This window comes from Nocardioides sp. LHG3406-4 (genome assembly GCF_049897745.1).
In the GTDB taxonomy this organism is placed as follows: domain Bacteria; phylum Actinomycetota; class Actinomycetes; order Propionibacteriales; family Nocardioidaceae; genus Nocardioides.
In genome coordinates, this window is record NZ_JAFCWV010000004.1 from 1 (window position 1) to 54,922 (window position 54,922).

A 54,922-nucleotide genomic window follows, 5' to 3' on the forward strand; every position below is an offset into this window, starting at 1 on the left:
TGGGCCATGAAGGCCTCCCTTGTGGAAGTGAAGTCCTAGACAGCTCCACTCCACACCGGGAGGCCTTCACCTATCTACGGCTCGCCGTACCCCATCGCACAACGTGCCTGGGCATCACAACTAGGTGCGGGCCGACGCCAGCACGAACCCCGCCGCCACGACCGCGGTCGCCCCCATCACCGGCCACAACAACCCCGGCGCGGCGTCGTACACGAACGTCCCGATCGGGCCGGCCAGCATCATGCCGCTGGTGGAGGCGCCGTTGTAGAGGCCCTGGTACTGCCCGATCAGGTGGTCCGGCGCCGCGTCGAGCACATGGGCGGTGGCGGTGGTCTTGTAGAGGATCTCGCCGGCCGTCAGCACTGCCATGGCGACCACCACGGAGACGACGGTCACCGGCAGCCCGAACATCACCGTCCCGACCCCGACCAGGGCATAGCCGATCGCGATAACGGGGTACGCCGACAGGTGGCGCAGCCGTTGCGTCGCCGGGATCTCGAGCAGCAGGATCAGCCCGGAGCCCACCGCGATGACGGTCGCATAGAGGCCGACGGGAGCGCCCGAGTCACGCAGGTGGAGCGGCAGCGTGGTGTAGAGCTGGCGATAGACGATGTCGACGAGCACGACACCCACCAGGAGCACCACGAGAGACCGGTCGGCGCGCACGGTCCGCCACAGGCCGGGCCGCGGACCCTCGTCGACCGCCTCAGCGACCGGCTCCTTCGGCAGCGCCCGGCTGAGCGCGACCCGGATCGCGAGCACGGCGAGCCCGTCGAGCACGAACAGTGCGTCGTAGCTCCAGGTGAACACCAGCGCGCCGAGCAGCGGGCCGATCACGAACCCGGCGTTGGAGGCCGCCCGGTTGATGGCGACCGCCGTACGCCGGTTGCCGCGCGGCACCGCCAGCGCGGTGAGGGCGCCGGTCGAGACTCCGCCCGTGGCGCTGAGGTAGGCGGCCACCGGGAGGGCCGCCGCCATCAGCCAGACCGGCAGCCACGGGACGGACATGAGTACGACGGCGCCGACGGACGACGCGACGAGCAGCACCCGGCGATGCCCGAACCGGTCACCCCACCGGCCGCCGGTGAAGTTGCCCACGAGCAGCGCGACGCCGATGACCCCGGAGATCACGCCGGCCACCGGAGCGCTGAGGTCGCGGGGCCCGGTCAGGTAGAGGGTCAGGAAGAGGAAGACGAACGCCGTCGCCGACCCCACGAACCGCGATGCCGCCAGCACCCAGACGACGCGGGGCATGTCGCGGAGGTCCACGGGCAGCACCCTCTCAGATGACGTCAGCCGTGGCTGTCCGCTGGTTGAGGTGCGGGCGAAGCGAGCCTCGAACCCGAGGACTCAGGCGAACGCCCACACCAGCAGCAGCCCGGGCGCCGCGAGCGAGAGCTCCCGACCCGGCTCGTCGCGGATCCGCCACGCATCCCCGGAGATCGCGTCGAACACGTGCAGCAACGGGGCCTCCGGCAGCACGACGCGAGACGACACGCTCCCCACCCAGAACGACGCGCCGGCCGCACCCACGGGCAGCGCCGAGCCGCCGGCGACCTGCACCAGCCCCGAGTCGGTCATCGGGGCGGCCTCCGCGCGGCTCGGCGTACCTCCGGGCGCGTCCGGCCGCACCCACGCCTGCACGAACCGGGTCGGCCCGGACGCGAGGTCACCCTGCTCCGAGTGCGTGATGCCCGACCCGGCCGACTGCACCTGGACCGTCCCGGGCTCCAGCACCGAGCTGTTCCCGAGCGAGTCGGTGTGCACCAGGGCACCGGACAGCACCCACGTCAGGATCTCCAGGTCCCGGTGCGGGTGCGTCGGATAGCCACCGCCGGGCGACAGCAGGTCGTCGTTGTGGGCGACCAGGGGACCGAAGCCGAGATTGGCGGGGTCGTAGTGCTCCCCGAACGAGAACGAGTGGGTCGTCTCCCGGTCCGGACGTCGGGTGACCGGCCTCGACGAAGCGGCGTACAGGTCGAGGGTCATGCCGTTATCGTCGCCGGGTGACCGGCCGAGACTCAACTGCGCGCGACCTCCCGTTGCTCCCGGCAGGGTTCACGTTCGGCACCAGCACCGCGGCGTACCAGGTCGAGGGCGCCGCGAGCGCGGACGGCAAGGGGCCCAGCATCTGGGACACCTTCGCCCACACGCCCGGGCGGATCGCCGACGACAGCACGGGTGACGTGGCCTCCGACCACTACCACCGGACCACCGAGGACGTCGCGCTGATCAAGGGGCTGGGCACCACCGGCTACCGCTTCTCGATCTCCTGGCCGCGGGTCCAGCCGACGGGCACCGGCAGCCCCAACCCGAAGGGCCTCGCGTTCTACGACCGGCTCGTCGACACCCTCCTCGACAGCGGCGTCGCGCCGATGGCCACCTTGTACCACTGGGACCTGCCGCAGGCGCTCGAGGACGACGGCGGCTGGCTCAACCGCGCCACGGTCGACCACTTCGCGGAGTACGCCGACATCGTCGGCGCGAAGCTCGCCGACCGGGTCGCCCACTGGATCCCGGTTCACGAGCCCAACGTCGCCACCCTGCTCGGCTACGGCCTGGGCATCCACGCCCCGGGCAAGGAGCTGCTGTTCGACGGCATGCCCGCGGCCCACCACCTGCTGCTGGCCCACGGGCGGGCGGCGATGGCGCTGCGGTCGCACGGTGCGGAGAGCATCGGCTGCGCCAACAACCACGCGCCGATCTGGCCCGCCAGCGAGGACCCCGCCGACACCGGGATGAGCAAGATCTTCGACCAGCTCTGGAACGGGGTCTTCCTGGAGGCGATGCTGCTCGGCCGCTACCCGATCGACATCGCGCCGCTCCTCGAGCACGTCGTGATGCCGGGCGACCAGGCCACCATCCGCCAGCCCCTCGACTTCTACGGCGTCAACTACTACAACCCCATGCGCATCGCGGCGGCCGAGGAGGGCGCGACGATGCCCTTCGAGCTGCGCGACATCCTGGGCTACCCGACCACCGACTTCGGCTGGCCGGTGGTGCCCGAGGCGCTCCGCGAGTGGCTGATCATCTTCCGCGCGCGCTACCGCGCCGCCCTGCCCCCGATCGTCATCACCGAGTCAGGGTGCGCCTACAACGTGGGGCCCGACGAGAACGGCGTCGTCGACGACCAGCTGCGCATCGACTACCACGACGCCCACATCCGCGCGGTCGCCGACGCCGTCAACCGGGGCGTCGACGTCAGGGGCTACTACTGCTGGTCGCTGCTGGACAACTTCGAGTGGGCCGAGGGGTACACCCAGCGCTTCGGCCTCGTGCACGTCGACTACGAGACCCAGAAGCGCACCCCGAAGCGCTCCTACGAGTGGTACGCCGACGTCATCGCCGCGCAGCCGCCCGCTGACGCGTGAGCGCTCTCCGGCGGCGATAGGCTGGCCGCCATGTCGAGAATCCCGGCTCAACCGTCTGACCCGTCGTCAGACCAGCCGCGCCGGGTCGTCTTCGTCGTCGGCTCCGGCCGCAGCGGCACGAGCACCATGTCCGGCACCCTGCGCACCCTCGGCCTGCACGTCCCGCAGCCCGAGGTCGTCGCCGACGCGACCAACCCCAAGGGCTTCGGCGAGCCGCAGTGGGTCGTCGACCTCCACGACGAGCTCCTCAAGCGCAGCAACGTGCAGGTCTCCGACGCCCGTCCGCAGGCCTGGCTGGAGGCGGGCAAGGTCAGCGCCGACCACGCGGTGCGCGAGCGGGTGACGTCGTGGCTGGCCGGGCAGTTCGAGGCCGGCGACGAGCTGGTGGTCAAGGACCCGCGCGCCGCCTGGTTCCTCGGGCTCTGGCGTGCCGCGGCCGGTCGCAACGACGCCAGGTCGTCGTACGTCACGATGCTCCGGCCCGTCACGGAGGTGGTCGGCAGCAAGCAGGCCTACTACGACGCCCGCCAGGGCGGGGTCACCCGCACCGCCGCGTGGGTCAACATGATGCTGCACACCGAGCGGGCCACGCGCGGTGAGTCGCGGGCGTTCGTGCGGTACGCCGACATGCTGGCCGACTGGACCGTCCCGGTCTTCCGCATCGGCGCCGCCTTCGACTTGCACGCGGTCAAGACCGCGATGGCCAACGACATCCGCGAGGTGCACAAGTTCATCGACCCGTCGCTGCGCCGGGTCACCCTCACCTGGGACGACGTCGACGTGCCACCCCGCCTGCGCGAGCTCGCCGACGAGACCTGGCAGGCGCTCGACGGCCTCGCCGACGAGGGCGGCGACACCGCTGCGGCGCACGAGGCCTGCGACCAGCTCCGCGTCGCCTACGCCGACATGTACGCCCAGGCGGAGGCCTTCGCGCACTCCACCACGCTGGCCGCCCGCCGCGAGGGCGCTCGCGCCGCGGCACCGGCCCCGGCCCCGGCCCCCGCCAGCCGGGTCGACCGGCTGCCGCACGCCGTACGCGCGATGGTGCCGCCCGCGGCCCGCCAGCGGATCCGGAAGGCGCTGGGGCGTGAGCGCTGACATCAGCTCGCTCGAGGGACTCCCGGAGTACGACGTCACCTGGCCCTGGCGCACCGGGCGGCTGCGTCCCGGGCTCACCTGCGTCTTCCGAGTCCGCAACGAGGCGCGCAACCTGCCGTGGGTGCTGCCCCCGATCCTCGACGCGGTGCAGCACGTGGTCTTCGTGGACAACGGCTCCGACGACGGCACCCCCGAGCTGGCGGCGAAGATCGCGGCGGAGCGGGGCGCCGCCGACCGGTTCACCGGGCTGACCTACCCGCACCCGGTCTCGCGGGCCGGCGCGGAGCACCTGGCGACGCCGGCCCACAGCGTCCACTCGCTGACCCACTTCTACAACTGGTCCTTCAGCCACGTCCGCACGGCGTACTCCATGAAGTGGGACGGCGACATGGTGCTCTCGCCCGAGGGCGCGCAGATCCTGCGCGACCTGTCGTGGCAGCTGGAGACGAGCCGGGCGATCGTGGCGATCCCGCGACACCCGCTGACCGTGGTCGACGAGTCGACGGGCTGGATCGACCTGAGCCTGCGCTTCCTGGAGCCGTGGGTCTACCCGATGGGGCCGGAGTTCACGTTCGTCAAGGCGTTCGACTGGGAGCTGCGGGAGTACCCCTCCGACATCGAGCGGATCGTGCTGCCCCAGGGCCTGGTGGTCGAGGTGAAGTGGCATGACGCCGACGAGTTCGCGCACTGGCGAAAGGACGGCGTCGACTTCACCAACACCCGGCTCTACCGCAAGCTGCGCGAGTTCGAGGTCGACGACGCGATCCGCACGGGCACGCCCCTCAACGGGCTGGTCAAGGTGACCGCGCCCCCGGGCGTGCACATCATCGACCACGTCACGCACACCTGGCTGCCCGAGCAGCCGCGCCCGTTGGTCAAGCACTCGCTTCCGGAGTCCCTCACGCTGCGCAGGACCAAGCCGTGAGCCATCCTCTCGACGGGTTCCTCGCCAACGCGCCCGCGCCCTTCCTCGTGCTCGTCGACGACGCGTCGCCGGAGGCTGCGGACCTGCTCCCCGCGTCGTACGACGGCGAGGCCATGGCCGTCTCGCGGCTCACCGAGAAGGTGCGGATCGGCCAGCGGTCGGTGCTGCTCGTCACGGCTGACCGAGCGTCGCTGCGCCGGGTCGCCAGCGCGCTGCCTCGGCTCGGGCAGGTCCGTGTCGTCGGCGTCTGGACCTGGGCCTCGACCGCGCCGCTGGTGCTGCGCCCGCGCGGCGAGTGGCCGACGATGACCAGCCTCAACGCGCGTCCGCTCGAGGGCCGGGGACACCTCACCGTGGCGCGCTTCGACGACCCCGTCGGCGCCCAGCCGGTCCTGCTCGAGCTCGCCCGTCAGGCCGCCGGGCCGGTCGATGCCGCCCACGGCGGTGTCGTCGTCGCCTACGCCGGCCGCCCACCCGCACCGGGTCTCGACGTGCGCGCCCTCCACCTCGAGACGCCGGCCGACGCCGAGGACCCCGAACGGGACGTCCCGCCCGACGTGGTGGCGGCCGGACGGATGCCGATCATGTCGACGCCGATGCCGCACCACGTGATCGGCCGCGCGTCCGCGGTCGTGCCGCCTGAGCACCTCGACCCGGTCGACGAGCAGGTCTTCAACCCCGTGGGGTTCCGGAAGCACTGGGACACCCCGGTGGTGCCGCTCGCCTCGCTCGGCCTCGGCCCGGGCGGGCTCACGGAGCGGGCGCTCACCAGCGCCCGCGCCCACCAGGGCGTGCGCGTCGACCTCGCCGCCGACCCGGTCGACCAGGTGCTCGCGCTGGCGATGGCGGGCGTGCCGCTGGTCGCCTCCGGCTCGGCCCCCGGGCTGGCACCCAGGCTGTCGGCCGCGCTGGCCACCCCCGTCGACCTCGACGACGCGCTCGCCCGCGAGGAGCACAGCCTGCGGGTCCGCCGGGCCACGTTCGACCATCACTCGACCCTGGCCTGGCGCTCCGGCCTCGCCGCGCGCGCCGGCGTACGCCATGCGGGGCTGCCACCGGTGAGCATCCTGCTCGCCACGATGCGGCCGCAACAGCTCGACTTCGCGCTGCGCCAGGTCGCCCGGCAGGAGGACGCGACGGTCGAGCTGGTGCTGGCGACGCACGGCTTCGCCGCCGACGAGGCGAAGGTCGAGGCAGCGCTCGGCTCGACGCCGTACGTGCTGCTCGACTTCGGCCAGGACGAGTTCTTCGGCGACGTGCTCACCGCCGCGGCGCGGGCCGCGTCGGGCGAGGTGCTGCTGAAGATCGACGACGACGACTGGTACTCCCCGCACGTCGTGCACGACCTGCTGATGGCGCGGCGCTACACCGGCGCCGACGTGGTCGGGATGCCGTCGGAGTTCGTCTACCTCCAGCAGAGCGACGTCACCGTGCGACGCAACCACCCGTCGGAGATCTTCAACCGGTTCGTCGCCGGCGGCACGATCATGATCGACCGCGGCATGCTGCGGGCGCTGGGCGACTTCCGGCGCGTACGCCGCTTCGTCGACACCCAGCTGCTCGCCGGCGTGGAGGCGGCCGGTGGCCGGATCTACCGCACCCACGGCCTGGGCTACGTGCTCCGGCGCACCGGGTCGGGGCACACCTGGGCGATGGACGACGAGCAGTTCCGCCGTGCCGAGATCATCGAGGCGGAGTGGCCGGGCTTCCACCCGAGCGCGGAGCTGCAGGTGGAGGGCTGATGCCCCGGCAGCCCGTCGTACGCCACAACGACTGGAGCATGCTCACCCCGCCGGCACTGGGGGAGTGGGAGCCGACCAGAACCGTCACGATGGTGGTGCCGGCCTACAACTACCACCGCACGCTGCCCTACGTGCTGGCCGCGCTGGCCGCGCAGAGCTACCCCGCGCACCTGATGGAGGTCGTCGTCGTCGACGACCAGAGCACCCCGCCCCTGGAGCTGCCGGAGGTGCGGCCCGACAACACCCGGATCCTGCGCGTCGAGTCCGGATGGGGGCGCGCCAACGCGTGTCACCAGGGTGCACTGGCGAGCGACGGCGAGGTGCTGCACTGGTACGACGCCGACATGCTCGCCCATCGCGAGGAGGTCGAGGCGCAGCTGCGCTGGCACCATCTCGTCGACTACGCGGTGCCCGGCGGCGACAAGCGGTTCGTCGACCCGGCGTCGCTGTTCTCCCGCTCGCCCACCGAGGTCCGAGACCTCGTGGCGGGTGGGGGCGCGGCCGACCTGTTCCCCGACGAGGAGCACGAGAGGCACACCTGGGTCGAGGGCTTCTGGAAGCGCACGGGCGACCTCACGAAGGCGGGGCCGCGGGCGCAGCGGGTGCACATCGGGATGACCGGCTCGGTCTCGCGCGACCTCTACTTCGCCTCGCGCGGCTTCGACCCGATGCTGCGGCTCGGCGAGGACATGGCGCTCGGCCACGAGCTCGCCCAGGCGGGGGCGGTCTTCGTCGTCGACCGGGAGGCGAGGAGCTGGCACCTCGGGCGCTCTCAGGTGCTGCGCCGCGCCGAGCAGGTCAACCGCTACAACGACCCGTACCTCGCCAACCTGGTGCCCGCGATGCGCCCCAAGCGCAACCGGCACGGGCGCGCCTACGAGGTGCCCTACCTCGAGGTCGTCGTGCCCCTCGGCCCTGCCGACGACACCGTGCACGTGGTCGACGCCCTGCTCGACTCCTCGGTGCCGGACCTCCGCGTCGTCGTCGTCGGCCCGTGGGGCGACGTGCACGAGGACCGCATCCAGCCGGTCGAGGACCCGGTCCTCGAGACCCGCATCGTGCACCGCTCCTACCGTGGCGAACCGCGGGTCAGGCTGGAGTCCTCGGCCGACCCGGCCACCGACGCGGAGTTCCGGCTGACCCTGCCCGGCGTCGCCTACGCGCCGTCGTACGACGCGATGGGGGCGCTGCTCGACGACCTCGAGCGCACCCATCACGGCGTCCGCGTCATCGCGTTCCCCGACGGCACCGCCGCCCGTCTGGAGCGCGTCGCCGCGCTGGCCCGGGTCTCCCGGCTGCTCGACGAGGGCGACGATCCCGACGCGTTGATGGATCAGGCGTTCGGTCTCGAGGAGTACGCCGCGGCGCGGGCCGGCTTCCTGCCCGTCGCCGAACGCGTCGTCGAGCGCTTCGAGCTGCGCGCGAAGCCCGCGATGGACCCCGCGGAGTCGACGGCGCTGCTCGACGCTGCGCTGTCACCCGCGGCGGAGCCGCCGGCTCCGGACCCGCGCGCCGACGCCAAGGGCAGACTCACGCGCAGGGTTCGTGGCCTCTTCTGAGGGTTTGTGTGGTGTGTGGGGGGCACGAACCCTGGGAGTCACCGGATATCCGGTGACCTCGCCGCGCCCAGGCGCCCGCCGAGGAAGCGCAGGGGTTTGTGGCCTCTTCTGGGGGTTTGTGTGGTGTGTGGGGGGCACGAACCCTGGGAGTCACCGGATATCCGGTGACCTCGCCGCGCCCAGGCGCCCGCCGAGGAAGCGCAGGGGTTCGTGGCCCTTTCTGAGGGTTTGTGTGGTGTGTAGAGGCCACGAACCCCGGAAGTCACCGGATATCCGGTGACTCCAAAGCCACCTCAGTCAGACCCGAACAGGTCCCGCGTGTAGACCTTGTCCTCGACGTCCTTGATCTCCTCGACCATCCGGTTGGCCACGATCACGTCGGAGACCTTCTTGAACTCGTCGAGGTCACGCACGACGCGGGAGCCGAAGAACGTCTCGTCGCGCAGCTCCGGCTCGTACACCACGACCTCGACGCCCTTGGCCTTGATGCGCTTCATGATGCCCTGCACGCTGCTCGATCGGATGTTGTCGGCGGCGGCCTTCATGATGAGCCGGTGGATGCCCACGACCTGGGGCCTGCGCGCGAGGATGTCGGCGGCCACGAAGTCCTTGCGGGTCGTGTTGGCGGTGACGATCGCCTCGATCAGGCTCTGGGGCACGTCCTGGTAGTTGGCGAGCAGCTGCTTGGTGTCCTTCGGCAGGCAGTAGCCGCCGTAGCCGAAGGACGGGTTGTTGTAATGGGTGCCGATCCGCGGGTCGAGGCCGACGCCGTCGATGATCTGCCGCGTCGAGAGGTCGCGCGTGATGGCGAAGGAGTCGAGCTCGTTGAAGAACGCCACCCGCATCGCCAGGTAGGTGTTGGCGAACAGCTTGATCGCCTCCGCCTCGGTCGGCTGGGTGAGCAGGACCGGCACGTCCTTGTCGAGCGCGCCCTCGATGAGCAGGTCGGCGAAGCGCCGCGCGCGAGGGCTGTCCTCCCCGACGACGATGCGCGACGGGTTCAGGTTGTCGAGCAGCGCCTTGCCCTCGCGGAGGAACTCCGGCGAGAAGATCACGTTTTCGATGCCGAGCCGGGCGCGCAGGTCCTCGACGTAGCCCACCGGGATCGTCGACTTGATGACCATCGTCGCGTCGGGGTTGGCGGCGAGCACGTCGTGGACGACCTTCTCGACCGAGTCGGTGTTGAAGTAGTTGGTGACCGGGTCGTAGTCGGTCGGCGTCGCGATCACGACGTACTCCGCCTCGCGGAAGGCCGACGGCCCGTCCAGGGTGAAGGTGAGGTCGAGCGCCCGCGTGGAGAGGTAGTGCTCGATCTCCGCGTCCTGGATCGGGCTGATGCCGCGACCCAGGCTGTCGACCCGGTCGGCATCGACGTCGACGCCGACCACCTCGTGGTGCTGGGAGAGGAGTACGGCGATGGAGAGGCCGACGTAGCCGAGGCCGACGACGGCGAACTTGGTGGTCACCTCAGGCATTGTGCCCGACCCGCGGCGTCTGCGCCGACCGGAGAAGTGGCCATCCGGCGAACGGAGGCCGGCGTACAGCCCGCCTGCTCAGCTGCCGAGCGCCCCGGCCGTCCGGCGGACGATCTCGGTGAGCCGCTCCGGCGAGGTCGCGATGTTCAGCCGCACGTGCCCGGCCAGGCCCGGCTGGTAGCGGCTCCCCTCCTCCAGCCACACCCGGCCGCGCTCGCGGATCACGCTGGCCGGCTCGTCGTGGCCGTAGGCCCGTAGGTCGAGCCAGGCGAGGTACGTCGCCTCGAGCGGCCGCATCCGCGCCCTCGGCAGGTGCTCGGCGAGCAGGGAGGCCAGCAGGGAACGCTGCTCGCCGAGCCGCTGCACGAGCGCCGCCAGCCAGGCGTCGCCGTGGGTGTACGCCGCGACGGCGGCGATCACGCCCAGCGGCGACCACGAGTCGTTGCGCACCAGCGGGGCGCCCGCCAGCCGATCGCGCGTGGCGGGGTCGGCGGTGACGATCTGCGCGCAGCGCAGGCCGGGGGTGTTGAAGGCCTTCGACGCCGCCACGACGGCCACCGCGTGGTCGGCCGTGCCCTCGATCGCCAGGTAGGACAGGTGCCTCGCGCCGGGCAGCACCAGCGGCGCGTGGATCTCGTCGCTGATCACCCGGGCGCCGTGCCGTAGGACCACGTCGCGCACGCCCTCGAGCTCGGCGCGCGTGAAGACCCGGCCCCAGGGATTGTGCGGCTGGGTCAGCAGCAGCGTGCGGGCGCCGTCGGCGAGGAGCCGGTCGAGGCGGTCCAGGTCGATCCCGGCCCGCTCCGCGTCGGCGTCGACGACGAGGTCGACGCGTTCGCGCCCGGTGACCTGGGCGACCTCGAGCTGCGGGGAGTACGCCGGCACCGGCATCACCATCGGCCCGGGCTCGGACAGCACGTCGAGGGCGACCCGCACCCCGGCCGTCACGTCGACGACCGGGAGCACCTGCCCCGGGTCGACCTCCTGGTCGTAGTGGCGCGCCGCGAACCCGGCGTAGGCCTTGCCCAGCTCGCCGCCCGTCTCCAGCGGCGGATAGCCGACGACGCCCCGCGAGACCGCCTCGGCCAGCGCCTCGGCGACCGGCGGTGCGAGCGCGTAGTCCATCTCGGCCACCCACGCCGGGATCTCGTCGGCCGCGGCCATGCCCCACTTGAGCAGCAGTGCGCGCCTGGCCTCCTCGTCGGTGTAGTCGCGGATCATGTCGGCAAACCTAGCGACCGGCCGGGCCGCCGCGGCGTACCCCCGCCTGCGTCACTACCCGGACGGCCTGGGCTCACGGACCTTCCAACTCGTCGAGCCTGGCCTCGGCCTCGCGGGTCAGCTGCTGCCGCTCCTCGTCGGACAGGGAGTCCCAGTAGTCCTCGTACTGCTGCACCCCGGAGCGGGTGAGGGCCATGAACTCCCGGTCGTGCTCGAGGTCGCGGATCTCCCGACGGCCGGAGAGTACGTCGCGCACCAGCTGCGCCATGGCGGTGCCGGCGTGCTGCTCGGCGATGGCGGTGAGGTTGCTGCGCAGCAGCCGCGCCGCCTCCGGGTCGCCGGTGAACTCCGTGAACGGGTCCGGGCGGTCCGCGCCGCCCAGGGTGCCTGCGCTGGTCATGGTCGTGCTCTCGTCACTCGGGCAGGTCGGGGGCGTACAGGTCCTCGCGCGGGATCGGCCGGCCGGTCGCGGTGTCGACGATCTCGATGCCGTTGCCCTCGTCGACGATCTGCAGGTCGGACCCGACCGGCAGGTCCCAGATGCCGATCAGGGCGGGCTCGATCTCGCACACCCGGTTGAAGTCGACGATCTGCAGGTTGGCGGCGTCGTGGAGGTACTCCGAGGTGTCGATGTCGCTGAAGATCCGCCAGCCGTTGTCAGCGGCGGCCTTGGACTCCTCGCGCACCATCCACTTGACGCGTCCGGCCTGGTTCATGACGTTGTTGGACGCCAGGCACGCTCCGGCGCCGGGGATGAACTCGATGGTGCTCGACATGTCGCCTCCGTGACCGATGGGGTGGGGACTACTCGGGGATCGGGATGCCGCGTGCGGTGAGGTAGGCGTCGGCCCGCGCCAGAAGGTCGGCGCGCTTGGCCGAGATCTGCTGGATGTTGGCGTAGACGGACTTGTCGAAGTTGCCCTGCTGGAGCAGGTCGAGGTCGGGACGATCGAAGAGCACGTCGTAGAACGGCGCCAGCGTCGCGTCGCTGAACTTGAACACGTCGGCCAGCGTCTCGAGCGGCGTGCCGAACCTCGGGACCACCCGGTTGACGTCGGCCCCGGCGTCGAGCATCCGCCGCAGCAGGGCCGGCTCGGCCTCGAAGTCGTGGGCGGTCGCCCCGAGCAGGACGTGCAGCTCGTCGCCGTGGGCCATCACGTCGGCGCCGTCGTCCAGCAGGCGATTGGCGATCGCGACGCGCGCAGCGGGATCCCCGTTGCCGAGCGCGAGGCCCAGCAGGGACGCGCCAGAGAAGTCCTTCTTCGCCTCGGAGGGGTCGTAGACGGCCTCGAACTCGTCGTAGCTGCCGCGTGCGGCGGCGCCGTGCAGAGCCGAGTCGTCGCCGTTGTCCCGCTTCAGCCAAGCCATGTCGCGAGCCTATCGCCCTAGCCGCCCTCGTCGACGTGCGAGCGGTTGCGCCCGGGATGCTCGACGCGGTAGTTGTCGGGGTCGCGGACCTCCCTGAGGAACTCGTCCTTGGAGATCTTCCCGCTGAGGTAGTCGTCGCGCAGGTGGCGGTACTCCCGGCCGGTGACGTGCCCCATGTCCCACACGCCCTCGCGTGGCTGACCGGGCCTCCACTCGATCTTGACCAGCTGGCCGTCCTTGTTGCGGACCCAGACCTCGCCGGCCTCGTCCTGCGCCTTGCTCCAGACCTCGTCGACCTGTTCCCTGCCGTACGACGGCCGGCCGTTGGCGTAGGGCAGCCGGTCGCCGCTCCTGTCGTACCCGTAGGAGCCCGGCCGCCCCTTCGGAGGCAGCTTGCCGGTGGGCTTGTGACGCAGCCGGCGCGCGCTCTGGAAGCGCCGCAGGACGGTGCGGACGCCCTTCACCTTCGAGACCGAGCGGGCCATCGCGCCGATGGCCTTGATCACCTTGATGGCCTTGATGGCGGCGATGATCCTGCGGGCGCACGAGATCGCGCGCTGGACCGCTACCCCGGCGCCCACGGCGGCGGCGCCACCGAAGGTGAAAACGCTCGCGATGCCACTGATCACGGCGGTCGCGCCGATCTCGATGGCCAGATCCTTCAGCAGGCCGATGACGACCTCGCGCGTGGTCTCCACCTTGGTGGCGTACTCCTCGCAGGACTCGGCCAGGCTGCGGCACTCCGCTGCGAGGTCGGTCGACGCCTGCTTGACGTCGGAGACGGCGCTGCGCGCGAGGGCGATCTCGGGCGACCGCTGCGCGCTGAGCTGCGCGCCTGCGGTCTCGGCGTACGACGGGGCCCGGTCGAGGTCGCCCGCCATCGTGCGCCACGTGCCGGCTGCCTGGCGCAGCTTGTCGACATCGGCGCTCGGCCAGGCCCAGCCCTGGAGGTGGTCGACGACGAGGTTCCAGAACTCCGGCATGTCGGCGTTGTCGGAGCCCAGCGAGCTGGGCGGGGTGTAGGAGCCGACCGTCTGCGGGTCGGGGGCGGCGTCGTCCCCGGTGGGCTGGGCCTGCTTGTAGACCGAGCCGGCGTTGGCGTTGCGGTGGTTGTTGCCCGACTCGGCGGTCACCGTGGCGAGGGTGCCGAAGGACGTCGCCAGCTCGGCGATGCCGGCCACCACCTCGGCGGCGGCCGGGTCGTAGTTGTTGACGAAGTCCTCCGAGGACCGGTCGTCACCACCCATGGCGGAGTAGCCGCCGAGCTTCGAGGTCAGCGTGGCGTAGGCGCTCGCGATCAGCCTGTTGCCGCCGACGAAGGCCTCGGCCGCGGAGTCGTAGCCCGCCGCGTCGACGTCGAGCCTCATGACAGGCTCTCCCACATCGTGACGTTGGTCGTCGCCGCGCCGGTGTAGTTGCCGTGAGCCGCCCGCGCTGCCTGGCGCAGCTCGTTGAGCGCCGTACGCATGGCGGCCATGCCCTGGTCCCACTCCTGCTGGGCCGCCTGCTGGGCGTCGGCCGCCAGGCCCCCCCAGACCGACTGGAGCGCCTTGATCTGGGCCTCCAGGTCCTCGGTCAGCGACTGCAGCGCCGCCTCGGTCTTCTCGACGTCGGCGATGACCGCGTCGAGCTCGTCGGAGTCGACCGTGAACCGGTTCACGTCGCCCATGGTCAGCCTCCCAGCCGGTCGATGAGCCGGGCGGAGAGCTGGTCCAGCTGCTGCTGCGAGGTGTCGTCAGCGTCGATGTAGTCCTTGTGCGCGGCCTCGAGCAGCTCGCCCATGGCCACCAGGCCGTCGAGGACGTCGGTGGCGGCCACCTTCCAGTCGCCCCAGGCGTCGACGAACGAGTCGGCGGCCACCCCGGTCCAGCCGCTGCCCAGGAAGCCGGAGACCCGGGTGTCGATCCTGTCGCGATCGCTCTTGAGGCGACCCGCACCCTCGGCGACGTCGGCCTTGGCCTGGGTGAACGCCTGGTGGATGACGTTGATGTTCATCGTCGTGCCCTCCTCGGGTACGCCGATACCCCCGGCCGGCGAGGGCCAAACCTGCCGATCCGGGGCGTCGGTCGGGCGTGCGACGCTGACACCGGACCTGTCACGGTCTCTGTCATGATCGGGTCATGACCGGCCGCATGGACTACGCGCTGGGCCAGGGGACCGGACCGCTGCGAGGGGTGAAGGTCGTCGAGATCGCCGGCATTGGCCCCGGTCCGCACGCCTGCATGATCCTGGCCGATCTCGGCGCTGACGTGATCCGCGTCGAGCGCCCCGATGGGGGCATGTTCCCGCCGAACGGCAAGGACGTGCTCGGCCGCGGGCGACCCAGCGTGGCGCTCGACCTCAAGCAGCCCGCCGCGGCGGGCGTCGTACTCGATCTGGTCGAGGGTGCCGACGTGCTCGTCGAGGGGATGCGCCCCGGGGTCGCCGAGCGACTCGGCTTCGGCCCGGAGGCCTGCCTCGAGCGCAACCCGCGGCTGGTCTACGGCCGGATGACCGGCTGGGGCCAGGACGGCCCGCTCGCGGTGAGCGCCGGTCACGACATGAACTACATCGCGATCACCGGCGCCCTGTTCGGGCTCGGCCAGGACCGCACGCGCCCGCACTTCCCGGCCAACCTGGTGGGCGACTTCGGGGGCGGGTCGACGTACCTCGTGATCGGGGTGCTGGCCGCTCTCCTCGAGGCGCGCATCAGCGGGCAGGGGCAGGTCGTCGACGCGGCGATCGTCGACGGCACGGCGCACCTCAACGCCATGGCCGTCACGCTGACCGCCCTCGGGCTGCAGCACGAGCGGCGCGTCTCGGGGCTGCTCGACGGGGGCCTCCCCTACTACGACGTCTACGAGACCGCCGACGGCCGGCACATGTCCGTGGGCGCGCTCGAGCCGCAGTTCTACGACGAGCTGGTGCGGCTGCTCGAGGTCGACGTGCCCGACCGCGACGACCCGGCCAACCACCAGGCGATCCGGGACTCGTTCACGGCGCGCTTCAAGGAGCGGTCGCAGGCCGAGTGGGTGGCGGTCTTCGAGGGCACCGACGCGTGCGTCGCCGGCATCGTCCCGCTCTCCGAGGCTGCCGAGCACCCCCACCTGGCGTCCCGCGGGACGTTCGTCGACGTGGACGGGCTCACCCAGCCGGCGCCCGCGCCGCGCTTCTCCCGCACCCCGTCCGCCCTCGGCCTCCCACCCGCCCGGGCGGCCGGCGCGCACACCCGCGAGGCCCTCGCCGCGTGGGGCATCGCCGACGTGGACTCCCTCATCGCCAACGGGACGGCCGTCCAGTCATGACCCACGACCGCCTCGAGCACGTCGACGTGCTCCTCGTCGGGGCCGGCCTCTCCGGCATCGGCGCGGCGTGCCAACTCAGCCGCCAGCACCCGCAGCGCTCCTACGCGATCCTCGAGCGGCGGCACGCGAGCGGCGGCACCTGGGACCTGTTCCGCTACCCCGGGGTGCGGTCCGACTCCGACATGTTCACCCTCGGCTACCGCTTCAAGCCGTGGCGCGGCGAGAAGGCGCTGGCCGACGGCCCGTCGATCCTGGCGTACGTCCGCGAGACCGCGCGCGAGTACGGCGTCGACGAGCACGTCCGCTACGGCGTCCATGCCACCAGTGCGTCCTGGGACACCGACACCGCGCGCTGGACCGTCACCGGCACCCGCGACGGCGAGCCGTTCGCGATGACGTGCGACTTCCTGTGGTGCACCAGCGGCTACTACGACTACGACCGGGGCTTCACCCCGCCCTTCGACGGCGTCGACGACTTCCGCGGCGTCGTCGTGCACCCGCAGCACTGGCCCGAAGGCCTCGACTACGCCGGGAAGCAGGTCCTGGTCATCGGCTCCGGTGCCACCGCGGTGACGCTCGTGCCGGCGCTCGCCGGCTCCGGCGCCGGGCACGTGACCATGCTCCAGCGCTCGCCCACCTACGTCCTGGCGCTGCCGGAGGTCGACCGGATCGCGCGGGGGCTGCGCCGGCTGCTGCCCGAGCGGGCGTCGTACACCTTGACGCGCTGGAAGAACGTCGCCGTGGCCACCGGTCTCTACCAGCTCTCGCAGCGACGGCCGGACCTGGTGCGCGCGATGATCCGCCGGGCGACGGTCAAGGCGCTGCCCGAGGGGTACGACGTGGACACCCACTTCAAGCCGGTCTACGACCCGTGGGACCAGCGGCTGTGCCTGGTGCCGGACGGCGACCTCTTCCGCTCGCTCTCGCGCGGCGACGCGTCGGTCGTCACCGCCACGATCGACCGCTTCACCGAGCAGGGCGTGCTGCTCGGGTCCGGTGAGGAGCTGGAGGCCGACGTCGTCGTGACCGCCACCGGGCTCAACCTGGTGGCCTTCGGCGGCATGGATCTCGTCGTCGACGGGCGGCCGGTCGCACTGCCCGACACGATGGCCTACAAGGCGCTGATGCTCTCCGGCGTGCCCAACTTCGCCTACACGATCGGCTACACCAACGCCTCCTGGACGCTCAAGGCCGACCTCGTCGCGGAGTACGTCTGCCGCGTGCTGGCCCACCTCGACGAGCACGGCCAGCGTGTCGTCGTACCCGTGGACGACCCCGCGGTCGAGCGCCGCCCGTTCATGGACTTCATGGCCGGCTACGTGCTGCGCTCCCTCGACCAGCTCCCGAAGCAGGGCGACGTGGAGCCGTGGCGGCTGCGCCAGAACTACCTGTACGACGTCCGGTCGATCCGCCGCGCCCCGATCGACGACGGGGTGCTCGCCTTCAGCTGATTCACCGGGATTCAATGCTTCTGGACCGGATCCACTACTGTTGTCGACAGCAGTCCGGCCAGTCTTGCCCCGGGCAGCAGCGGGTTCCCCGCCCTCCGTCATGGAGGCACACGTTTCCGCCTCACGGCGTGATGTGTTGGCGAGACGCCAACCGAAAGTCACTCTCCCTTGTCTTCCCAGACCTTCGCCGAGCTCGGCGTGCCCACTGTCCTGTCTGCGCTCCTCGCCGAGCAGGGCATCACCGTTCCCACTCCCATCCAGACCGCGACGCTGCCCGACTCGCTCGCCGGGCGCGACGTGCTCGGCCGCGGCCGCACCGGCTCCGGCAAGACCTACGCGTTCCTGCTGCCCCTGGTCGCCCGGCTCGACGCCGCGAAGCTGCCGGCGATGCCGCGCAAGCCGCGCGCGCTGATCCTGGCCCCGACCCGTGAGCTGGTCGGCCAGATCGCCCAGGCGCTCCAGCCGCTGGCCAGGGCCGCCGGCCTCAGCACCCAGACCGTCTTCGGCGGCGTCGGCCAGAACCCGCAGGTGCAGGGCCTCAAGAAGGGCGCCGACATCGTCATCGCCTGCCCCGGCCGCCTCGAGGACCTCATCGGCCAGGGCCACTGCGACCTGTCGGCCATCGAGATCACCGTGCTCGACGAGGCCGACCACATGGCCGACCTCGGCTTCCTGCCGTCCGTGCGCCGCCTGCTCGACCGCACCCCGCAGTCGGGGCAGCGGATGCTCTTCTCCGCGACGCTCGACAACGCGATCGACAGCCTGGTGAAGCGGTTCCTGACCAACGCGGTCACCCACCAGGCCGACTCCGCGCAGTCGCCGATCTCCACGATGGCCCATCACGTGCTGCACCTCGGCGGCCGCGACCAGAAGCTGCCCGTGCTGGTCGACCTCACCAGCGGCCCCGGCCGCACCGTCATCTTCACCCGCACCAAGCACGGCGCCAAGGCGCTGGCCCGCCAGCTCAACAAGCTCGGTGTGCCGTCGGTCGAGCTGCACGGCAACCTGTCGCAGAACGCCCGCACCCGCAACATGGACGCCTTCCACGCCGGCCTCGCGAGCACGCTCGTCGCGACCGACGTCGCAGCCCGCGGCATCCACGTCGACGACGTCTCGCTCGTCGTGCACGCCGACCCGCCGTCGGAGCACAAGGCCTACCTGCACCGCTCCGGGCGTACGGCGCGAGCCGGTGCCGAGGGCACCGTGGTCACCATGATGACCAACGAGCAGGTGCGCGAGGTCCGCGACCTCACCCGCGCCGCAGGCATCAAGCCGACCATCACCAGGGTCGACGGGGTCGGTCACCCGATCCTGGTCCAGCTGGTGCCGGGCGACCGCACGCTGGTGCCCGGCGGCTACGCCGTCGAGCTTCCCGCCGGGTCCGGTGGCGGCTCCTCGCCGACCGGTCAGGGTCGCGCCCGTCGCTCCGGCGGCGGCCGCAACCGTCCGCGTGGTGGCGGCAGCCGGCCCACCGGACAGCAGTCCGGCGGTGGTCGCAGCGCCCAGGGTGGCCAGAAGGCGGGCGGCGAGAAGCCGACCGGCCAGAAGCAGGGCGCCCCGAGGGGCCAGCGCCAGGGCGCCCCGCGTCAGCGCCGCAGCGGCGCCGGTGCCGGTGCCGGTGCCGGCGGCGGCTCCCACAGCGTCGCGTCGTTCAGCTCCGGTCGCCGCTGATCGCCGGCCTCATCCCTTCGGACGAGTTGATCTGAGCCGATTCCGTGCTTGGCTGGAGAGATCCAGCCCCGAAGGAAGGACCACTCATGGGACTCGCGGACAAGGCACAGAACAAGCTCGAGGACGCCAAGGGCCACGCCAAGGAAGGCACCGGCAAGGCCACCGACAACGAGCGGCTCGAGGCCGAGGGGCGTAACGACCAGTCGAAGGCGCACGCCAAGGACGCCGGCGAGAAGGTCAAGGACGCCGCCAAGGACGTCAAGGACGCCTTCAAGGCCTGATCGCTCACAGCACGAGCCCCGTCACACGTCTGTGTGGCGGGGCCCTTGTGCGTCTCAGCGGGCGCGGCGGGCGATGCTCTCGCGCTTGGTCTCGTCCATCGCCGACTCGTAGGCCGAGACCAGGGAGGCGATCGACAGCGGCTTGAGCCGCTCGACGACCTCCCGCAGCCGCTCGGGGCTGGTGCCCGATTCCTTGTACGCCGGCCAGACGGTCGTCAGGAACAGCTCGTGCATCTCCTGGGCCAGCGCCCGGCCGTGCGCGGCGTAGATCCCGGCCGCCGCCCGGGCCGCCTCGACGGGGATGCCCAGGTCGAGCAGCCCGACGCCGACCGAGAGCTGCGAGACCGCGACGTCGTACCGCCCGCGCCTCCCAGGGGAGACGATGCCCAGCGCGTCGAGGGTCGCGAGCTCGTCGTCGCTGAGCGCGCGCCCCGCCCGCGCCGTGATCTCCGCGCGGCTCATCTCGACGGCCCGCTCGGCCTCCCACGGCGCCAGCATCGCGCGGTGCAGCGCGATGTCCTCGGGCGTGGCCGAGGCGGGGATGTTGGAGACGTACTTCTCGATCGCCGCCAGGGTGAAGCCGTGGCCCTGGAGCTCCTGGACGAGCTCGAGCCGGGCGACGTGGTCGGATGAGTAGTATCCCGAGCGGCCGCGCCGGATCGGGGGCGGCACCAGGCCGCGGGTGGTGTAGAACCGCACGTTGCGCACGCTGATGCCGACCCGGGCGGTCAGCTCGTCGAGGGTCAGCAGGCCCTCGACGTCGCTCTCGGGCTCGGATGCCGGCTGGGGCACGACGTACTCCTCCGTCAGGTGACAGGGGCCACAGGGCTGACCTTGACCATAGTGACAGTGATGATGTCACAATCGAGGCAGGTATCTCTCCCCAAGGACGGTCATGGCTGAAGCATTCGTGTACGACCACATCCGTACGCCGCGTGGCAAGGGCAAGGCGGTGGGCTCCCTCCACGAGGTGAAGCCCGTCGACCTGATCGTCGGACTCCTCGACGAGGTCCAGCAGCGCAACCCCTCCCTGGACACCCACCGGGTCGACGACATCGTGCTCGGTGTCGTCACCCCGATCGGGGAGCAGGGCGGTGACATCGCCAAGACGGCCGCCCTGGCCGCGGGCTATCCCGAGACCGTGGGCGGCGTGCAGCTGAACCGCTTCTGCGCGTCCGGGCTCGAGGCAGTCAACCAGGCCGCCTCCCGGGTGCGCGGCGGCTTCGAGGACCTCATCCTCGCCGGCGGCGTCGAGTCGATGAGCCGGGTGCCGATGGGCTCCGACGGGGGCGCCTGGGCGATGGACCCGGCCACCGCGCTCACCACCGGCTTCGTTCCGCAGGGCATCGGCGCCGACCTGATCGCCACCCTCGGCGGGTGGGACCGCGCCGCCGTCGACGCCTATGCGGCCGAGTCGCACCACCGCGCCGCCAAGGCGTGGGCGAACGGCTACTTCGCCGGCTCCGTCGTACCCGTCAGGGACTTCAACGGCCTCACCGTGCTCGACCACGACGAGCTGATCCGCCCCGACACCACGCCCGAGGGCCTCGCGGGGCTCAGGCCGAGCTTCGCGCAGCTGGGCGCAGACGCGGGGTTCGACGACGTGGCCCTGGAGAAGTACCACTGGGTCGAGAGGATCGACCACGTGCACCACGCCGGCAACAGCTCCGGCATCGTCGACGGTGCCGCCGTCATGGCGATCGGCAACGAGCAGGTCGGCAGCGACCTCGGCCTCGCCCCGCGGGCGCGCATCGTCGCCGCCGCCGTCTCCGGCGCCGACCCGACGATCATGCTCACCGGGCCCGCCCCCGCTGCCCGCAAGGCGCTGGCCAAGGCCGGCCTCGAGGTCGGCGACATCGACCTCTTCGAGATCAACGAGGCCTTCGCCGCCGTCGCCATGCACTTCATGCGCGATCTCGGCATCAGCCACGAGATCACCAACGTCAACGGTGGCGCGATCGCCATGGGCCACCCCCTCGGCGCGACCGGCGCGATGATCCTCGGCACCCTGATCGACGAGCTCGAGCGCCGCGACCAGAAGCGCGGCCTGGCCACGCTCTGCGTCGGCGGCGGCATGGGCATCGCCACCATCGTCGAGCTCGTCTGAAAGGGACCACACCACTCATGAGCACCACCACCGAGACCCAGACCGCGGTCCGCTACGACCGCGATGCCGACGGCATCGTCACCTTGACCCTCGACGACCCGACGGCCGGCGCCAACACCATGAACGAGCTCTACCAGCGCTCGATGCAGGCCGCCGTGGAGCGCCTGTACGACGAGCAGGACGCGCCCGACGGCGGCGTCACCGGCGTGGTGGTCACCAGTGCGAAGAAGACCTTCTTCGCCGGCGGCAACCTGAGCATGCTCTCCTCGGCCACCAAGGACGACGCTGCGGAGGTGTTCGCTCTGGTGGAGTCGGTCAAGGCGACGCTGCGGTCGCTCGAGAGGTTCCCGCGCCCGGTCGTGGCCGCGATCAACGGCGCCGCGCTCGGCGGCGGACTCGAGATCGCGCTCGCCTGCAACCACCGGATCGCCGTGGACGACGGGCGCACCGAGATCGGCCTGCCCGAGGCCAGCCTGGGCCTGCTGCCGGGCGGTGGCGGGGTCACCCGCGTCGTTCGCATGCTCGGCCTCCAGTCCGCGCTCATGGACGTGCTGCTCCAGGGCACTCGCTTCAAGCCCGCCCAGGCCAAGGAGAAAGGCTTGGTCGACGAGCTCGTCGGCAGCCTGGAGGAGCTGGTGCCGGCTGCGAAGGCGTGGATCGGCGCCCACCCCGAGTCGACGCAGAACCCGTGGGACGTCGCCGGCTACAAGATGCCGGGAGGCACCCCGGCCACCCCCAAGCTCGCGGCGTTCCTGCCGGCGTTCCCCGCGCTGCTGCGCAAGCAGACCAAGGGTGCGGTGTACCCCGCCCAGCGGGCGATCCTGTCGGCCGCCGTCGAGGGGGCGTCCACCGACTTCGACACCGCATCGCGGGTGGAGAGCCGCTACCTCACCAAGCTGGTGGTCGGCCAGAACGCCAAGAACATGATCCAGGCGTTCTTCTTCGACCTCCAGGCGATCAACTCCGGGTCGCTGCGGCCCGACGGGATCCCGCCGTACCAGGCCGTCAAGGTCGGCGTGCTCGGGGCCGGCATGATGGGCGCCGGCATCGCGTACTCCTGTGCCCGGGCCGGCATGGAGGTCGTGCTTAAGGACGTCGCGCTCGAGAGCGCCGAGAAGGGCAAGGCGCACTGCGAGGCGCTGCTCGACAAGGCGATCTCCCGCGGCCGCTCGACCGAGGAGAAGAAGGCCGAGCTGCTGGCGCGGATCACCCCGACCGCTGACCCGGCCGACCTGACCGGCTGCGACCTGGTGATCGAGGCGGTGTTCGAGGACCCGTCGCTCAAGCGGAAGGTCTTCGCCGAGGTCGCGCCGTACGTCAACGACGACGCGCTGCTGTGCTCCAACACCTCGACGCTGCCGATCACCGAGCTGTCGGGCGGGGTGGACCGGCCGGCGGACTTCATCGGCCTGCACTTCTTCTCGCCGGTCGACAAGATGCCGCTGGTCGAGATCATCCGCGGCGAGGCGACCTCCGACGTCGCGCTGGCGAAGGCCTACGACGTCGTACGCCAGATCAAGAAGACGCCGATCGTCGTCAACGACAGCCGCGGCTTCTACACCTCCCGCGTCATCGGCACCCAGATCAACGAGGGCCTGCGGATGCTCGCCGAGGGCGTGCACCCGGTCTCGCTGGAGCGGGCAGCCACCCAGGCCGGCTTCCCGGTCGGGCCGCTGCAGATCAGCGACGAGCTCAACATGGAGCTGATGAGGAAGATCCGGCTGGCCAACGAGGAGGCCTTCCGCGCCGCGGGTCGCGAGGTGGAGCCCGAACCGGCCACCGCCGTCGTCGAGAAGATGATCGAGCTGGGTCGCCCGTCGCGCCTCAAGGGGGCCGGCTTCTACGAGTACGACGAGGCGGGCAGGCGCGCCGGACTCTGGTCGGGCCTGGCCGCGGAGTTCCCGGTGGCTGCCGACCAGATCCCGCTCCAGGACATCAAGGACCGGATGCTCTTCATCGAGGCGCTCGAGACCGCTAGGTGCTTCGAGGAGGGGGTCATCACCTCTGCTGCCGCCGCCAACATCGGCTCCATCATGGGCATCGGCTTCCCGCCCAACACCGGCGGCGCGGCGCAGTTCATGACCGGCTACGAGTCCGCCACCGGTGCGGTCGGCCTCGCGGCGTTCGTCGCTCGCGCCGAGGAGTTGGCCGACACGTACGGCGACCGGTTCCGGCCGACGGCGTACCTCACGGACCTGCTGGCGAAGGGCGGGTCCTTCCCCACCTGAGGCGGGCGCGCGCGACGTCGCCGTCGGGATCCCCGGGGGCTCGGGGATCCCGACGTTCCCCACCCGCAGGCCCTGCCAGGCAGGCACACTGGCCCGGTGAGCGAATTCGCCGTCGACGTGCGCGACCTCCACGTGCGCTTCGGCGAGGTGGAGGCGGTGTCGGGGGTGGACCTGCACGCCGCCGCCGGCCAGGCGACGGCGCTCCTGGGCCGCAACGGCGCGGGCAAGTCGACCACCATGCGGGTGCTCGCCGGAGTGGTCCCGCCGACGGCTGGGCGGGCGGTGGTGCTCGGCCACGACGTACGCACCGAGACGCTGAGGGTGAAGCGGGCCGTCGGCTACTGCCCCGACGTCGGTGGGCTCGTGCCCCGGGCGACGCCGTGGGAGCACCTCCAGCTCTCCGCCAGGTTGCGACGGATGCCGGACTGGGAGGCCGAGGCCCGCGACCTGCTCGAGCGGTTCGAGCTCGGAGACGCTGCCCATCGGGTGACCGCGGGGTTCAGCCACGGCATGGGCCGCCGGCTCTCGGTGATCCTGGCGGCGCTCCATCGGCCTGCCGTGCTCCTCCTAGACGAGCCCTTCGACGGCGTCGACCCGATCGGGGTCGAGGCGACGTTCGAGGTCATCGCCGACGCGCGTGCCCGCGGCGCCTGCGTCCTGGTGTCCACGCATCTGCGCGACCTCGCCGTCCAAGCCTGCGAGACCGCGGTCGTGCTGCGCGGTGGGGCCCGGGTGGCCGAGCTCGGGGCCGAGGCGCTGTCGGGGGAGGCCGGGGCCGATGCCTACCGGGCACTCCTGGACTGAGCCCGCCGAGCTGTGGCGCGCCGTCGCCGACACCCGCGAGCTCATCGCCTTTCGAGCCCGGTGCGTACGACGACCGCGTGCGGCCGGCCGGTTTCTGGCGGTCCTCGTCGGGCTGACCGCAGCGGTCGCGGTGGCGCCGGCCTGGGTGCCCGGGGCCGGTGGCGCCGACAAGGCCTTCGGCGTGCTCCTCGTGCTGCCGTCCATGCTCGCCGGGTTCCTCGCCCTGGCCATCGTCTCGGCGGTCGCGTCCGGCGGCGGCCGTGAGCTGCTCGCGCGCGAGCAGGCCGTCGCCTTCCCCGTGAGCCCCACCACCGACCACCTCGGGGCGCTCGTCATGGCGCCCCTGAACATCGCCTGGATCCTGCAGGCCTGGACGCTGCTGGGAGCCGGTGCCTACGCGCTGGGTCCGGCGGGGCTGCCCTACCTGCTGCCGATGATCGTGCTGTGGATCGCGGCGGCGACCGCGCTCGCGCAGGTCGTGGCGTGGACGTCGGAGGCCGTACGCCGCGGGCCGCACGGCGCCTGGGTCGTACGAGCGATCACGACGGTGGCGGTCGCGGCCGCGGTGTGGCTGCAGATGAGCGGCCGGCTGAACGAGCTCTTCGACGCGATGCCCACCAAGCACCTGGTCGTCGCCGCCTCCTCGATGCGCGACGGGTGGACGTGGGCGTGGCCGCTCGGGCTGGTCGTCGAGGTCGTGCTGATCGTCGTGGGGGTGCTGGTCGGCATCGTGCCGGCGCACCTCGCGTCGACCCGGGTGCCGCGCGACGAGCTGCGGATCGAGTCGAGCGTGCATCCCTCGCGCGCGATGCCTCGCAGCGACCTCGCGATGCTGGTGCGCATCGACCGCGGCTCGATCTGGCGGTCGGTGCCGATGCGCCGGGGGCTGATCGTGCTGGCCATAGGACCGGGGGCGATCGCGATGGCCGGTGCCCTGGACTGGAACCAGATCACCGTGCTGCCCGGCCTCGTGGCGAGCGGCGGCGCCCTCCTCTTCGGGGTGAACGCCTGGTGCCTCGACGGTCGCGGCGCGCTGTGGCGCGAGAGCCTGCCGGTCGAGCCGGCGGCGGTGTTCGCCGCCCGCAGCTGGGTGCTGGCCGAGTGGCTGATGCTCGGCGCCGCCGTGACCGTCGTACTCGCCTCCCTGCGGGCCGGCGTGCCCACCACGGCCGAGTTCACCGCGATCGCCTGCACGCTGGTGGTCGTGACCGCGCAGGTCGTCGCGGTGGCCATGGGCTGGGCCGGCCGCCGGCCGTTCTCGGTCGACATGCGCTCGGCCCGGGCGACGCCGGCGCCGCCCCTGGTGATGGTGGGCTACTCGACGCGGCTGGCCGTGAGCACGACGCTCACCGGCCTCGTCTTCTCCGCGCTCGCGCTGGTGCCCGACTGGCGGGTGTCGGTGCTGGTCGCCGTGCCGTTCCTGGCCTGGTCGTCCGTCCGGCTGCTGCGGGCGCGGCGGCGGTGGCTCGACGCGCGGGGGCGGGCGCGCGTGGTGCTGACGGTGGCCGCCTGAGGGGGTCGGCGGCCTGGCCCCTCTGCGGTTGTTGGAACGTTCGCGCAACCGGTGTTGCTGGAACGTTCGTGCCAGGGGATCGGCGGTTGTTGGAACGTTCGCGCAACCGGTGTTGCTGGAACGTTCGTGCCAGCGGATCGGCGGTTGTTGGAACGTTCGCGCAACACGCGATGCGCGAACGTTCCAACAACGCGGAGGGCTCCATCCGCGGCCCCGTGCAGGTCCACCGAGGCTAGGGTCGCGGGATGGACTTCGCCCCCTCACCCCGTGCCGCCGATCTCCGCGAGCGGGTCGCCGCGTTCATGAAGGCCGAGGTCGACCTGGTCGAGGAGGACTACCACCGCGACCTCGCCGAGCGACGACGCACCGGCGACCCGTGGCAGCCGCTGCCCGTCATCGAGGAGCTCAAGGCCAAGGCCCGCGAGCAGGGCCTGTGGAACCTGTTCCTGCCCGAGCAGCACGCGGGTGACTACGCCGCCCGGTTCGGCACCGACGGCGGGCAGGGCCTGAGCAACGTGGACTACGCCCCGCTGGCCGAGCTCATGGGGCGTTCCGCGATCGCGCCGACCGTCTTCAACTGCAACGCACCCGACACCGGAAACATGGAGGTGCTGCTGCGGTACGGCACGCAGGCGCAGCGCGACGAGTGGCTCGACCCCCTGCTCGAGGGCCGGATCCGCAGCGCCTTCACCATGACCGAGCCCGATGTGGCCTCCTCCGACGCCACGAACATGGCCGCCACCGCGGTCGTCGACGGCGACGAGGTCGTCATCAACGGCCGCAAGTGGTGGTCGACGGGCGTGGGTCACCGCGACTGCCGAATCTTCGTGTTCATGGGGCTGACGGACCCCGACGCGGACCGCCATCACCGGCACACGATGGTGCTGGTCCCGCGCGACGCCCCGGGGGTGCGGATCGAGCGGCTGCTCAACACCATGGGCTACCAGGACGAGCCGGTCGGCCACGGCGAGGTCAGCTTCACCGACGTACGCGTGCCGGTCGGCAACATCATCTCCGGTCCGGGCGAGGCGTTCGCGATCGCGCAGGGCCGCCTCGGACCCGGCCGGGTGCACCACTGCATGCGCCTGATCGGGCTCTCCGAGATGGCGCTGGAGCGAGCGGTCAAGCGGGGCCTGGAGCGTACGGCGTTCGGCAAGCCGCTGGTGAACCTCGGCGGCAACCGCGAGCGCATCGCCGACGCCCGCATCGCCATCGACCAGGCCCGGCTGCACGTCCTGCACGCCGCCTGGAAGCTCGACCAGGGCGGACCTCTCAACGCGTTGAGCGAGGTCAGCCAGATCAAGGTGGCCGTGCCCCGGATGGCACAGCAGGTGATCGACATGGCGATCCAGCTGCACGGCGGCGGGGGCATGTCCGACGACTTCCCGCTGGCGATGGCCTACGTCAACGCGCGGACCCTCCGGCTGGCAGACGGTCCCGACGAGGTGCACCAGGGGATGGTGGCCCGGCTGGAGATCGGGAAGCACTCCTGATGGCGCGGGTGCTGGTCACCGGCGCCGACGGTGGCCTCGGCCGCGCTCTCGTCGAGGCCTTCCGAGAGCGCGGCGACGACGTGCTCTCGACCGACCTGCGCGGCGCCGACCTGGTGCTGGACGTCACCTCCGACGCCGACTGGGCCGCGGCACGGGCCCACGTCGAGCAGACCTGGGGCGGGCTCGACATCCTCGTCAACAACGCCGGGATCGCCGGCGGCGGCCGCCTCGATCACGACACCGTCGAGGAGTGGCAGCACCTCGTCGACATCAACCTGCTGGGCGCGGTGCGCGGCATCAAGACGTTCGTGCCGGTCTTCAAGGCCCAGCGCAGCGGCCACGTCGTCAACATCGCCTCGCTCGCCGGCCTCGTGCCGCCGGCCGGGATGGCGTCGTACAACGCCACCAAGGCGGCGGTCGTCGCGCTCACCGAGACCACCGGGCACGAGCTCGCGGGTCACGGCGTGCGGGCCAGCGTGGTCTGCCCCTCCTACTTCCGTTCGGGTCTCGCCGACCACCTGACCGGCAGCGACGGGGCAGTCGGCGCGGTCGTCGCGAAGCTCGTCAAGGAGTCGCCGTGGGGACCCGATGACATCGCGCGGGCGGTCATCGAGGGCATCGAGCGGGGCGACGAGCTGATCCTCCCCGACCAGGCCGCCAGGGCGGCGTACACGCTGAAGACGACCGACCGGGCGACGTACGACGCCATGATGCGTGCGCAGGCCCGCAAGCTCGAGGAGCGGGCCCGTGGCTGACGGCGACCAGAGCATGCCGGTCCGCGCCGAGGACGCCTTCGACGTCGGCGCCGCGTCCGCGTGGTTGCGCGAGAACGTGGACGACCGGCTGCGCGAGGAGCTGTCCGGGACGCCGGAGGTGCGCCAGTTCCCGGGCGGTGCCTCGAACCTGACCTACCTGATGCGCTGGCCGGCACGCGAGCTCATCCTGCGGCGCCCGCCCGCGGGGGTGAAGGCGAAGGGCGCCCATGACATGGGCCGCGAGTACCGCATCCAGGCGGCGCTCGCGCCCGTCTTCCCGCGGGTGCCGGCGATGGTGGCGTCGTGCGACGACGAGTCGGTCATCGGCTCGCCGTTCTACGCGATGGAGAGGCTGGTCGGAGTCGTCCCCAGACGTGAGCTCCCGCCGGGGCTCACCCCTGGGGCGACCGCCCACCTGTGCGGCAACGTCTTCGACGTACTCGTCGAGCTGCACTCGGTCGAGGTCGCGTCGGTGCCGGCCCTCGACGCCCTCGGCAAGGGAGAGGGCTACGTCCGCCGCCAGGTCGACGGATGGACTGCGCGGCTCGTCAACGCCCGTACAGACGACCTCGGCGACTGGTCCGACGTCACCGGCTGGCTGGTGGAGCATCAGCCTGCTGACGTCGCGAGCTGCGTCGTCCACAACGACTTCCGCCTCGACAACCTGGTCCTCGACGCCGAGGACCCGACGCGGATCATCGGCGTGCTGGACTGGGAGATGGCGACCGTCGGCGACCCGTTGATGGACCTCGGCGGCGCCCTGGCCTACTGGATCTCTGACGACGACGACGAGTTCTTCCGGATATTCCGACGCCAGCCTTCGAACGCACCGGGCATGTGGACGCGGGAGGAGATCGTGGCCCACTACTGTCAGCGGATGGGCTACTCCCTCACGCCCCGGCAGTGGTCGTTCTACGAGGTGTTCGGGCTGTTCCGGCTCGCCGTGATCGCCCAGCAGATCTGGTACCGCTACGTCCACAAGCAGACAACCAACGAGCAGTACGCCGTCTTCGGGCCGGCCGTCGCCCATCTCGAGCAGCGCTGCCGCGGCCTGATCGCCTGATGGGCCTGCTCCTGCTGGTCCGGCACGGGCAGGCGTCGTTCGGCGCTGCGGACTACGACGTGCTCTCCGACGCCGGGTGGGAGCAGTCACGCGTGCTCGGCCGCTGGCTGGGTGCGCAGCGGGTGGTGCCGACGGCAGTCGTCTCCGGCGGCATGCGCCGGCACCGCGAGACGGCTGAGGGCCTTCTCGAAGGGCTGGGCTCGCCGGCCGAGCCGACGGTCGACGCCGGTTGGGCGGAGTTCGACCACCTGGGCGTGGTGGCCGCCTTTCCCGACCGGCCGGCGGGCGAGCTCGATCGGCGCGGCTTCCAGCGGGTCTTCGAGGGAGCCACCGCCCGGTGGACCGGTGGCGAGTACGACGACGACTACCACGAGTCGTGGACCGGCTTCGTGGATCGCGTCGACGCAGCGCTGGCGCGGGCGGCCGAGTCAGCCGGGCCGGGGTCCACGGTGGTGGTGGTCAGCTCCGGGGGCCCGATCTCCGTCGCCTGCGCGGCACTCGTCGACCCCGAGGCGGACCACGTCGGCCGGGCCCGGCTGTGGGCGCCCTTCAACACGACGTACGTCAACACCGGCGTCACCCGGGTGGTCGTCGGCCCCTCGGGCCCCCGGCTGCTCACCTTCAACGAGCACAGCCACCTGCCCGGAGACCTGCTCACCTACCGTTGAGTTGCGCCACCGTGTCCTTCGAGTCGCGCCTGTGTGCCGTGTTGCGGGTACGCGGGCGCAACTCAACGGGTACGCGGGCGCGACTCAACGGGTACGCGGGCGCGACTCAACGGGTACGCGGGCGCGACTCAACGGGCACGCGAGCGCAACTCAACGACTCAGATGAGGCGCTTGAAGAGCGGCAGGGGCGCGTGCTTGAGGAGCACGGACAGCGGCGCCCAGGGCAGTGTCGGCACGAACGCCGACTCCCTCTCCTTCTCGATGGCGGCGACCATCGCACGCACGCCCTTCTCGGTGGAGACCATCAGCTTGTTCTCCGCGGCGGCGACCCCGTCGTTCATCTCCGAGGCGATGTAGCCGGGGTAGAGCACGGTCACCCTGATCGGCGTGCCGTGCAGCTCCGCACGGAGCCCCTCGGCGAGGTGCGCGACGCCGGCCTTCGTGGCGGCGTACGTCGTCATGGCCTTCGGCATCCCGCGCACCGCGGACATCGAGGAGACCATCACCAGGTGCCCGGCGTCCTGCGCGCGGAAGATCTCCATCGCGGCCTCGCACTGCGCCAGCGCCGCGACGAAGTTGGTCATCGCGGTCTGGCGGTTGGCCGCAAAGCCGCCGGTGCCGATCGGGGCGCCCTTGCCGAGACCGGCGTTGACCACCACCCGGTCGATCCGGCCGAGGTCGTCCCGGAACCCGCGGAACACCTCGAAGACCTGGTCGTCGTCGTTGACGTCGAGTGCCCTGACCTCGACCCGGCGCCCGGGGTGGTCGGCGAGGAGGTCGCTCCTGAGTCGCTCGAGCCGGTCCGTACGACGCGCGCACAGCGCCAGGTCGTGGCCGAGCGCGGCGAACTGGCGGGCCATCTCGGCGCCGAGACCGCCCGAGGCGCCGGTGATCAGGATCGTCTTCGTCATGCGCGCCAGTGTGGCAGTCCTCGACCGGCCGCAGTGACGCGCGAAGGGCGCCGCAGCGCAGTGCTGCGACGCCCTTGCGGCGGTGAGGACGAGCGGTCAGCTCTTCGGCTGGTCGATCACCACGGTGCTCAGCAGCTTGTCGGCGAACGTCTGGCGCTTGGCGTCCCACAGCGGCCAGAGGTAGCCCAGCAGGCAGATGCTGTCCAGGATGTGCGCGATCTGGCGCACGAACACCATGCCGGCGCCGATCGGCTGGCCGGTCTGCTCCCCGATGAGCTTGATGCCGAGCACACCCTTGCCGATGGTGTAGCCGGTGCGGCCCTGCTTGATGAACGTGTTCCAGATGAAGAACGCCAGCCAGGTGATGGCGCCGATGAGGATCAAGATGAGCGACAGGCCGCTCGCGCTGCCGCTGGTGGTCGTGACCCCCGTCTCCGGATCCGTCACCGGGTCGACCTCGGCGATGTAGATGATGTAGCCGATGATCAGGGGCAGGCCGGCGAGGTTGGTCAGGATGCCGTCGACGATGTACGCCCCGACTCGCTTGAGCCAGTGTGCGTAGCCCGCCGGGGCCCCGTAGGGCTGCTGGCCGTACGCCGGCTGCTGACCGTAGGGGTCGGACGAGGTGGGCGGCTCGCCGTATGCGGGCTGCTGACCGTACGCCGGCTGCTGGCGGTAGGGGTCGGACGCCGGCGGCTGCTGGCCGTACGGGTCCTGCGGCGGCTGCTGGCCGTATGGATCTTGCGGCGGGTTGCCGTAGTTGGACATGTCTCTCCCTCGTGGGCGTTCGGTGGCGCGTCACACCGTAGGCGACGCATGCCCCTCGGTCATCCCCCCGCGCGTGGACGCCGAAACCAATCGGGATGATTCCTGGGCGGGCGGGTTGTTGCCCCCGAGTGACCACCGACCTGCCGTCCCTGTCCGTGCTCGACCTGGTGCCCGTGCGCACCGACCAGACCACCGGGGAGGCGCTGGCCGCGACCCGGTCGCTCGCGCGGGTGGCCGACGAGCTCGGCTACCGGCGCTACTGGCTGGCCGAGCACCACAACATGCCGGCGGTTGCGGCGACCAACCCGCCGTTGCTCATCGCGATGGTCGCCGCGGCGACGTCGCGCATCCGGGTGGGCTCGGGCGGGGTGATGCTGCCCAACCACGCGCCGCTGGTGGTGGCCGAGCAGTTCGCCCTCCTCGAGGCGGCGCACCCGGGCCGGATCGACCTGGGCATCGGCCGGGCCCCGGGCACCGACCAGCTGACGCGATACGCCCTGCGGCAGGGCGCGGGCGACGACGGGGTCTCCCTGTTCCCGCGGTACGTCGAGGACGTGATGACGCTGATGAGCGCGGAGGGCGCGAGCATGTCGGTGGGCGGCCGCGCACACCCGCTGCACGCCACCCCGCACGCCGTGTCCGTGCCGCCGGTCTGGCTGCTCGGCTCATCCGACTACTCAGCGCGGCTGGCAGCCGAACGCGGCCTGCCCTACGTGTTCGCCCACCACTTCGCCGGCCAGGGCACCGCGGAGGCGCTCGACCTGTACCGGTCGTCGTACCGGCCCAGCGACAGGCACCCGGAGCCGCAGACGTTCCTGACGGTCAACGTCACGGCCGCCGCGACCCAGGAGGAGGCGGAGCGGGTGGCGCTGCCGCAGCTGCTCTCCATGCTGGCGCTGCGCACCGGTCAGCCGCTGACCCCGCAGCGACTCGTGGAGGAGGCCGAGGCGGTCGACGTGCCTGCTGAGCACGCCGGCCTGGTGCGGGCGATGGCATCGCGGTGGGTGATCGGCGACGCCACCTCCGCGCGGGCCCGGATCGCCGACCTGGCGGCGGAGTACGGCGTCGACGAGGTCATGGTGCATCCGGTCGCGGGCGCACTGGCCGGCACCGCCGCCGACACCTCGCCGGCCCGGGAGGAGACCCTGCGCCTGCTCGTCAAGTAACAGTCAGCATTGACTGTTTCTGCGTCCACCACGACGATGGGGTGGTGACGACCGTCCGCGTGCCGCAGGAGGAGCGCACCCGCGCCATGCGGGCGCGGCTGCTCGACGCGACGGTGGACTGCCTGGTGGAGCACGGCTTCAGCGGTACGTCGACCACGCTCGTCAGCGAGCGCGCCGGCGTCTCGCGGGGCGGCCAGCTCCACCACTTCCCGACGAAGAACGACCTGGTCGTCGCCGCGGTCGAGCACGTCACGGCCCTGCGCGGCGCGGAGCTCGAGGCAGCGCTGTCGAAGGTGCCTGCCGGGCCGCGGCGGACCCGCCAGGTCCTGCGGGTGCTCGCCGACCACGCCACCTCGCCGGCCTTCACCGCGGCGCTGGAGCTGTGGGTCGCGGCCCGCACCGACGAGCAGCTGCTGGCCGCAGTCGCCCCACTCGAACAGCGCGTCGGCCGCGACACGCACCGGTTGACCGTGCAGGCCCTCGGCGCCGACGAGTCGCGGCCCGGCGCGCGCGAGCTCGTGCAGGCCACGCTGGACCTCGTGCGCGGGCTGGGACTCGCCACCACGATCACCGACGACTCCCGGCGCCGCGCGCGCATCCTCGACCGCTGGGCCGTCATCCTCGACGCCGCGTTGACCGATCCGTCGAGGAAGGGGCGTGCCTCGAGATGACCGTGCTGAGGATCGGCAACTGCTCCGGCTTCTACGGCGACCGGCTCGCCGCCATGCGCGAGATGGTGAGCGGCGGGCAGCTCGACGTGCTCACCGGCGACTACCTCGCCGAGCTGACCATGCTGATCCTCGGCAAGGACCAGCTCAAGGACCCGGAGCTCGGCTACGCGCGCACGTTCGTCCGGCAGGTCGAGGACTGCCTCGGTCTGGCGCTCGAGAGCGGCGTGCGCATCGTCAGCAACGCCGGCGGCCTGAACCCCGCGGGACTCGCCGACAGGCTGCGCGAGGTCGCCCGAGGACTCGGGCTGGACCCGAGCATCGCCCACATCGAGGGCGACGATGTGCGAGCACTCGGCCTCGAGGGTGCGCTCACCGCCAACGCCTACCTCGGCGGCTTCGGCATCGCCGCCGCCCTCACTGCGGGCGCCGACATCGTGGTCACCGGCCGTGTCACCGACGCCTCGCTGGTCGTCGGGCCCGCGGTCGCGCACTTCGGCTGGGGACCGACGTCCTACGACGAGCTGGCCGGCGCCGTCGTCGCCGGGCACGTCATCGAGTGCGGCACCCAGGCCACCGGCGGCAACTTCTCCGGCTTCCTGCGGCTCGACCGGAGCCGGCCGCTCGGCTTCCCGCTCGCCGAGATCGCCGCCGACGGGTCGAGCGTCATCACCAAGCACGGCGGCACGGGCGGTGCGGTGGACGTCGACACCGTGACGGCGCAGCTGGTCTACGAGATCTCGTCACCGCGCTACCTCGGCCCCGACGTGACCACGCACCTCGACACGGTCGAGCTTGCGCAGCAGGCCGACGACCGCGTCGCGATCTCCGGCGTCCGGGGCTCCGCTCCGCCGGCGCGGCTCAAGGTCTGCGTCAACGAGCTCGGCGGCTACCGCAACCAGGCCGAGTTCGTGCTGACCGGCCTCGACATCGGGGCCAAGGCTGCCTGGGTGCGCGAGCAGCTCGCCCCGGGGCTCACCTGCGAGCGGGTGGAGTGGAGCGAGCCCGCTGCGCCGGTCGCCGACGCCGACACCGAGGAGGCAGCGTCCGTCCGCCTGCGGTGCCTGGTCCAGGACGCCCGACCCGACCCGGTGGGCCGGGCGTTCACTGCCGCGACCGTCGAGCTCGCGCTGGCGTCGTACCCCGGCTTCACGATGACGGCCCCGCCCGGACGGCCCACGGCGTACGGCATCTACCGCGCCGAGTACGTCGACCGCGGCCGGGTCCGGCACACGGTCGTGCACTTCGACGGCACCCGCGAGGTGATCGCCGATCCCACCGAGTTCGGTGCCGACGACCCGGTCGTGGGCCGGCGCCCGTCGCCGTTCCCCGCCCCGTCGGACACGCGCACCCGCCGGCTGCCGCTCGGCGCGTTCGTGCACGCCCGGTCGGGGGACAAGGGGGGCGACGCCAACGTCGGGCTCTGGGTCGCCCACGACGACTCCGTGGGCGACGGCAAGCACGCCGCCAGGGTGACGTGGCTGGCCAAGCTGATCACGCCGCAGAAGGTGCGCGAGCTCGTGCCGGAGGCCGCCGAGCTCGAGATCGACGTCTACAACCTGCCCAACCTGGGCGCCGTCAACGTGGTGATCCACGGCCTGCTCGGCGCCGGCGTCGCCGCGTCGACCCGCTTCGACCCACAGGCGAAGGGGCTGGGCGAGTGGATGCGGTCGCGCCTCGTGCACGTCGAGGAGGGCTTGGTGTGAGCGCGTCTGCCGCGACCGACCCGACCTCGAGGAACAGGGCGGCGATGCTGGCCAGGATCGCCGACCTCGACGCCGAGCACGCCAAGGCGGTGGCCGGCGGCGGCGCGACGTACGTCGACCGCCACCACGCACGGGGCAGGCTGCTGCCGCGCGAGCGGATCGAGCTGCTCGTCGACGCGGGCTCGGCGTTCCTCGAGCTCTCGCCGCTCGCCGGGTGGGGCTCCGACTTCGCCGTCGGCGCGAGCCTGGTCACCGGCATCGGCGTGGTCGAGGGCGTGGAGTGCATGATCACGGCCAACGACCCGACCGTGAAGGGCGGCGCGAGCAACCCGTGGACGGTGAAGAAGGGCTTCCGGGCCGCGCAGATCGCTGCCGAGAACGGCCTGCCCACCATCTCGCTCGTCGAGTCGGGCGGCGCCGACCTGCCGACGCAGAAGGAGATCTTCATCCCCGGCGGCAAGGTCTTCCGCGACCTCACCCGGTCCAGTGCCGCGAACGTGCCGACCATCGCGCTGGTCTTCGGCAGCTCCACAGCCGGTGGCGCCTACGTGCCGGGCATGAGCGACTACACGGTGATGGTCAAGGAGCAGGCCAAGGTGTTCCTCGGCGGGCCGCCCCTGGTGAGGATGGCAACCGGTGAGGAGTCCGACGACGAGTCCCTCGGCGGCGCCGAGATGCATGCGCGCACCTCCGGCCTCGCCGACTACCTGGCCACCGACGAGGCCGACGCGATCAGGATCGGTCGCCGGATCGTCGCGAGGCTCAACTGGCGCAAGGCGGTGCCGGGGGTGGCGGAGGTCCCGGTGGGCCCCGCAGGTTTCGAGGCTCAGGCGCCGGGGCGCCTTCGCACCTCAACCAGCGGGTACGCCGAGCCGGACGCCGATCCCGACGAGCTCCTCGACCTCATCCCCACCGACCTGCGCGAGCCCTTCGACCCGCGTGAGGTGATCGCGCGCATCTGCGACGGTGTGAGCCCGACCAACGGGGTGGCCTTCGACGAGTTCAAGCCGCTCTACGGCGCCTCCCTGGTCACCGGCTGGGCCCGGCTGCACGGCCGCCAGATCGGCATCCTGGCCAACGCCCAGGGCGTGCTCTTCAGCGAGGAGGCGCAGAAGGCGACGCAGTTCATCCAGCTGGCCAACCAGGTCGACGTACCCCTGCTCTTCCTGCACAACACGACCGGCTTCATGGTCGGCAAGGAGTACGAGCAGGGCGGCATCATCAAGCACGGCGCCCAGATGATCAACGCCGTCTCCAACAGCCGGGTCCCGCACCTGAGCGTGATCATGGGCGCCTCCTACGGCGCCGGCAACTACGGCATGAACGGCCGCGCCTTCGACCCGCGCTTCCTCTTCACCTGGCCGAGCGCGAAGTCGGCGGTGATGGGCCCGGCGCAGCTGGCCGGCGTGCTGTCGCTGGTCGCCCGCGCGGCCGCGGAGGCCAAGCAGCTGCGAGGGGGGCCGGCGTACGACGAGGAGGCCGACGCCGGCATGCGCGCGTTCATCGAGCAGAGCGTCGAGGAGCAGAGCCTGCCCTTCTTCTTGTCGGGCATGCTCTACGACGACGGCGTGATCGACCCGCGCGACACCCGCACCGTGCTGGGCATCTGCCTGTCGGTGATCGACACGGTGCCGTACGCCGGCACCGACCGCTTCGGCGTCTTCAGGATGTGAGCGAGATGATCCAGATCCAGCTGGTGGCCGTGGCCAACCGTGGCGAGATCGCCCGGCGGGTCTTCGCCACCTGCCGCCGGCTGGGCATCGAGACGATGGCGGTCTTCTCCGACGCGGACGCCGACCTGCCCTTCGTCGCCGAGGCCGACTACTCGGCCCGGCTGCCGGGCGTGACGCCGGCGGAGACCTACCTGCAGGGTGAGCGGATCGTGCGCCTGGTGCGCGGCTCCGGCGGGCAGGCGGTCCATCCCGGCTACGGGTTCCTCAGCGAGAGCGCCGACTTCGCGCGCGCCGTGATCGACGGCGGTCTCGTCTGGATCGGTCCGCCGCCGGAGGCGATCGAGGCGATGGGGTCGAAGGTCCGCGCCAAGGAGCTGATGCGCGCGGCGGGGGTGCCGGTGCTCGACGACCTCGCCCCCGAGTCGGCCACCGAGGCCGACCTGCCGCTGCTGGTGAAGGCGAGCGCGGGGGGCGGCGGACGCGGGATGCGCCTCGTACGCACCCTCGAATCGCTGCCGGCCGAGATCGCGGCGGCCAGGGCGGAGGCCGCGTCGGCGTTCGGGGACGGGACCGTCTTCGTCGAGCCCTACGTCGAGCGGGGCCGGCACGTCGAGGTGCAGGTGCTCTGCGACCAGCACGGCAACGCCGTCGCGCTCGGCGACCGCGACTGCTCGCTCCAGCGGCGTCATCAGAAGGTGATGGAGGAGGCGCCCGCGCCCGGGCTCGCCGACGACGTGCGGGCGGAGATGCACGCCGCCGCGCTCGCGGCCGCCCACGCGGTCGGCTACACCAACGCCGGCACCGTCGAGTTCCTGTACGACGCGGCGTCGGGGCGGTTCTTCTTCCTCGAGATGAACACCCGGCTGCAGGTCGAGCACCCGGTCACCGAGTGCGTCACCGGCGTCGATCTGGTGGCGGCGCAGATCGCGGTCGCCGAGGGCCGGACGCTGGCCGAGATCCTGCCCGGCGGTGCGCCGGCCCCTTCCGGTCACGCCGTCGAGGTGCGCCTCTACGCCGAGGACCCGGCGGCCGACTGGCAGCCGACGGCGGGGCGGCTGGCGCGCTTCGAGATCCCCGCCGACACCGAGCTTGGGCTGCTGTCCCGCCACGGCATCCGGGTGGACGCCGGGTTCACGTCCGGCGACGAGATCGGCACCCACTACGACGCCATGCTGGCCAAGGTCGTCAGCTGGGGCCCCGACCGCCTCTCGGCCCTGCGCGCCCTGCGGGGAGCCCTGCGCCGGTCACGGCTGCACGGGGTCAGCACCAACCGCGACCTCCTCGACGCCGTGCTCCAGGATCGCGACGTCGCGACCGGCGCGATGACCACAAGCCTCCTGGAGCGGCGGCTCGTCACGGAGTTCCGCGACCTCGCGCCGAGCGGCGACCCGGAGCTCGCCCCGTTCGTCGCGGCCGTCGCCCTGGCCGCCCGCGACGCCGAGCGCCGGACGGTGCAGCGCGGCATCCCGGTCGGCTGGCGCAACGTGCCCTCCCAGCCGCACCGCACCGTCTTCGCCGTCGACGGCATCGACGAGCCCGTCACGGCCGAGTGGTACGCCGGTCGCGACGGCTACCGCCACCCGGAGCTCGAGGACCTGCGCGTGCTGGTGGCCACCCCGACGCAGGTCGTCATCGAGCGCGGCGGCTACCGCCAGTCCATCGACGTGCACATCGATCCCGTCAGCGGCCAGGTGTTCCTCGACGACGACGCCGTGGTGCGGCAGCGACTCAGGCCGCTGCCACGGTTCACCGACCCCGCCGACGCGGTGGCCAGCGGGTCCTTGCTGGCGCCGATGCCGGGCACCGTCGTGAAGGTGGTGCTCGAGCCGGGTTCGAGCGTCGCCGCGGGCGACGTCGTACTCGTCCTGGAAGCCATGAAGATGCAGCACCCGGTGAGCGCGCCGACCGACGGCACGGTCACCGAGATCAACGTCGAGCCGGGCGCGCAGGTGGCCGCGGGCGACGTCCTAGCGATCGTGGAGGAGCACCCATGACCACCTACACCGAGTCCGACGAGCGTCGCGAGCTGCGCAGGCAGGTGGCCAAGCTGGCCGGCACCTACGGCCGCGAGTGGTTCACCGAGCGGGCCCGCGCGGGCGAGAAGACGACCGAGCTGTGGCAGGAGATCGCCCGCCACGGCTACCTCGGCATCAACCTCCCCGAGGAGTACGGCGGGGGTGGCGGCGGCATCGGCGACACCGCCGCGGTCTGCGAGGAGCTCGCGGCGCAGGGCTGCCCGCTGCTGCTGATGGTCGTCAGCCCCGCGATCTGCGGCACGATCATCGCCCGCTACGGCACCGACGAGCAGAAGCGGAGGTGGCTGCCCGGCATCGCCGACGGCACCGGCACCATGGCCTTCGCGATCACCGAGCCCGACGCCGGCACCAACTCCCACAACATCACCACGACGGCCCGGCGCGACGGCGACGAGTGGCTGCTGACCGGGCGCAAGATCTACATCTCCGGGGTCGACGAGGCCGACCACGTGCTCGTCGTGGCCCGCACCGAGGACGCGCGGACCGGCAGGCTCAAGCCGTGCCTGTTCGTGGTGCCGACCCACGCCGAGGGCTTCGAGGCGCGGCCGATCCCGATGGAGATCGTGTCGCCGGAGCTGCAGTTCCAGGTGTTCCTCGACGACGTGCGGCTGCCGGCCCACGCGCTCGTCGGCGACCCCATGAATGTCGGGGACGCCGGGCTCGTGCAGCTCTTCGCGGGGCTCAACCCGGAGCGGATCATGGCGGCCTCCTTCTCCACCGGCCTGGCGCGGTTCGCGCTCGACCGGGCCGCGGCGTACGCGAAGGAGCGGGTGGTCTTCAAGACTCCCATCGGCGCCCACCAGGCCATCGCGCACCCGCTGGCCCAGAGCCACATCGAGATCGAGCTGGCCCGGCTGATGACGCAGAAGGCCGCCGCCCTCTACGACGCCGGCGACGACCTGGCGGCGGGAGAGGCGGCCAACATGGCCAAGTACGCCGCCGCCGAGGCCGCCTGCGACGCCGCGGACCGTGCCGTGCAGGCGCACGGTGGCAACGGCATCACCCAGGAGTACGGCATGGCCGGCCTGCTGGTCGCCACCCGCGCCGGCCGGATCGCCCCGGTGAGCCGCGAGATGATCCTCAACTACGTCGCGATGCACTCCCTCGGCCTGCCCAAGTCCTACTGAGGCGGGATGTTGGCGTTCTGGTTGAAGAAGTTGGTCGGGTCGTACGCCGCCTTGAGCGCCGTCAGCCTGGTCCACTGGGCCGGGCTGTAGGCCTCGCGCACCCGATGGTGGGCGTCGTCGCTGGTGAAGTTCACGTAGACGCCGCGGCTGTGCGGAGCGAGCTCGTCGAAGAAGCCGCGCACCCATGCCCGGTGCCGGTCGGCCTCCCCGGCCTGCTCGGGCAGCCAGGAGGCCACGATGTTGATGTCGTGGGAGGCGTCGCGGTGGGGGAACGCGGTGGCGTCGTCGGGCACCCGCGCCATGGCGCCGCCGAAGCTGAAGATCGGCACCGACGACATCGGCGAGCTGATCTTCTCCAGGTTGGCGCAGATCACCGAGATGACCTCGTCGGTGAGCGGGCCGAGCCGGTGCGACTTCCAGTAGTAGTGCCGGCCGTGCGGCACCGCCGGGTCGAGCATCTTCTGGTGCGCCGTGTAGGCCTTGGTGGTGACGGAGTCGACGACCGGCGTGCCCAGTGCGCGCAGCGGGCGCAGCACCTCCTCGCCCTCCTCGATCGCACCCGCCCAGGTGACGACCATCCCGATGATCGGCTTGCCGTGGACGCTCTCGGGGAAGACCGGGAGCGGTGGCGCGAGCCGCAGGTTGGCCATCAGGCCGAGCTCGTCGGGCGCGTCGGCGATGAAGTCGCGCAGGAAGGCCAGCACCGTGGGTGCCTGGTCGGCGGGCCACGCGATCAGGCCGGCCAGGATGCTCGGGCCGAGCGGCTGCAGGTCGAAGGTGAAGCTGGTGACGACGCCGAAGTTGCCGCCGCCCCCGCGCAGGCCCCAGAAGAGGTCGGGGTTCTCGTCCGCGCTGGCGGTGAGGCGCTCGCCGTCGGCGGTGACGATGTCGCACGAGCGGAGTGCGTCGATGGCCAGCCCGAACTTCCGCATCAGGTGGCCGATGCCGCCGCCGAGCGTCAGGCCGGCGACCCCGGTGTGGCTGACGAAGCCGCCGGTGACGGCCAGGCCGAACGCCTGGCTCTCGCGGTCGACGTCGGCGTTGAGGCAGCCGCCCTCGACCTGGATGGTGCGCGCCGCCGGGTCGACCCGGGTGCCGCTCATGGCGGACAGGTCGACGACGAGGCCGTCGTCGATGACGGCGTGGCCGGCGACCGCGTGGCCACCGCCCCGGACCGAGGCCGGGAGCCCCTGCTGGCGGGCGATCCGGACGGCGGCGGCCACGTCGGCCGCTCCCCGGCAGCGCGCGATCAGGACGGGCCGGCGCTGGATGTCGCCGTTCCAGACCTGCCGCGCCGCGTCGTACGACGGGTGGTCTCGGTCGATGAGCTCGCCGGCGAAGTCGGCGGCGAGGGCCTCGGTGGGTGAGGCGACGAGTGTCGACATGAGCGTTCTCCTCCGTGGATCTGGTCTGTGTATCCACGGTCGGGCCGGAACGGCGGATCCGCGAGTATCGGATCTGTACTAGTACAGATCCCATATCGGACCTACCGTCTGGAGATGACGACGTACGGACAGTTCTGCCCGGTGGCCATGGCCTCCGAAGTGCTGACCGAGCGCTGGACACCGCTCGTCGTGCGCGAGCTGCTGTGTGGCAGCACCCGGTTCAACGACCTCCGTCGCGGGGTCCCGCTCATGTCGCCCGCGCTGCTGTCCAAACGCCTCAAGACCCTCGAACGGGTGGGCGTCGTGGAGCGGCGCGGCAACGACTACCTGCTCACCCCGGCCGGCGAGGAGCTGCGCACCGTCATCGAGTCGCTCGGTGTCTGGGGACAGCGCTGGGCGCGCGGCGACGTGGTCGCCAAGAAGTACGACGCGTCGCTGCTCATGTGGGACATCCACCGCAACGTCGACGTCTCCGCGCTCCCCGAGGAACGCGTGGTGGTGCACTTCCACCTGCAGGGCTCGACCGATCGGAAGAGCCACTTCTGGCTGGTGCTGGAGGCTCCGACGGTCGACCTGTGCCTCACCGATCCCGGCCACGACGTCGACGTGATGGTCGCCGGGCACATCAAGACTATGGTCGACTACTGGATGGGCCGGGTCGACCTGATGTCCGCGGTGCGCGCCGGCGAGCTGGTCGTCGCGGGGCCGCGGCCGCTGGTGAAGGCGCTGCCCACGTGGTTCACCCGAAGCCTGTTCGCGCCGGTGCCCCTGCCCTGACCTGCCACGCTGGTGCGCGCTCAGTAGCCGACGGTGTCATCCCAGCCGGCGGAAGTCGGTGACCTCGCCGAGGTCGCGAAAGCCGGCCGAGGCGTAGGCCGCGACGGCGCCGACGTTGCTGCTCGGCGTGCAGACGGTCGCGCTGGACGCGCCCATCTCTCGCAGGGCGGCGGCCGCCGCGAGCGAGATGGCCGTGCCGTACCCGTGACCCCGATGGTCCCGGTGAACACCCAGTGGCTCGAGCAGGCCCGGTCGGCCGCGCCCGGCGGACCAGACCGTCACCACGGCGACCGGGTCCGCGTGCGCGTCGTAGCCGACCAGGCACCGGGCCCGGCGGTAGGCCGAGCTGGCGGCCATCGCCTGCCAGCGCTCGAGGGTGAACGTCGAGCTGGGGAAGGCCGCCCGCTGCACGGCCACCCGTGCTGGTGCGCGGTCCGCGTCGACGACCTCGACCCGGAGGCCGGAGTCCTCCACCTCGTCGGTGAGGTCACGACGCAGTGGCGTCCACGGCTCGTCCGGCACCCATCCGCTCTGGTCGAGGAGCTCTCGGAAGGCAGTCCCGGACCGGGCCTCGACGCTCGCGCTGCGGGCGGGCAGCACCCCGTGCGCCGGGTCAGACAGGTCGGCCAGGAGCCGGGCGGCGAACGTCCCGTCCCGGTCGACATCCGGTGCGATGCCCATCCGGATCAACCCCGCGTCCTCGACGAGGCCGACAGCCACGATCCGGCCGTCACGACGCCATACCCGAACGACCCCGGCGAGCTCCTCCGCGCCCAGCCGCTGGTTCCACCCGAGGTCACCCGGGTGAAGCTGGACCGGCCCGCCCTCCCGTTGCCAGGACGCCACTGCCTCGACGACCTCGTCCAGCACGGCAACGGTCGCGGTCTGCAGGGTGATCGCCATGCCCCCGATCCAACGCCACCCGACAGCGGTGACGCACGTGGGTTTCCACCGAGCGGCTGTCGGTGGGGCGTGACAGGCTGGCCGCGTGGCCGAGAGACCCGCAGTGCCGGTGCAGATGCTGCGGAGCATCGACGCGATCCTGTCCGCCCTGCCCGAGTGCCGCCAGGAGGATGCCTGGGTGGGCCTCCGCTGGCGGGTGGGCTCGGCCACGGTGGCGCACGTCTTCGGCGGCGAGGACCAGCTCTTCCGGATCACCTTCCGCGCCGAGCTCGACGAGATGATGGCCTTCGAGCACCTCGGGCCGCCGTACTTCCGTGGCTCCTGGGGACGCAACGTGGTCGGCCTGCTGCTCGACGACGGCACCGACTGGGAGGAGCTGGCGGAGCTGCTCACCGACTCCTACTGCCTGCAGGCGCCCGCGCGGCTCGTCGAGCAGGTGCCGCGACCCGGCTGAGCCCGGTGTAGGTGCGTCTTCTTCAAAGCGTCGTCAGGACGTCTTCGCCACCACGGAGACCAGGTGTCCGGCAGGGTCCCGGAGCCAGCCGGCCCGGTTGCTGCCGAAGTCGTGGGGCTCGCGGACCGGTGTCGCGCCCCAGCCGACGAGCCCGGCGTACGCCGCGTCCGCGTCGGCGCACCACAGCGTCACGTCGCACTGCGCGGGGCCGGCGACGAGGTCGAGCCCGTGCATCGCGGCACCCGCGGCCCTGCGGGCCACCCCGAGCTTGAGGCCGCCGAGCGTCATCTCGACGTGGTCCGGCGGGCCGTCCTCGGGGGTGCGGAACGTCTCGGTGAAGCCACAGGCCTGCGTGTAGAAGTCGACGCTCGGCTGCACCTCGTCGGCGAAGAGGTTGATCTGGCCAGCAGTGAACCCAGCAGTGATCATGCCGACAGACTAAGAGGAGGAGGTCCGCAGCGGAACGAAGCGGTAGCGGCCGTGCTCGGTCACGTCGACGTCGTCACCGTCGCGGCGGACCCGCTGCATGACCCCGCCGACGGGGATCACCATCAGGCCGCCGTCGGCCAGCTGGTCGACCAGCTCCGCCGGCAGTTGGCCGGCCTCGGCGGACACCAGGATCCGGTCGTACGGCGTCCGGTCGGGCGCGCCGAGGGCGCCGGGTGCGGCCCGCTCGATCGAGGCCCACGGCTGGTCGGTGGCGGCGAGGTTGGCCGCCCCGAACTCGACGAGGTCAGGCTCCAGCTCGACCCCGACCACCGAGCCGGTCGGACCCACCAGGTACGCGAGCAGAGCCGTCGTCCAGCCCGAGCCGGCCCCCACGTCGAGCACGCGCTGACCCGTGCGCACGTCGAGGAGGCGAAGCATGTCCTCGACGGTGCGCGGCTGGGAGTTGGTCTGGCCGCGACCGATGTCGAGCGGGCCGTCGTAGTCCTGCCGCCGGCGAACGTCGTCAGGCAGGAAGCCGGCCCTGGGCATGGCCGCGAACGCGGACCGCACTGCGTCCATGCCGGATCAGGGTCGCAGCGGGTCCGAGAAGTCGTCGACCACGGCGTCGTCGTCCTGGTTGGACTCGTCCTCGAGCGTCCACTCCGTGTCGCCGTCGGGCGCGTAGCGACTGCCCGTGTCGGGCGACGTCACCGTCTCGTCGGCCACGTGCTCGCCGGCGGGCAGACCGTCGGCGACGGGGTCGTCCTGGCCCGCCTCCGCGCCGTACTCACTCATCGCCCTCACCCGGCCCCGGGTCGAGCGTGGGGCGGTCGGCCTTGGGCGCCAGGCCGTCCGGGTTCTCCTCCTGACCGCCCCGAGCCTGCTCCGGCGGTGCGTCCGTGGGCGGCGGAGTGTGCGAGGTGTCGCGCACCCCGGTGGTGCCCAGGTGACCGTGTCCGGTGGGGCCGACCCGCTCGCTGCTGACACCCATCCCGTCATCGGTGGCGACCGACTGATCCTCCTCGTGCCGCATCGCTGCTCCTCTCGTCGCGCTAGCGCTCGACATTACGCCGAGCCGGTCACGGGCACGAGCCGAGCGCAGCATGAGGTCGCGGGCTTTGGGCACCGGTACGGATACGGACTCGATGCGCCCCCCGCCACCGAAGGCACCGCATCCCGGGAAGGAGCCCTCGTGACCGACAGCCCAGACTTCGACAACAGGCCCATCGAACCCTCGACAGGGGCCACCCGCTCGACCGCGGCGCTGCCGGACGCCTCGGCCGCCACGACCGGCCAGCTCGTCTCTCGCCTGTCCGAGGAGCTGTCCGAGCTGGTGCGCGGTGAGCTCCAGCTCGCGAAGGTCGAGATGACCAGCAAGGCGAAGCACGCCGGCTTGGGCGCCGGTCTCTTCGGCGGCGCGGGAGTCATCGCGCTGTACGGCGTCGGCGCGCTCATCGCCACCGCGATCTTGGCGCTCTCCCTCGTCCTGGATGCGTGGCTGGCGGCGCTGATCGTCGCCGTCGTCCTCTTCATCGTGGCCGGCGTCGCCGCGCTCCTGGGCAGGAGTCAGGTCCAGGAGGCCACCCCAGCGAGCCCGACGGAGACCGTGGCGAGCGTCAAGCAGGACGTCCAGGCAGTCAAGGAGGCACGAGAGCGATGAGCGATCCTTCAGGCACCGACCGCGGTGGCGAGCCCGGGAAGCACGAGCTCGAGGTCGATGCGATCGAGACCGATATCGCCCGCACCCGCGAGCAGCTCGCGGCGACCGTCGACGAGCTCACCGACCGCCTCGACGTGAAGTCCCGCATCAAGGGGCGGGTGGAGCAGACCAGGCACGATGCGACCCTGCGGGTCCAGGAGTTGCGTGCCCGGGCCACCGACGCCGAGGGCCGGCCGACTCCCCCCGTGATCGCCGGTGCCGTCGCCGCCGCGGCCCTGGTGGCTCTCGCCGTCTGGTGGCGGACGCGACGATGAAGCTGCCCTTCGGCTCCGGGTCCTCCGATGCCGACCGCCCCGAGGAGGGCGCGCAGGAGTCGACCGCCACCGCCGCCTCCACCACGGCGGAGAAGTCCCGGACGGCGCCGGAGCCGGACGCGCCGTCCAAGCCGGGGTCGCCGACGGACATCAAGAAGCCGTCCTGGCTCTACGTCCTGCGCAGGACGGTGCGGGAGTACTCCGCCGACGAGTGCACCGACCTCGCGGCGGCGCTCACCTACTACGCCGTCCTCGCATTGTTCCCGGCCGCCATCGCCATCTTGTCGCTGGTCGGGCTCGTGGGCCAAGGACAGCAGACGGTCGACACGCTGCTCCAGATCCTGCGCGACATCGGCGCGTCGTCGGCGGCAGACACGTTGCAGCCGACGCTCGACGAGCTCGCGACGACCCAGGGTGCCGGCGTCGCGCTGGTGATCGGCCTGGCGGTCGCCCTGTGGTCCGCCTCCGGGTACGTCGGCGCCTTCGGCCGCGGCATGAACCGGATCTACGAGGTCGGCGAGGGCCGGCCGATCTGGAAGCTGCGGCCGGTCATGCTGCTGGTCACGCTGATCACCGTCGTGCTGGTCGCGGTCGTGGCCCTGGGCCTAGTCCTGACCGGCCCGGCAGCGCGGGCCGTGGGCGACGCGCTCGGGCTCGGCTCGAGCGTCGTGACGGTGTGGAACATCGCGAAGTGGCCGGTGCTGCTCGTGGTCGTCGTCCTGATCGTCGCGCTGCTCTACTACGCCACGCCCAACGTCCGGCAGCCGAGGTTCCGCTGGATCAGCGTCGGGGCCTTCGTGGCGATCCTCGTCTGGGTGGTCGCGTCGGCGGCCTTCGGGTTCTACGTCTCGAACTTCTCGAGCTACGACCGGACCTACGGTTCGCTGGCGGGCGTCATCGCGTTCCTCCTGTGGCTGTGGATCACCAACCTCGCCCTCCTCTTCGGCGCCGAGCTCGACGCCGAGCTCGAGCGGGGCAGGCAGCTGCAGGCCGGCATCGCGGCCGAGGAGACGATCCAGCTGCCGCCTCGCGACACCCGCAAGACCGACAAGGCCGAGAAGAAGGAACGTGAGGACGTCGAACGCGGTCGTCGGCTCCGCGTCTCCCGCGGCCGTCACCAGTAGCACCGGAATCCAGGAGAGGCGCCATGCGACAGGAAGCACGCAGCAGCAAGTCCGCCAAGATCCTCTATCGACCGTGGGGCCTGATTGGCAGCCTCGCCGGCGGTCTGGTCGCGGGCCAGGTCTTCCAGCAGGTGTGGAGGGCCGCGGCTCCCGGTGACCGGGAGGACCCGCCCAAGCCGCTGGAGTCGGAGTACCGGCTGCGTCAGATCCTGGTCGCCGCCGTCGTGCAGGGCGCGATCTTCTACCTGGTGAAGGCGCTCATCCAGCGCGGCGGCGCCAGGGTCTTCCAGCGGTGGACGGGCGAGTGGCCCGGTGACTGAGCACGGTGATTGAGCACGGTGACTGAGCCCAGTGGCCCGGCCGGCGCCGCGCTCAGGCCTTCTCGAACTTGAACAGCACGACCGGCTCGGTCGAGGGCTCCGGGGACCCGCCGTCGGGCTCGACGGTGATGCCGGCGCCCACGGCGTCGGAGGCATCGCCCTCGAGGAGCACGGTCTGGTCCTCGCGGTCGGGCATCAGGCCTGCGGGTTCCATCACGCCCTCGGGCGACTGGAGCCACAGCTCGTAGACCTTCCCGGCGGGAGCGGCTGGCATGTCGCGGGTGACCAGGACGGCTCGGCCCTCCCGCTTGGAACGCACGAGGGTGGCCTCTGCGCCGGCCACCTCGGCCGAGACCTCCTCCGCGTCGGGGGCCTGGAGCACCCGGTCGGCGGCGGTGAGGGTCACCGACGTGTCGTCGTCGCGCCAGGGCTGCCAGGTCGCGCCGAGCCCGACGGCGATCAGGACCGCCGCGGCGGCTGCCAGAAAGGGCACCCACCGGCGCTTCGCGGGCGACTGGCGGGTGACGAGGGGCGGCAGCGGACGCACCGTGGAGATGCCGGCCAGGACGGCCGTACGCATCTCGGGGGGAGGCTCGACCGGGGTCGCCGAGGCGAGCATGGCGGCGGCGGCCCGGAGGCCGTCGACCTCGGCACGGCAGTCGGCGCAGCCGGCGAGGTGCTCCTCGAAGCGGGCCCGCTCCAGGTCGTCGACCGCGTCGACGGCGTAGGCGCCGACGAGGGCGTGGATGTCACTCATGAGCCGCTCCCATCGTGTGGTGCCCTGTGTTGTGCGCTGTGTTGTGCGCTGTGTTGTGCGCTGTGTTGTGCGCTGTGTTGTGCGCTGTGTGGTCCCTCGGGTGGCGCCCCGGGTCGGTCGTCGTCTCGCCCCATCGCGTCGCGCAACCTGATGAGTCCGTCCCGGATCCGTGTCTTCGCCGTCCCCAGGGGCAGGTCGAGCATCGTGGCCACCTCGCTGTGTGTGTATCCCCCGAAGTATGCGAGCTCGAGCGCGGTGCGCTGGGCGACGGTCAGGTCCGACATCGCCCGCCTGACGCGCTGGCCCTCGATCAGGGTCGCCGCCGACTCGGCGGTGGTGTCGTGGGCGACGGTGTGGCTGGTCTGGTGGTACGACGTGTCTCGCCGGCTCGCGGCCTCGGCCGACCTGACCCGGTCGACCGCCTTGCGGTGCGAGATCGTGAGGATCCACGAGATCGCGCTGCCCCGTGCGGCGTCGAAGCGGGCGGCGGTCCGCCAGGTCTCGAGGAAGATCTCCTGGCTGACCTCCTGGGCCTGGGCCGGGTCGCGCACCACCCTGAGCACGAGTCCGTAGACCCTGGCAGCGACCGCGTCGTACAGCCGGGCGAATGCTGCCTCGTCGCCCAGCGACGATCGTCGTAGCAGCTCCGTGAGGTCTGCCGCGTCCGTGCCGTCCGATGAGCTGTCACCGGACGGCACGGACGAGAGGCCGCTCATGCGATTCATTCTGCCTGGTCAGGAGGGCATGAGGACGGAGTCGACGATGTAGACCGTGGCGTTCGCCGTGGGGATGTTGCCGCAGATGACGTTGGCCATGGTGCCGGCGCCCGCGTCGACGGTGAACGCGTCACCGCTGCCCTCGACGGTGACCATGTCCTTGTTGAGGGTCTCGTGCTCGCCGGCCAGGGTGTCCGTGGTGAGCGCGCCACCCACGACGTGGTGCGTCAGGATCTGGGTCAGCAGAGCCTTGTCCTTGAGCACGGCCTTGAGGTCCTTGGCCGGGATCTTGTCGAACGCGTCGTTGCTCGGGGCGAAGACGGTGATGTCCTCCGCCGAGTTGAGCGTGTCGACGAGGCCGGCCTTGGTGACGGCCGTGACGAGCGTCGAGAGGAGCGGGTTGGCCGAGGCCGCGTTGGCCACGGGCTCGGTCGCCATGCCGTTGAAGGACGCGGGGCCGTCGGTCGGGACGGCCGCGCAACCCTCGCCGAAGGTCTGCGCGCCGGCGTCGTCGGCAGGAGCGCTCTCCTCCATCGGCTCCTCCGAGGGGGCCTCCGCCGGGGCCGAGCTCTCGGTGTCGGCGGCGGCAGCTGCTGAGTCGTCTTCCCCACCACAGGCGCTGAGGCCGAGCGACAGGGTCAGTGCGAGGACGGCGAGGGAGCCGCCCGTACGGATCGTGGTGCGCTTCATGGTCGAGCCTTTCGTCGGGTTTCTGTGCGGTGTCTGGTGAGTGGTTCGGTGCGGTCGGCGGAGCGGATTGGATCTACTCGACGAAGACCGTGACTTCCTGGATGCCGTTGGAGCCCGCCGGGAACGGCGTCGCCCGGGCGGGGCTCTGCACGTCGCCGTCCTGGGTGGTCGCCCGGACCGCGAGCAGGTGCGTTCCGACCGGGGCCTCCCAGGCGAGGTACCACTGGCGCCAGTAGTCGACGTTGACCTCAGGGCCGAGCTCGGCCCGCTGCCAGGCGCCGCCGTCGATGCGGACCTCCACGCTCTTGATGCCGCGGGTCTGAGCCCACGCGACGCCCCCGATGGCCGTCCTGCCCGGCTTGACCCGCGCGAGCGGCTTGGGGGTGTCGATGCGGCTCGACACCTTGATCGGTGCGTCGACGGCCCAGTCGCGCTGTGTCCAGTAGGCCGACCGCTCGGCGTACGTCGTGAGCGTGAGCCTGGTCAGCCACTTGGTGGCGCCGACGAAGCCGTACAGGCCGGGCGTGATGAGCCGGCACGGGAAGCCGTGCTCGCGAGGCAGCGGCTCGCCGTTCATGCCGACGACGACCATCGCGTTGCGCCCGTCGGTGGCGACCTCGAGCGGTGTGGAGATCGTGAAGCCGTCGACGTCGGTCGAGAGGATCTGGTCGGCCGCGTCTCGGATCCCCGCCTGGCCGAGCAGCCGGACGAGTGGGACGCCGAGCCAGCGCGCGCCGCCGACGTACCGGCCGCCGACGTCGTTGCTGACGCAGGTCATGGTGATGTCGTGCTCCTCGAGCGGCATCCTCATCAGGTCGTCGAAGGTGAAGGTGAGCTCGCGATCGACGTCGCCGTCGATGGTGAGCGTCCAGGAGTCGACGTCGACGATCGGCAGCGTGAGCCGGGTGTCGACGCGGTAGAAGTCGGCGGTGGCCGTGCGCAGCGGCGTGATGCCCGGGTGCCTCTCGTCGAGTCCGGCCGGCAGCGGCCGGGTCCTCCTGGCGGCCTGCGGCAGCGTGATGTCGGCGATCCTGGTGCGCGCTCGGGCGACCCACTCGCCGGCTACGGCGACCACGAGCGCGCCTGCGCCGACGCCCAGCAGGTCGCGCCGCGACAGCCGGGGACCGGCCGCGGTGGCGTCGGGACCGCGCGACGGGCGGATGATCACGGCCAGGGCGAGCACTCCCACGACCGCGGCGACCACGGCCGGCACGGCGTCGACGAGGCTCGCGGTGGGCCTGGCCAGGGCCGCGGCCCCCGCCAGGCCGGTGAGCAGGACGAGCAGGCCGGCGCCGAGGGCGAACCGGCGCCGGGCGAGCACGCCCGCGATCCCGGCCAGCACGAGCGTGCCGGCGACGACCGAGCCGAGCAGGATCGGCTTGTCGGCGGTGCCGAACGTGCTGATCGCCCACTCCTTGACCGGCGTGGGCGTGAGGTCGATGACCGTGGAGCCGACCGAGACCACCGGGCTGGTGGCCGGGTCGGTGACCGCTGCCGTCAGGTGCGCGGCGGCCAGCCCCGCCAGCGTGCCCAGCACCCCGGCGGCGGCCGCGGGGATGCCGGTTCTCAGGGAGCTGCGCAGTCCGTCGGCCATACCGGTCGTTCGTCGCGGAGCGCCTGGCGGATTGCCCTTGTAACGCGCAGTTATGACCACTGAGAGCCATGTCTGCGGGGGTCCCAGTGCTCATAACTGCGCGTTACATGAAGCGGGCACGCCGGAGCGCCCCGTGGTCCGGGGGAGCGAGGGGGCGTCAGCCGGCGAAGCGGTACGGCGCCAGGTCGGCCGCGTCGGTGCCGAAGAGGCGACACGTGGCGGCGTACTCCCCGGCGAGGCGGGCCCGCGTGAAGTCCCAGCGACGAGCCATCAGGTCGGCCCAGACGACTCGCGAGACGCCGAGACGGTGTGCGGCGATCCAGTCCTGCCGCAGCTTCTCCTGCCACACGACCTCTGCGGGGTCGGTGCCGGCGTGGCCGCCGCGGTCGGCGGGCTGGTACTTGACCCGACCGTCGAACTCGAAGACATGGCGACCCAGGACCACGTCGCAGTAGGCCGTGCGGGAGCCGTCGCTGAGCCGGAGCTGGGTCTGGGGGCGCCCCTGCCCCAGCTCGAGCACCATCAGCCGCATCAACGACTCACCGGGGCCGTCGGCGCCGGAGTCCGCGTTGCCGATGGCGCGGCGGGCGGTGCGCACGCCGGGCCAGTTGGCCATCGGCTCCACGGCGGCTCGCAGGCTCGCCCGGGAGGCCCCCAGCCGGAGCGCGGCGTCGCACGCGACCAGGCCCGCTCGCTCGCCCGAGCAGCGGGCGACATCGACCGCCGTACGAGCCAGGTCGAGCACGGCGAACCCGTTGCGCTCGACGACCTGGTCGTCGCGGAAGACCGCCTTGTGGTGCACGACGCCACCGCGTCGCCGACTGCCCAGGACGCCGGGCCGGGTGATGTGAGGCAGGAACGGCTCGGGCAGCAGCACGGGCATCGCGTGCTCGAGGGCCGCCGACTCGTGGGAGAGGACGTGCTCGGTCCACATGTTCAGGCTCGCGGCCCGCGACAGAAGTCGGCACTGCTCGCCGCGGGTACGTGCTTGCGCCCAGTCGGCGGCGGGGGCATAGACGCCGCGGTGGGCGCGCACCCACTCGCCGCTGTCCACCAGCGCCTTCACGTCGCGCGGCTCGAGGCCGGCCGACATCGCCATCGCGTGCGTGATGAGTCCGTGGGGGCCGGGCAGCACTGCCGGCAGCAGGTCGAGGCGCATCGCCGCACCCTGCCGTCGTACGTCGGGCGCCGGTGCGCGAGAGAGGGGTGCGTGTGGATGACCCTCGATCGGGGGTCCCTGTGGATGGCTAGCGGCCGCCCTCGTCCTTGTAACGCGCAGTTATGCCATCTGGGCGCCCGGTCTGCGGGTGTCCCAGTGTCATTAACTCCGCGTTACAAGGAAGGCGACCCCGGCTGACAGGATGGCCGGCATGAACACGCTCGTGCAGTACGACGCCAGCGGGCCCCGCGCCACGATCACCCTCGACTCGCCGCACAACCGCAACGCCCTGTCGCGGCAGCTGGTCACCGAGCTCGGCGGCCACCTCGAGCGGGCAGCGGGCGACCAGGACGTCCGGGTGGTGCTGATCCGCAGCAGCGGGAAGGTGTTCTGCTCCGGTGCCGATCTGTCGGAGGCGACCGCCGACGGCATGGAGGAGGGCGCCCGGCGCATCGTCGACCTGCAGCGGCTGATCGTCACGATGGACAAGCCGGTGGTGACCGCCAACCTGGGCGCCGTGCGCGCCGGCGGCATCGGCGTCGTCGCCGCGGCGGACGTCGCCATCAGTGCCGACGACGCCACCTTCGCGCTCACCGAGGTCAAGCTCGGGCTGGCCGCGGCCATCATCAGCCTGACCGTGCACCACCGCATGCACCCGCGCGCCGCGGCGCTGACCACGCTGGGCGGTGAGGTCTTCACCGGAGCCGAGGCCGCGGCGTACGGCCTGGTCACGAAGGCCGTGCCGGCGGCCGACCTCGACGCCGAGGTCGACCGGGTGTGCGAGAGCCTCGCCGGTGGCACGGCCCAGGGTCTGCGCGAGTCCAAGCGCATCCTCAACGCCGACCTGGTCGCGCGGATCGAGGCCCGCGGCGCCGAGATGGCCGCGCTCAGCGCGAGGCTGTTCGCCACCGACGAGGCGCGCGCGGCCATGACGGCCTTCTTGTCCCGGAAGCGATAGTCCCTGCCCCTGCCCGGTAGAGTTCTCCCTTTGCCGGTTCACGGAAGCGTTGGGGGAAGCAGGAGTTGGCTGAACAGGTCGAGCAGCGGGAGATCGCTGCCGAGCAGGCATTCGTCGACCGGGTCTACGTGCAGCTGGAGCGCTCCGCCACGGCGGCCGCCCAGCTGGCGACCGAAGGTCACGGACGCGCCCACCTCGGACACGAGGGCGGGCTGGTCGAGCGCGACGCGATGGTGTTCCAGGCGGCTCGCCGGATCGCCCAGCTCGACGCGGCCCACGAGGGGCTGGTCTTCGGCCGCCTCGACCTCGACGCCGGCTTCGACCCCGAGCCCCGCTACATCGGTCGCATCGGGCTGCGCGACGACCAGCGCGACTCCATCCTGATCGACTGGCGCGCCCCGGCCGCCGCCGTGTTCTACCAGGCCACGGCGGCCGACCCGCAGCAGGTCGTACGCCGCCGGGTGCTGCGCTCGGAGCACCGAACCGTGGTCGGGGTCGAGGACGAGCTGCTCGACGCCGAGAACCCCGCCGCGGCCGACCTGCCCGTGGTCGGCGAGGGCGCGCTGATGGCACAGCTCTCCCGCGCGCGGGACCGCTCGATGCACTCCATCGTCGCGACCATCCAGGCCGAGCAGGACCGGGCGATCCGCGCGCCGGGCCGCGGCGTGGTCTCGATCTCGGGTGGCCCGGGCACCGGCAAGACCGTCGTCGCGCTGCACCGGGCGGCGTACCTCCTCTACTCCGACCGCCGCCGCTACGAAGGCGGCGGCGTGCTGGTCGTGGGCCCGAGCGGCGTCTTCATGCGCTACATCGAGCGCGTCCTGCCCAGCCTCGGCGAGACCGCGATCGCGTTGCGCAGCCTCGGCGAGGTCGTCGACGGCGTGCGGGCGACCCGTCACGACGAGCCCGCGGTGGCCGACGTCAAGGGCTCCGAGCGGATGGCCGAGCTGGTCCGGCGTACGGCGCGGCAGCAGGCGCCCGGCAGCCCCCGGGAGTTCTCGGTCTTCTGGCGCGACGACCGCATCCACCTCGACCAGGCCGTCCTCGGCAGGGTACGTCGCCGGCTGATGACGCAGGGTCCCCGCAACCGGCAGCTGTCCCGGGTGGCGGCGAGCCTCCTCGACGCCATGTGGCGCCAGGTGCGCGGTGAGCGCGGGCGCGAGCGGGGCCGGGAGTACTTCGACGAGGAGATGCTCTCCAACCAGGCCTTCGTCGACTTCGCCGTGTCCTGGTGGCCCCCGCTCGACGCGCTGACGGTACTCGGCTGGCTGCGCGACCCGGAGCTGCTGGCCCGCGTCGGCGACGGCGTCGTGAGCGACGAGGATCAGCGGCTGCTCGCCAAGTCGTGGAACGGGAGCGGCCTCAGCGTGGAGGACGTGCCGCTGCTCGACGAGCTCCGCTACGCCCTCGGCGACGTGCCGCAGCACACCGAGGAGGACGACACCCTCGTCGCGTCGCGGGGCGACGTCGACCTGCAGGAGCTCACCACCGCCTCGGAGCGCGAGTACGCCCCGAGCGGCCGGGCGTGGGCGCCGCCCACGCACCGGATC

The 54,922-nt window shown here is 72.0% G+C and carries 55 protein-coding genes (1 of these 55 cut by a window edge); 31 read left to right on the plus strand and 24 right to left on the minus strand.

Annotated elements, in window-relative coordinates; translation table 11 throughout:
* Positions 1 to 120: 120 nt before the first annotated feature.
* On the minus strand, positions 121 to 1,269 hold the full coding sequence (locus ACP7BP_RS14255; protein ID WP_426245451.1) for an MFS transporter: 1,149 nt from the start codon (positions 1,267 to 1,269) through the stop codon (positions 121 to 123).
* An 81-nt stretch (positions 1,270 to 1,350) separates the two neighbouring features.
* Complete coding sequence (locus ACP7BP_RS14260; protein ID WP_426245452.1) at positions 1,351 to 1,989, minus strand: pirin family protein; 639 nt, start codon at positions 1,987 to 1,989, stop codon at positions 1,351 to 1,353.
* 17 nt (positions 1,990 to 2,006) lie between these two features.
* Between ACP7BP_RS14260 and ACP7BP_RS14265 the strand changes: the two genes are divergently transcribed.
* From ACP7BP_RS14265 to ACP7BP_RS14285, 5 genes are read left to right on the plus strand one after another with little or no spacing between them, the layout of a single operon-like run.
* Positions 2,007 to 3,371 (plus strand): GH1 family beta-glucosidase, encoded by a 1,365-nt coding sequence (locus ACP7BP_RS14265; RefSeq protein ID WP_426245454.1) that lies wholly within the window; start codon positions 2,007 to 2,009, stop codon positions 3,369 to 3,371.
* 30 nt (positions 3,372 to 3,401) lie between these two features.
* On the plus strand, positions 3,402 to 4,469 hold the full coding sequence (locus ACP7BP_RS14270) for a sulfotransferase family protein (RefSeq protein WP_426245456.1): 1,068 nt from the start codon (positions 3,402 to 3,404) through the stop codon (positions 4,467 to 4,469).
* Entirely contained in the window at positions 4,459 to 5,394 is a 936-nt protein-coding gene (locus ACP7BP_RS14275; protein WP_426245457.1) for a hypothetical protein, read from the plus strand. Before ACP7BP_RS14270 ends, ACP7BP_RS14275 begins: the two co-directional genes overlap by 11 nt.
* On the plus strand, positions 5,391 to 7,136 hold the full coding sequence (locus ACP7BP_RS14280) for a hypothetical protein (RefSeq protein ID WP_426245459.1): 1,746 nt from the start codon (positions 5,391 to 5,393) through the stop codon (positions 7,134 to 7,136). The genes ACP7BP_RS14275 and ACP7BP_RS14280 overlap by 4 nt, the downstream gene beginning before the upstream one ends.
* Positions 7,136 to 8,695 (plus strand): glycosyltransferase, encoded by a 1,560-nt coding sequence (locus ACP7BP_RS14285; RefSeq protein ID WP_426245461.1) that lies wholly within the window; start codon positions 7,136 to 7,138, stop codon positions 8,693 to 8,695. The genes ACP7BP_RS14280 and ACP7BP_RS14285 overlap by 1 nt, the downstream gene beginning before the upstream one ends.
* A gap of 293 nt (positions 8,696 to 8,988) precedes the next feature.
* On the opposite strand, the gene ACP7BP_RS14290 is transcribed toward ACP7BP_RS14285, so the two are convergent.
* The 8 genes from ACP7BP_RS14290 to ACP7BP_RS14325 form a co-directional block, all read right to left on the minus strand.
* The gene (locus tag ACP7BP_RS14290; protein WP_426245462.1) at positions 8,989 to 10,161 is read right to left on the minus strand and encodes a nucleotide sugar dehydrogenase; all 1,173 of its coding nucleotides are present in this window, start codon (positions 10,159 to 10,161) and stop codon (positions 8,989 to 8,991) included.
* An 87-nt stretch (positions 10,162 to 10,248) separates the two neighbouring features.
* The gene (locus tag ACP7BP_RS14295; protein WP_426245464.1) at positions 10,249 to 11,391 is read right to left on the minus strand and encodes a MalY/PatB family protein; all 1,143 of its coding nucleotides are present in this window, start codon (positions 11,389 to 11,391) and stop codon (positions 10,249 to 10,251) included.
* Positions 11,392 to 11,464: 73 nt separating this feature from the next.
* Entirely contained in the window at positions 11,465 to 11,791 is a 327-nt protein-coding gene (locus ACP7BP_RS14300) for a hypothetical protein (RefSeq protein ID WP_426245466.1), read from the minus strand.
* Positions 11,792 to 11,804: 13 nt separating this feature from the next.
* Positions 11,805 to 12,167 (minus strand): DUF2185 domain-containing protein, encoded by a 363-nt coding sequence (locus tag ACP7BP_RS14305; RefSeq protein WP_426245467.1) that lies wholly within the window; start codon positions 12,165 to 12,167, stop codon positions 11,805 to 11,807.
* A 28-nt stretch (positions 12,168 to 12,195) separates the two neighbouring features.
* Positions 12,196 to 12,759, minus strand: coding sequence for a hypothetical protein (locus ACP7BP_RS14310; protein ID WP_426245469.1), 564 nt, complete (start codon positions 12,757 to 12,759; stop codon positions 12,196 to 12,198).
* Between the two features lie 17 nt (positions 12,760 to 12,776).
* Positions 12,777 to 14,126 (minus strand): HNH/ENDO VII family nuclease, encoded by a 1,350-nt coding sequence (locus ACP7BP_RS14315; protein WP_426245470.1) that lies wholly within the window; start codon positions 14,124 to 14,126, stop codon positions 12,777 to 12,779.
* Positions 14,123 to 14,428 (minus strand): WXG100 family type VII secretion target, encoded by a 306-nt coding sequence (locus ACP7BP_RS14320; RefSeq protein ID WP_426245471.1) that lies wholly within the window; start codon positions 14,426 to 14,428, stop codon positions 14,123 to 14,125. The genes ACP7BP_RS14315 and ACP7BP_RS14320 overlap by 4 nt, the downstream gene beginning before the upstream one ends.
* A gap of 2 nt (positions 14,429 to 14,430) precedes the next feature.
* Positions 14,431 to 14,754, minus strand: a complete 324-nt coding sequence (locus tag ACP7BP_RS14325; RefSeq protein WP_426245473.1) for a WXG100 family type VII secretion target — start codon at positions 14,752 to 14,754, stop codon at positions 14,431 to 14,433.
* Between the two features lie 125 nt (positions 14,755 to 14,879).
* Here ACP7BP_RS14325 and ACP7BP_RS14330 point away from each other — a divergent pair, with 125 nt between their 5' ends.
* From ACP7BP_RS14330 to ACP7BP_RS14345, 4 genes are all read left to right on the plus strand, one after another.
* Positions 14,880 to 16,043, plus strand: a complete 1,164-nt coding sequence (locus ACP7BP_RS14330; protein ID WP_426245474.1) for a CaiB/BaiF CoA transferase family protein — start codon at positions 14,880 to 14,882, stop codon at positions 16,041 to 16,043.
* Entirely contained in the window at positions 16,040 to 17,494 is a 1,455-nt protein-coding gene (locus tag ACP7BP_RS14335; protein WP_426245475.1) for a flavin-containing monooxygenase, read from the plus strand. The genes ACP7BP_RS14330 and ACP7BP_RS14335 overlap by 4 nt, the downstream gene beginning before the upstream one ends.
* Before the next feature lie 168 nt (positions 17,495 to 17,662).
* Positions 17,663 to 19,165, plus strand: coding sequence for a DEAD/DEAH box helicase (locus ACP7BP_RS14340; protein ID WP_426245477.1), 1,503 nt, complete (start codon positions 17,663 to 17,665; stop codon positions 19,163 to 19,165).
* An 86-nt stretch (positions 19,166 to 19,251) separates the two neighbouring features.
* Positions 19,252 to 19,446 carry a CsbD family protein gene (locus ACP7BP_RS14345; protein WP_426245479.1) on the plus strand — a complete coding sequence of 65 codons (195 nt, stop codon included), beginning with the start codon at positions 19,252 to 19,254 and terminating at the stop codon, positions 19,444 to 19,446.
* Between the two features lie 54 nt (positions 19,447 to 19,500).
* Here ACP7BP_RS14345 and ACP7BP_RS14350 read toward each other — a convergent pair whose 3' ends face one another.
* Complete coding sequence (locus ACP7BP_RS14350) at positions 19,501 to 20,238, minus strand: MerR family transcriptional regulator (protein ID WP_426245481.1); 738 nt, start codon at positions 20,236 to 20,238, stop codon at positions 19,501 to 19,503.
* A 103-nt stretch (positions 20,239 to 20,341) separates the two neighbouring features.
* On the opposite strand from ACP7BP_RS14350, the gene ACP7BP_RS14355 reads away from it, so the two are divergent.
* The 8 genes from ACP7BP_RS14355 (at position 20,342) to ACP7BP_RS14390 (ending at position 30,077) form a co-directional block, all read left to right on the plus strand.
* The gene (locus ACP7BP_RS14355) at positions 20,342 to 21,553 is read left to right on the plus strand and encodes an acetyl-CoA C-acetyltransferase (RefSeq protein ID WP_426245482.1); all 1,212 of its coding nucleotides are present in this window, start codon (positions 20,342 to 20,344) and stop codon (positions 21,551 to 21,553) included.
* A 17-nt stretch (positions 21,554 to 21,570) separates the two neighbouring features.
* Positions 21,571 to 23,781: a 3-hydroxyacyl-CoA dehydrogenase NAD-binding domain-containing protein gene (locus ACP7BP_RS14360; protein WP_426245483.1), complete on the plus strand. Its 2,211-nt coding sequence runs from the start codon at positions 21,571 to 21,573 to the stop codon at positions 23,779 to 23,781.
* Between the two features lie 96 nt (positions 23,782 to 23,877).
* Entirely contained in the window at positions 23,878 to 24,585 is a 708-nt protein-coding gene (locus ACP7BP_RS14365; RefSeq protein WP_426245485.1) for an ABC transporter ATP-binding protein, read from the plus strand.
* A complete protein-coding gene (locus ACP7BP_RS14370) occupies positions 24,560 to 26,098 on the plus strand; it encodes a hypothetical protein (RefSeq protein ID WP_426245487.1) in 1,539 nt (512 codons plus the stop codon). Before ACP7BP_RS14365 ends, ACP7BP_RS14370 begins: the two co-directional genes overlap by 26 nt.
* Before the next feature lie 245 nt (positions 26,099 to 26,343).
* Positions 26,344 to 27,591 carry an acyl-CoA dehydrogenase family protein gene (locus ACP7BP_RS14375; RefSeq protein WP_426245488.1) on the plus strand — a complete coding sequence of 416 codons (1,248 nt, stop codon included), beginning with the start codon at positions 26,344 to 26,346 and terminating at the stop codon, positions 27,589 to 27,591.
* Positions 27,591 to 28,346, plus strand: a complete 756-nt coding sequence (locus ACP7BP_RS14380; protein ID WP_426245490.1) for an SDR family NAD(P)-dependent oxidoreductase — start codon at positions 27,591 to 27,593, stop codon at positions 28,344 to 28,346. The genes ACP7BP_RS14375 and ACP7BP_RS14380 overlap by 1 nt, the downstream gene beginning before the upstream one ends.
* Positions 28,339 to 29,409 carry a phosphotransferase family protein gene (locus ACP7BP_RS14385; RefSeq protein WP_426245492.1) on the plus strand — a complete coding sequence of 357 codons (1,071 nt, stop codon included), beginning with the start codon at positions 28,339 to 28,341 and terminating at the stop codon, positions 29,407 to 29,409. The genes ACP7BP_RS14380 and ACP7BP_RS14385 overlap by 8 nt, the downstream gene beginning before the upstream one ends.
* On the plus strand, positions 29,409 to 30,077 hold the full coding sequence (locus ACP7BP_RS14390) for a histidine phosphatase family protein (RefSeq protein WP_426245494.1): 669 nt from the start codon (positions 29,409 to 29,411) through the stop codon (positions 30,075 to 30,077). The genes ACP7BP_RS14385 and ACP7BP_RS14390 overlap by 1 nt, the downstream gene beginning before the upstream one ends.
* Before the next feature lie 158 nt (positions 30,078 to 30,235).
* On the opposite strand, the gene ACP7BP_RS14395 is transcribed toward ACP7BP_RS14390, so the two are convergent.
* Positions 30,236 to 30,988, minus strand: coding sequence for an SDR family oxidoreductase (locus ACP7BP_RS14395; RefSeq protein ID WP_426245496.1), 753 nt, complete (start codon positions 30,986 to 30,988; stop codon positions 30,236 to 30,238).
* A gap of 96 nt (positions 30,989 to 31,084) precedes the next feature.
* Positions 31,085 to 31,756 carry an RDD family protein gene (locus tag ACP7BP_RS14400; protein WP_426245498.1) on the minus strand — a complete coding sequence of 224 codons (672 nt, stop codon included), beginning with the start codon at positions 31,754 to 31,756 and terminating at the stop codon, positions 31,085 to 31,087.
* A 128-nt stretch (positions 31,757 to 31,884) separates the two neighbouring features.
* Between ACP7BP_RS14400 and ACP7BP_RS14405 the strand changes: the two genes are divergently transcribed.
* Genes ACP7BP_RS14405 through ACP7BP_RS14430 form a run of 6 tightly spaced genes read left to right on the plus strand, consistent with a single transcriptional unit; the run spans position 31,885 to position 40,132 of the window.
* Complete coding sequence (locus ACP7BP_RS14405; RefSeq protein ID WP_426245499.1) at positions 31,885 to 32,922, plus strand: LLM class flavin-dependent oxidoreductase; 1,038 nt, start codon at positions 31,885 to 31,887, stop codon at positions 32,920 to 32,922.
* Between the two features lie 44 nt (positions 32,923 to 32,966).
* Positions 32,967 to 33,593 (plus strand): TetR/AcrR family transcriptional regulator, encoded by a 627-nt coding sequence (locus ACP7BP_RS14410; protein ID WP_426245500.1) that lies wholly within the window; start codon positions 32,967 to 32,969, stop codon positions 33,591 to 33,593.
* Positions 33,590 to 35,296 (plus strand): acyclic terpene utilization AtuA family protein, encoded by a 1,707-nt coding sequence (locus tag ACP7BP_RS14415; protein ID WP_426245502.1) that lies wholly within the window; start codon positions 33,590 to 33,592, stop codon positions 35,294 to 35,296. Before ACP7BP_RS14410 ends, ACP7BP_RS14415 begins: the two co-directional genes overlap by 4 nt.
* Positions 35,297 to 35,340: 44 nt before the next feature.
* Positions 35,341 to 36,969, plus strand: coding sequence for an acyl-CoA carboxylase subunit beta (locus ACP7BP_RS14420; protein ID WP_426246219.1), 1,629 nt, complete (start codon positions 35,341 to 35,343; stop codon positions 36,967 to 36,969).
* 5 nt (positions 36,970 to 36,974) lie between these two features.
* Positions 36,975 to 38,963 (plus strand): acetyl/propionyl/methylcrotonyl-CoA carboxylase subunit alpha, encoded by a 1,989-nt coding sequence (locus tag ACP7BP_RS14425; RefSeq protein WP_426245504.1) that lies wholly within the window; start codon positions 36,975 to 36,977, stop codon positions 38,961 to 38,963.
* Positions 38,960 to 40,132: an acyl-CoA dehydrogenase family protein gene (locus ACP7BP_RS14430; RefSeq protein ID WP_426245505.1), complete on the plus strand. Its 1,173-nt coding sequence runs from the start codon at positions 38,960 to 38,962 to the stop codon at positions 40,130 to 40,132. Before ACP7BP_RS14425 ends, ACP7BP_RS14430 begins: the two co-directional genes overlap by 4 nt.
* Here ACP7BP_RS14430 and ACP7BP_RS14435 read toward each other — a convergent pair.
* Complete coding sequence (locus ACP7BP_RS14435) at positions 40,126 to 41,517, minus strand: FAD-binding oxidoreductase (protein WP_426245506.1); 1,392 nt, start codon at positions 41,515 to 41,517, stop codon at positions 40,126 to 40,128. The two genes, ACP7BP_RS14430 and ACP7BP_RS14435, sit on opposite strands and share 7 nt — an antisense overlap.
* A 114-nt stretch (positions 41,518 to 41,631) precedes the next feature.
* Here ACP7BP_RS14435 and ACP7BP_RS14440 point away from each other — a divergent pair, with 114 nt between their 5' ends.
* Complete coding sequence (locus ACP7BP_RS14440) at positions 41,632 to 42,294, plus strand: winged helix-turn-helix transcriptional regulator (protein ID WP_426245507.1); 663 nt, start codon at positions 41,632 to 41,634, stop codon at positions 42,292 to 42,294.
* Positions 42,295 to 42,330: 36 nt separating this feature from the next.
* On the opposite strand, the gene ACP7BP_RS14445 is transcribed toward ACP7BP_RS14440, so the two are convergent.
* Positions 42,331 to 43,197: a GNAT family N-acetyltransferase gene (locus tag ACP7BP_RS14445; protein ID WP_426245509.1), complete on the minus strand. Its 867-nt coding sequence runs from the start codon at positions 43,195 to 43,197 to the stop codon at positions 42,331 to 42,333.
* A gap of 85 nt (positions 43,198 to 43,282) precedes the next feature.
* On the opposite strand from ACP7BP_RS14445, the gene ACP7BP_RS14450 reads away from it, so the two are divergent.
* Complete coding sequence (locus ACP7BP_RS14450) at positions 43,283 to 43,651, plus strand: MmcQ/YjbR family DNA-binding protein (protein WP_426245511.1); 369 nt, start codon at positions 43,283 to 43,285, stop codon at positions 43,649 to 43,651.
* Positions 43,652 to 43,684: 33 nt separating this feature from the next.
* On the opposite strand, the gene ACP7BP_RS14455 is transcribed toward ACP7BP_RS14450, so the two are convergent.
* The 4 genes from ACP7BP_RS14455 to ACP7BP_RS14470 are packed head-to-tail and all read right to left on the minus strand — an operon-like array spanning position 43,685 to position 45,113.
* Positions 43,685 to 44,080, minus strand: a complete 396-nt coding sequence (locus ACP7BP_RS14455; RefSeq protein WP_426245512.1) for a VOC family protein — start codon at positions 44,078 to 44,080, stop codon at positions 43,685 to 43,687.
* A gap of 9 nt (positions 44,081 to 44,089) precedes the next feature.
* Positions 44,090 to 44,659: a protein-L-isoaspartate O-methyltransferase family protein gene (locus ACP7BP_RS14460; RefSeq protein WP_426245513.1), complete on the minus strand. Its 570-nt coding sequence runs from the start codon at positions 44,657 to 44,659 to the stop codon at positions 44,090 to 44,092.
* Between the two features lie 6 nt (positions 44,660 to 44,665).
* Positions 44,666 to 44,875 (minus strand): hypothetical protein, encoded by a 210-nt coding sequence (locus ACP7BP_RS14465; RefSeq protein WP_426245514.1) that lies wholly within the window; start codon positions 44,873 to 44,875, stop codon positions 44,666 to 44,668.
* Entirely contained in the window at positions 44,868 to 45,113 is a 246-nt protein-coding gene (locus ACP7BP_RS14470) for a hypothetical protein (RefSeq protein ID WP_426245516.1), read from the minus strand. The genes ACP7BP_RS14465 and ACP7BP_RS14470 overlap by 8 nt, the downstream gene beginning before the upstream one ends.
* A gap of 159 nt (positions 45,114 to 45,272) precedes the next feature.
* Between ACP7BP_RS14470 and ACP7BP_RS14475 the strand changes: the two genes are divergently transcribed.
* Genes ACP7BP_RS14475 through ACP7BP_RS14490 form a run of 4 tightly spaced genes read left to right on the plus strand, consistent with a single transcriptional unit; the run spans position 45,273 to position 47,498 of the window.
* Positions 45,273 to 45,740: a phage holin family protein gene (locus tag ACP7BP_RS14475; RefSeq protein ID WP_426245518.1), complete on the plus strand. Its 468-nt coding sequence runs from the start codon at positions 45,273 to 45,275 to the stop codon at positions 45,738 to 45,740.
* A complete protein-coding gene (locus ACP7BP_RS14480; protein WP_426245520.1) occupies positions 45,737 to 46,054 on the plus strand; it encodes a DUF3618 domain-containing protein in 318 nt (105 codons plus the stop codon). Before ACP7BP_RS14475 ends, ACP7BP_RS14480 begins: the two co-directional genes overlap by 4 nt.
* Complete coding sequence (locus ACP7BP_RS14485; RefSeq protein ID WP_426245522.1) at positions 46,051 to 47,178, plus strand: YihY/virulence factor BrkB family protein; 1,128 nt, start codon at positions 46,051 to 46,053, stop codon at positions 47,176 to 47,178. Before ACP7BP_RS14480 ends, ACP7BP_RS14485 begins: the two co-directional genes overlap by 4 nt.
* A 23-nt stretch (positions 47,179 to 47,201) precedes the next feature.
* Positions 47,202 to 47,498, plus strand: coding sequence for a DUF4235 domain-containing protein (locus tag ACP7BP_RS14490; protein ID WP_426245523.1), 297 nt, complete (start codon positions 47,202 to 47,204; stop codon positions 47,496 to 47,498).
* Between the two features lie 52 nt (positions 47,499 to 47,550).
* Here ACP7BP_RS14490 and ACP7BP_RS14495 read toward each other — a convergent pair whose 3' ends face one another.
* The 5 genes from ACP7BP_RS14495 to ACP7BP_RS14515 all read right to left on the minus strand — a co-directional run bounded on the left by ACP7BP_RS14495 (position 47,551) and on the right by ACP7BP_RS14515 (position 52,414).
* Positions 47,551 to 48,255, minus strand: a complete 705-nt coding sequence (locus tag ACP7BP_RS14495; protein ID WP_426245524.1) for an anti-sigma factor — start codon at positions 48,253 to 48,255, stop codon at positions 47,551 to 47,553.
* A complete protein-coding gene (gene sigK, locus ACP7BP_RS14500; protein WP_426245525.1) occupies positions 48,252 to 48,971 on the minus strand; it encodes an ECF RNA polymerase sigma factor SigK in 720 nt (239 codons plus the stop codon). The genes ACP7BP_RS14495 and sigK overlap by 4 nt, the downstream gene beginning before the upstream one ends.
* Before the next feature lie 18 nt (positions 48,972 to 48,989).
* On the minus strand, positions 48,990 to 49,661 hold the full coding sequence (locus ACP7BP_RS14505) for a fasciclin domain-containing protein (protein ID WP_426245527.1): 672 nt from the start codon (positions 49,659 to 49,661) through the stop codon (positions 48,990 to 48,992).
* A gap of 73 nt (positions 49,662 to 49,734) precedes the next feature.
* On the minus strand, positions 49,735 to 51,255 hold the full coding sequence (locus tag ACP7BP_RS14510; RefSeq protein WP_426245528.1) for a molybdopterin-dependent oxidoreductase: 1,521 nt from the start codon (positions 51,253 to 51,255) through the stop codon (positions 49,735 to 49,737).
* Positions 51,256 to 51,412: 157 nt separating this feature from the next.
* Positions 51,413 to 52,414, minus strand: a complete 1,002-nt coding sequence (locus ACP7BP_RS14515; protein WP_426245530.1) for a type IV toxin-antitoxin system AbiEi family antitoxin domain-containing protein — start codon at positions 52,412 to 52,414, stop codon at positions 51,413 to 51,415.
* A 211-nt stretch (positions 52,415 to 52,625) separates the two neighbouring features.
* Here ACP7BP_RS14515 and ACP7BP_RS14520 point away from each other — a divergent pair, with 211 nt between their 5' ends.
* Positions 52,626 to 53,372: an enoyl-CoA hydratase-related protein gene (locus tag ACP7BP_RS14520; RefSeq protein ID WP_426245531.1), complete on the plus strand. Its 747-nt coding sequence runs from the start codon at positions 52,626 to 52,628 to the stop codon at positions 53,370 to 53,372.
* Between the two features lie 65 nt (positions 53,373 to 53,437).
* A protein-coding gene (locus tag ACP7BP_RS14525; RefSeq protein WP_426245533.1) for a HelD family protein crosses the window boundary here: on the plus strand, positions 53,438 to 54,922 show its 5' portion. 690 nt of this gene lie beyond the right edge of the window; 1,485 of the gene's 2,175 nt are visible here — the first part of the coding sequence; its start codon is at positions 53,438 to 53,440; its stop codon lies beyond the right edge, outside the window.

Excerpts from the sequence above, each read along its gene's own strand:
- ACP7BP_RS14260 (WP_426245452.1), bottom strand. The coding sequence starts at position 1,989 with ATGACCCTCGACCTGTACGCCGCTTCGTCGAGGCCGGTCACCCGACGT.
- ACP7BP_RS14270 (WP_426245456.1), top strand. The coding sequence starts at position 3,402 with ATGTCGAGAATCCCGGCTCAACCGTCTGACCCGTCGTCAGACCAGCCG.
- ACP7BP_RS14285 (WP_426245461.1), top strand. The coding sequence starts at position 7,136 with ATGCCCCGGCAGCCCGTCGTACGCCACAACGACTGGAGCATGCTCACC.
- ACP7BP_RS14295 (WP_426245464.1), bottom strand. The coding sequence starts at position 11,391 with ATGATCCGCGACTACACCGACGAGGAGGCCAGGCGCGCACTGCTGCTC.
- ACP7BP_RS14300 (WP_426245466.1), bottom strand. The coding sequence starts at position 11,791 with ATGACCAGCGCAGGCACCCTGGGCGGCGCGGACCGCCCGGACCCGTTC.
- ACP7BP_RS14305 (WP_426245467.1), bottom strand. The coding sequence starts at position 12,167 with ATGTCGAGCACCATCGAGTTCATCCCCGGCGCCGGAGCGTGCCTGGCG.
- ACP7BP_RS14310 (WP_426245469.1), bottom strand. The coding sequence starts at position 12,759 with ATGGCTTGGCTGAAGCGGGACAACGGCGACGACTCGGCTCTGCACGGC.
- ACP7BP_RS14315 (WP_426245470.1), bottom strand. The coding sequence starts at position 14,126 with ATGAGGCTCGACGTCGACGCGGCGGGCTACGACTCCGCGGCCGAGGCC.
- ACP7BP_RS14320 (WP_426245471.1), bottom strand. The coding sequence starts at position 14,428 with ATGGGCGACGTGAACCGGTTCACGGTCGACTCCGACGAGCTCGACGCG.
- ACP7BP_RS14325 (WP_426245473.1), bottom strand. The coding sequence starts at position 14,754 with ATGAACATCAACGTCATCCACCAGGCGTTCACCCAGGCCAAGGCCGAC.
- ACP7BP_RS14330 (WP_426245474.1), top strand. The coding sequence starts at position 14,880 with ATGACCGGCCGCATGGACTACGCGCTGGGCCAGGGGACCGGACCGCTG.
- ACP7BP_RS14335 (WP_426245475.1), top strand. The coding sequence starts at position 16,040 with ATGACCCACGACCGCCTCGAGCACGTCGACGTGCTCCTCGTCGGGGCC.
- ACP7BP_RS14345 (WP_426245479.1), top strand. The coding sequence starts at position 19,252 with ATGGGACTCGCGGACAAGGCACAGAACAAGCTCGAGGACGCCAAGGGC.
- ACP7BP_RS14355 (WP_426245482.1), top strand. The coding sequence starts at position 20,342 with ATGGCTGAAGCATTCGTGTACGACCACATCCGTACGCCGCGTGGCAAG.
- ACP7BP_RS14360 (WP_426245483.1), top strand. The coding sequence starts at position 21,571 with ATGAGCACCACCACCGAGACCCAGACCGCGGTCCGCTACGACCGCGAT.
- ACP7BP_RS14370 (WP_426245487.1), top strand. The coding sequence starts at position 24,560 with ATGCCTACCGGGCACTCCTGGACTGAGCCCGCCGAGCTGTGGCGCGCC.
- ACP7BP_RS14375 (WP_426245488.1), top strand. The coding sequence starts at position 26,344 with ATGGACTTCGCCCCCTCACCCCGTGCCGCCGATCTCCGCGAGCGGGTC.
- ACP7BP_RS14380 (WP_426245490.1), top strand. The coding sequence starts at position 27,591 with ATGGCGCGGGTGCTGGTCACCGGCGCCGACGGTGGCCTCGGCCGCGCT.
- ACP7BP_RS14390 (WP_426245494.1), top strand. The coding sequence starts at position 29,409 with ATGGGCCTGCTCCTGCTGGTCCGGCACGGGCAGGCGTCGTTCGGCGCT.
- ACP7BP_RS14395 (WP_426245496.1), bottom strand. The coding sequence starts at position 30,988 with ATGACGAAGACGATCCTGATCACCGGCGCCTCGGGCGGTCTCGGCGCC.
- ACP7BP_RS14400 (WP_426245498.1), bottom strand. The coding sequence starts at position 31,756 with ATGTCCAACTACGGCAACCCGCCGCAAGATCCATACGGCCAGCAGCCG.
- ACP7BP_RS14415 (WP_426245502.1), top strand. The coding sequence starts at position 33,590 with ATGACCGTGCTGAGGATCGGCAACTGCTCCGGCTTCTACGGCGACCGG.
- ACP7BP_RS14420 (WP_426246219.1), top strand. The coding sequence starts at position 35,341 with ATGCTGGCCAGGATCGCCGACCTCGACGCCGAGCACGCCAAGGCGGTG.
- ACP7BP_RS14425 (WP_426245504.1), top strand. The coding sequence starts at position 36,975 with ATGATCCAGATCCAGCTGGTGGCCGTGGCCAACCGTGGCGAGATCGCC.
- ACP7BP_RS14430 (WP_426245505.1), top strand. The coding sequence starts at position 38,960 with ATGACCACCTACACCGAGTCCGACGAGCGTCGCGAGCTGCGCAGGCAG.
- ACP7BP_RS14435 (WP_426245506.1), bottom strand. The coding sequence starts at position 41,517 with ATGTCGACACTCGTCGCCTCACCCACCGAGGCCCTCGCCGCCGACTTC.
- ACP7BP_RS14440 (WP_426245507.1), top strand. The coding sequence starts at position 41,632 with ATGACGACGTACGGACAGTTCTGCCCGGTGGCCATGGCCTCCGAAGTG.
- ACP7BP_RS14445 (WP_426245509.1), bottom strand. The coding sequence starts at position 43,197 with ATGGCGATCACCCTGCAGACCGCGACCGTTGCCGTGCTGGACGAGGTC.
- ACP7BP_RS14455 (WP_426245512.1), bottom strand. The coding sequence starts at position 44,080 with ATGATCACTGCTGGGTTCACTGCTGGCCAGATCAACCTCTTCGCCGAC.
- ACP7BP_RS14460 (WP_426245513.1), bottom strand. The coding sequence starts at position 44,659 with ATGGACGCAGTGCGGTCCGCGTTCGCGGCCATGCCCAGGGCCGGCTTC.
- ACP7BP_RS14465 (WP_426245514.1), bottom strand. The coding sequence starts at position 44,875 with ATGAGTGAGTACGGCGCGGAGGCGGGCCAGGACGACCCCGTCGCCGAC.
- ACP7BP_RS14470 (WP_426245516.1), bottom strand. The coding sequence starts at position 45,113 with ATGCGGCACGAGGAGGATCAGTCGGTCGCCACCGATGACGGGATGGGT.
- ACP7BP_RS14480 (WP_426245520.1), top strand. The coding sequence starts at position 45,737 with ATGAGCGATCCTTCAGGCACCGACCGCGGTGGCGAGCCCGGGAAGCAC.
- ACP7BP_RS14485 (WP_426245522.1), top strand. The coding sequence starts at position 46,051 with ATGAAGCTGCCCTTCGGCTCCGGGTCCTCCGATGCCGACCGCCCCGAG.
- ACP7BP_RS14490 (WP_426245523.1), top strand. The coding sequence starts at position 47,202 with ATGCGACAGGAAGCACGCAGCAGCAAGTCCGCCAAGATCCTCTATCGA.
- ACP7BP_RS14495 (WP_426245524.1), bottom strand. The coding sequence starts at position 48,255 with ATGAGTGACATCCACGCCCTCGTCGGCGCCTACGCCGTCGACGCGGTC.
- sigK (WP_426245525.1), bottom strand. The coding sequence starts at position 48,971 with ATGAGCGGCCTCTCGTCCGTGCCGTCCGGTGACAGCTCATCGGACGGC.
- ACP7BP_RS14505 (WP_426245527.1), bottom strand. The coding sequence starts at position 49,661 with ATGAAGCGCACCACGATCCGTACGGGCGGCTCCCTCGCCGTCCTCGCA.
- ACP7BP_RS14510 (WP_426245528.1), bottom strand. The coding sequence starts at position 51,255 with ATGGCCGACGGACTGCGCAGCTCCCTGAGAACCGGCATCCCCGCGGCC.
- ACP7BP_RS14515 (WP_426245530.1), bottom strand. The coding sequence starts at position 52,414 with ATGCGCCTCGACCTGCTGCCGGCAGTGCTGCCCGGCCCCCACGGACTC.
- ACP7BP_RS14520 (WP_426245531.1), top strand. The coding sequence starts at position 52,626 with ATGAACACGCTCGTGCAGTACGACGCCAGCGGGCCCCGCGCCACGATC.